We start from the raw sequence: 57671 nt of genomic DNA on the forward strand, positions 1-57671 counted from the left end.
ATTTAGGTGAGCTAATTTACGATTGTGTTGCTAAGTTTTGTTTAACAGCCGATCACAAAGAAATTAATTTAAGTGTTGAGCCCGCGATTTGCGATTTTACCGTCGTTGCCGACATCGCCAAATTGGAGCGGGTTTTAAGTAACTTAATTGATAATGCGATTCGCCATACCCCTAGGGGTGGAAAAATCATTGTACATGTGCAGGATGTAGGATCTGAGCAGCTTTATGTGGATGTTAGTGATACTGGCGTTGGAATTAATCAAGATGAATTAACGGCAATATTTGAACCTCATTATCAAGCCAGTAATTCAAATAAAGCGGGCCGTCAACAAGGTGGTTTAGGCTTAGCTATTTGCAAAGGCTTATTGCAACTAATGAACAGCGAGATTAACGTTCAAAGTGAGTTGGGCAAAGGTACTCAGTTTCGATTTAATCTACCGCAAAAAATTAAGGCGTAACCTCTGTCACGCCTTGATTAATCGTTACTTTTTAATACCTGCTAGATCTAACATAAAGGCATAATTAAGCGCCGTGTCTTCAAGGCTTTTAAAACGCCCTGATGCACCGCCATGACCTGCTTCCATATCGATTTTAAACAGGAGTTTGTTATCATCTGTCTTAAAGTCACGTAGTTTCGCGACCCACTTTGCAGGTTCAAAATACTGCACCTGCGAGTCATGTAAACCAGTAGTAACCAACATATTTGGATACGCTTGCTTACTTACTTGGTCATACGGAGAATACGACAGCATATAATCATAATATACTTTGTCGTTTGGATTGCCCCACTCGCCGTATTCATTGGTTGTTAATGGCAAGCTTGCATCAAGCATCGTCGTAACTACATCAACAAATGGTACAGCCGCTACCATCCCTTGATAAAGCTCTGGCGCTTGATTTGCCACAGCGCCCATTAATAACCCACCCGCACTGCCGCCCATAGCAAAAATTTGCTCTTCATTGCCATACTGCTGAGTAACTAAGCCTTTGGTAACATCAACAAAGTCATTAAAGGTATTCTTTTTATTTAGTAGCTTGCCGTCTTCATACCAAGGGCGACCAAGCATTTGAGAACCACGAATATGCGCAATCGCAAATACAAAACCACGATCAAGCAAGCTCAAGCGACCACTTGAAAAACTTGGGTCCATTGTTGCGCCATATGATCCATAAGCATATTGCAATAATGGGTTAGTACCGTCTTTTTTGAATTTATCTTTACGATAAACCAAACTTACGGGTACTTTTACGCCATCACGTGCGGTAATAAATAGTCGCTCTGATGCGTAGTTATCTGCGTCAAAATCCCCCATAACTTGTTGTTGTTTTAACAGTGTTTTAGCGGTGCTATTTAAGTCAATATCATACGTTGAACCAGGGGTTGTCATACTGGCGTAATATACACGCAAACTTTGGCTATCTAATTCATTATTGCCGTAAGCATGAATCATATAACTGCTATCGTTAAAGCTCAGTTGTTGCTCATCGCCAGATGTTAAATTACGTATCGTTAAACGAGACTGACCCATTTCACGCTCTTTATACACCAGGTGATCGGCAAACAAGTCGATACCTTCAAGTTTAATGTCATCACGTGCCGGGATCAGCGTTCGCCAATTCGCTTTATCATGTGCTTTGTCTTTGTGCACAGTCATAAGCTGAAAATTCACCGCGTTAAGATTAGTGACGATATAATAAGTATCGCCATGTTTGGCAATGTCATACTCAAGGTTTTCTTCGCGTTCGATTAAGCGTGTTGGTTTTGATTTGGCATCGTTAGCATCAATCACAGAGACGCCTGAGGCACTCGTACTGCCATGCCAAATATAAATTTCTTGCTTGTCTTTACTTTTACCAAGGCCAGTGTAATAGCTGGTATTTGTCTCTTCGTACACTAATTCATCTTGTGCTTGTGGCGTACCTAAGGTATGGCGGTAGACCTGATAGCCAAGCAACGTTTGTAAGTCTTTTTTAATGTAATAAAAGGTCTTATTGTCGTTAGCCCAGACAATATCGCCATCGGTCCCTTCGAGCTTATCTTCTAGTAATTTACCCGTGTTTAAATCTTTCACTAAAATAGTGTAAATACGACGACTTACCGTGTCCTCACCGTACGCTAACAAATTACCATTTGGGCTTACAGACAAACCTGTAGCCGAATAATAATCGTGATCTTTGGCAAGCTCATTTACATCTAATATAACTTTTTGATCAGTACCTTTAGCATCGCTACTGCGAACATAAGTTGGGTACTCGTTTTCACCACGCGTTTGCGATGAATAATAAAAGTCACCACTTTTAGTAGGCACTGAATCATCGTCTTTTTGAATACGCCCTTTTAACTCTTCAAACAGCGTAGCCTGCAACGTTTTAGTGTGTGCTAGCATTGCGTCTGTATATGTATTTTCAGCATTCAGATGTGCAATAACAGCCGGATCTTTTCGCTCATCATCACGCATCCAATAATAATTATCGGTACGAGTATCACCATGAATTTCCATTGCAAATGGTATTTTATTAGCCACTGGCGCCGTTACACCTGCCATATTAATTTCCTGAGATACGCTAGCTTCACTAGCATTTTTTTGCTCTGGTGCTTTATTGCACCCCGCTAGTACAGCCAAAGATAATGCTGCCAGCGCAAAAGATTGAACAACTTTCATGATAAATAAATTCCCTTAAGTTATATAAACCAATTAGGCAGGCTCTTTAAGCTTCACTGCTATTGAATTGGTCTTATTATTTTTATTCCTTAAGCAATATATCTGATTACAGAGAACTTATTATATTGCTTTGTAACAGAATGTAAAAAGGGAGCCTAAGCTCCCTTTTATTCGTTATTACTTGTTTACTTCGAGAACTGAAATTTAGGATATTTTATTAATCTAAATATCCACTTTAGACCAGATCGAATTACAAAAAAGCCTAAAGTTACCTTTAGGCTAAATGAGCTAAACCGTAAAATTATTGTGCGCTATAAATTGTTTCTTGCACTTCAATACGAGCTTCTTTTACTAAATCAGCACTTCTCAACTGCTCTGAAAGAGCAAGAATATCTTGGCCTTCACTGATTGCTAATACCGCAATCTGAGTACCAGCAAATACAGAGATAACTCTCATGCCTAATGTAGAAGCAACTGAATGTGCTGAAACATCATCTTTAAGTAAAACCTTGATATTACCCGATAACGTTGACAAATTATTTGTAAAAATGTTTCTTACAAGCGTTCCCTTTGTCACAACTTCAGATGAAATATCTGCTTTGATCACAGCCATGTCGCCAATTTGCGATACCACGTGCTCGCCTGAAACTATGCTTGAAGGCACCAAACGTAGCTGCTTCTCAACTTTATAAGTACCAAAATCTGGTTTATCGATTTTCAAACTAGCAACTTTTTTCTTAGGTAACTCTACTAATTCTTTATCAAAATTAGTATTAGCCTGCACTGATAAAGATAAACACAAAGCAGTACTTGCAACCAATATATTATTTAATTTCATTTTCATAAACCTTATTCTTGACCTGCGTGACCAAACACTCTTAATGAGACACCTTCCAACACACTTAATGCTGTATTATTACTAATACCAGTGGCTTCTACAAAATTCTTATCTCCACCAGAAAGTTCAAAGCTTTTATTGCTTGTGTCTAGTAAGCGTATTGTCCATGTTCCTTTCGTTGACTCACCATAGAATGCATTTGATAGCATTACAGCATCTTTAAGTATGTAACCATTTAAAAAACCACTGCTAAAGTTAAGTGCAGGTAAGAATAAAGCCTGCTTAGAAGAAAGTAATACACTACGAGTGCCTGAAGGTGATGTAACTTCAATTGCTAAATCGGTACCCGCTGACGTTTGAGTGCCATCACTAACCGCCATGAGCATCTCTGAGTTACTTACATCAAATTTAAATTGAATAGCTTCAATATTTAACTCTTCCGCTACTTCAATTGTATGGGTTAAACCTGTTGCACTATTGTCAGGAATTTCTAAAGCTAAAGCATCTTCGCCAACAGCAGACCCTGCACCTATCCATGAAGAAATAACTTCCTCGCCTAGCACTACATCATAGTTTTTCGCTTTTGCTACTGCAGCACCTGCATCTACACGGCCAAATCCATATAAGTTATTGAAATTATAACCTGCAGAGTTTTCAACCCAACCTTCATGAGCAACAAACTCTCCTTCGCCCACAGTAAGTTTTACTTCTGCATTATCAGCATCAATCAATGTACTCGTTGACGCCAAAATATGACGAACATCACGCCACGTCAAATCAGGGTTTGCAGATAAGATTAGTGATACAACACCTGACGCATTCGGCGCGGCAGACGAAGTTCCGTTAAATGATGAAGTATAATTACAGCTTTCATTATCAGCATGCCCTGGGTAATTAAACGGGTATTGCGTTGCAGCAAATTCTTCACCAAAAGCGGCGGCCCAAGATGCGATCCCGCGGCCATTAAAACCTGAATAACCATTAATACAGGTCATTTGATCTGTTGTCACCATCGCTGGAGAAAAACGCCCAAATTCACCTGCGGGTGCAGAAACCATAACATTTGCACCAGCGGTTGAATAACTAGTGTGCTTACCATTAGCATTAACAGCTGCTACGCTGAAATAATATGGGTGACTTTGGCTAGGCTCAAATGCACCATTATAACAAGTTAAACCAAGCTCATTTGCACCATTATCTTTACATAATGAACCTTCATTTTCATCGCTATCAAATGCATTACCACTTGATTTAATATTAAGCGCACCTTTACCATCACGTAAGTGAATATTAGGATAAGACTCAATAGCTTCATTTAATTCTGAATAACTTATAAATGTCGGGAATGTAATACCATAGCTACGGTTAAAAGCTGAGATATTCTCTGATTTGCTAATACCACTACCAGGAAAACCATGAACTAGTAAATCTGTTTGAGGAATTTTATCACCGCCTAACAAATTCATACCTATCAAACCGGTGTCAGGTGCAACACCGCGACCACCTAATCCATTCCAACCTTTTGCAGCAATTAAACCTGCAACACTTGTACCGTGATCACCACTATTTGCTGTACTTGTAGGATCAGTTCGATCTACTACTTCAACATTTAGATTTATCGAGCGGTTAGGTAAAACATTGTCAATAAGGTCTTCATGACGAATTTCCATGCCTGAGTCAACAACAACTGCAGTAACCCCCTGACCAGTAACACCCATGGCGTATGCAACAGATACATTCATATCTTCACCGGCAACAAGTTCTTCTTCACTTTTAGCAAAGTCTTCATTAATTCTGGTTGTTGCGGCTTCTTCAGTAAAACCAAACCTAGTCACATATAGGTTAATCATACCTTTTTTCATTTCGTCGCTTAGTGCATACGCTTTTTGTCCAGTGTTTCTTAAATGCCACTGTTGTATAGCAAGTGGATCATTCGCTACACCTACAATGTTTATTTTTGCACTTGCAGATTTACTATTTGCAGATACAGTGTAATCAATTTCAGCGTCTTCACCGCTAGTTGATACGTACGTGTATGCCTTGCCATCTACAGTAAGTATACCGTGACTAAAAGTATAAACACCCTCAACGCCTTCGATTTCTTTATCATTTTCTGTAAAACTAAAACTTAATGCATCACCATCAGCATCTTTGGCTGTAATTTCACCTGTTACTGGAATCCATTGCTTAAGATCTGCAATAGCAAAATCACTAGCTGTAGGTGCTGAGTCTTGGACAACTGGTACTGTTTTAGCTTTATTATTATCACTTCCACAGCCAGCAAGTGAAACAACTACCGCCGCAGACAAGGCTGATATTTTAAAAATATTATTTTTCATGGACTCTCTTATCCGTTGTTTTTATTACGTAATAAGATACATAAAACAGGAACGCTTAACAACAAGTCGTTTACAGTTATTAACAAGTAATTGAAGCTGTGCTTTCTTAACCGTTTATTTTTCATGCAAAAAAAACATCTCGTGTCATAAATACAAAAAAAATCTTACTTTAAAAGCTTGAAATTAAAGTACTTAAATTAAAACACCGCCAATTGGCGGTGTTTTAATTTAATATAAAAAAAATTAATAAAAACGAGATTATTTTTGCTTACGACGACGCATAAATGCAAATGGCGCAGCAAATAACGTCAACCAAGCAAGTGAACCACCTGAACTTTTCTTCTCTGGTGTTGGTACAACAACATCTTCGGCTGGGTCTTGTGTCACTGCAATCATGACCTCCACAGCTTCAGATGTATGGCCCATAGAGTCGACCGCAGCTACCATTACTTTAATCTCAGTTATTGCTTCATAGTCAATACTGCCTGCGACTTTCAGTTCACCTGTAGCTGAAATACTTACAAGCTCACTACCCGTCACAGTATAACTAGCAATTGGTGTCGCATCCGCATCAGGGTCTGTTGCTGTTACTGAACCAATTACAGTATCCACTGCTGCATTTTCCTGCACAGAGAAACTTTGTTCTACATCAACAACAGGTGTTACCTCAGCGCCTTCATCTGCAATATTATTTATAGTGATAGTAACCATCGCCGACTCAGAAATATTTCCAGCGGTATCAGTCGCAACGACTTCCAATTCAACCATCATCAGACCTGCTTCGTAGTTAAGCATATCTTGATTCATCACAGTAACTTCACCCATTTTAGAAACAGATATAGCCGTAGAAGTAGAGCTTAAAACAATGAACTCCGACACTGGATTAGCTAAGTCGGCGCCATATGTTACTTCAAGCATACCGATAACAGTGCCATTTACCGTATTTTCATCAACCGAGAACGCTGCATCAGTAACCATTGGTGCTGTACCACTGTCTGCGCGAGGTGTCGCAACTAAAGGTGCTGAACCTGAACTAGACAGAACCATAAAGTCTTGTCCTGCATTCATCAATGTTCCTGACTCGCCGGGTTGCAACTCAGTGATTTGATTTTCATTACTATCAACCACAGCTGCTAACACGTCGTTAGATGCGTCTCTAAAGGTATAAGTACCCATTACGGTATCACCAGAACCCGTCGCGATAGGTGTCCATGTCTCTTCTTCTGTTCTAAAGCGAACATTGGCTGTTACTGTATCGATACTTTCAGCAGTTAAACCAAATGCACCTAAACAACTTTGCATTGTGAAATGGTTATTACCGATAACTTGATAAATATTGTTTAGGTTACCACGGCCTGAACCATAACCATGTGTAAAGGTAAGTGCGCTTCCTGGTTCTACATCGTCAGAAAACCATTCGTTTTTACCATTTTGAACCGTGATGTCATAAGTGCCATCTTGATCTAAGTCAAAATCAGCCATGAACCCACCCACGTATGTGTGAGTAATACCTTCATTGAAGATCATTGTTGTTAGTGTTACAAAACCGTCTGCACATATATCAGTAGAAACTGCGAATGTTTCAATTGATCCACCGATAATATCAAAGCGCTGATCTTCATCAACCTCACCAGTTGCTACAACTGGCGCAAATACGGGTTTAAGCACTGTCGCACCGGTATTTGTCAATTTATGCATTGGACCTTTCTCAGTCATTTCAGGTGTTACCGTTACCTGTGCATTTGCTTTTGGTAATACGTGATACACAAGATGGAACGCTTTCATATCCCCTTCAGAGAAAACAAGCGCACCGTCTAATTCAAGGTTCGTTAAATCAGCTGTGACAGCCTCAGAACCAACATTAGATGCATCCAATGTCCACTCTGGCAAGGTTGAAGGATCAATTTTTGCTATTACGTCAAATGACATTGTTTGACCTGCAGGAACAGTGATTGTTGCAGGGTATTGCATTGTTAACGAGTTACGATCTACATCATTTGCATAACGCTGTTCTAATGAAAGTGTATAAACTTTATCAACGTTTGAGAAGTTCTTCACTTGAACCGTTTTAGTCAGCTCTACCATTTCAGCGGCATTAACTAAACCAAACGAAAGCGCCGCTTGTTTAGTGTCTTTAGCCCAGGCTGCAACTGGTAATTCAGCTGCTTTTTTAACATCAACCAAGCCAGCACCGATATAACTAATTGGCGCAAGTTCGGCATCTGGATTAATTGCGCGAGGCTCCATTGTTACATCAAGATTAGCAGCATTCATTAATGTCGCTTTAAGCTCAAATGCATTGCGTTCTGGGTGTGCTTCTTTAAGAAGGCTCATCGCACCAGCGGTTATAGGGCCAGAAAACGAAGTACCAGTAGCACCTGTCAAGCCATCACCTAAACCTGGGTGAGCAGTCATGATATTTACACCTGGAGCGGTAATTTCAGGTTTTAGTAATCCACCCATTGAAGGACCACGTGATGTAAAGTCAGCAATTGCCCCAGCTAGCACAAGGCGCTCTACAGCAAGGGTAAATTCTTTCCCTTCTTTAAGTGCCATACCTGTTTCTAAGTTAACACCAACTGATGGAATCGTTACGGCAGCATCAGAGCCCCCCATAGGTGCCGGTGTACCATCATCTGAATTATTGGCGATAATCACAAATGCAGCGCCTTTAGCTTGTGCTGCCAATACTTTTGTTGTAAATGCACAGCCACCGCGGTCAATAATCACGCCTTTACCTGTAAAATCAATACCCTCAGCAAAGTCGACACACGCAGTTTGATTTTCAGCTGGGTAAACCAGCTCAATATCACCCGTGGCAAAACTAAATGCTGTTTGAGGACCGAAACTAGCTGGTTGCACGGTGACATCTTTACCATCAACCATACCATTACCGATACCTTGGTCGCCCGTTGGGTGAGTCATTGCACCTACAGACAGTGCATTTTCAGATGTACTAGGTCCGCCAACAATAAATGGATATGCGCCGTCATTACCCGCTGAAATAACAACGTTAGTACCTAGTTTAACCGCTTTATTAATAAATAGACCTACCGCGTCATTTGCAAAGTCACCATAATCACCACCCAGTGACATGTTAATAACATCAACACGGTCGGAAATGTCACCATCTTTATTCGGATCCATTGCATTTTCAAGAGCAAGTAACTGGGCTAAACCAGGACAACCACTGTTACATACTGAATATACGTAAAGATCAACATTTGGGGCAATACCATTTACTGAATTAGAAACGTGTGTACCGTGGTTAGTGTTAACATCGATTGGATCGGCATCATCATTTATATAGTCATAGCCGCCTTTGATTTGCGCTTGCGGCCAATCAACACTTGCTGGATCTGCCACTGCAGCATCATATGCCTCTTTAGTGCCTGCCCCACCAAATGCTGCGTGGGTATAATCAACACCAGTATCAAGCACAGCAACTTTAATGCCTTGACCTGATGCAACACCACTTTCAACTAATGGTGTCGCCATTATGTAATCAGCGCTATCTGCAACACTCAGTTCGTAATCATATACTGGGTAAATCGCCTCTACTTGTTGATTATTCAATAAACGTGCTACGTCTTCTTGATTACCGTTAACGACGATTGAACTCACTAGAGTAGACGTTTTTGCAATGACTTGTAGCTGCAAATCCATAGAAGAAATAGCTTGCTCAACACTTGTTTGCGCTACTAAAGCTTGCGTACGAACAGCTGAAACGTCAGTACTTACTACTTGAGCTGTTGCAGGGGCATGCAGTTTAATCAACCAGCTAGATGCTTCGCCGCGAACCTGTTCTTTTTTTACGCCAGCTGTAGATTGGACATTTTTTTGAGACGTCAGATTATATTTTTCAAAATTATTAGCATGAGCTGATGCACAAAAAGCACTTGCGACAGCAAGAGCAACCGCCGTTCGCTTAATTGAATTAGAATTCATAGTATTCCCCTGGATATATAATGGTTATGATTGTTTTTATTCGAGACTTTAAGTCATGTACAATATAAAACCATAATGTCGCAAATGACAACTATTTTATTACCTGCCATTTACATTTTGTTTCTATAAACAAAACAATGAATTTCAAAACACTGATTACAATGAAATTTTAAATTCTCGACCTTGTAAATGAATGTAAACATAAACGCAACAATACCTAAAAGAGAAACTGATGAACAATGAAGTTATCAATATATTAACAATGGCTAAGGTAATACAGACAGCTGTAGCGCCGGTATTTTTGATCACAGGTATTGCCGCAACGTTGGGCGTATTATCAAATCGTTTAGCACGAATAACTGACAGAGCCCGCCAACTTGAACGTAAATTGAAGGTCAGTACCGATGAGGAATTTAATACCTCGCTAACCACAGAGCTCAGAGCACTACTAAAACGATCTCGCTTTATCCATATCGCATTTAGTTTAAGTGTATTAAGTGCTGTACTTGTGTGTGCCGTGGTTATGCTGCTGTTTTTATCGCATATTCAGGCAGTTAATTTAGGAGTCACTATCGGTAGTTGTTTTGTCGGTGCCATGGCGTTACTGATTTGTGCGTTTATGTCACTCCTTGGTGAAGTATTCTTAGCCACGCGCAGTATGCGCAGAGGAATGATATTTGCCGACATAGATATCAATGACTAAAAATATGAATCAAAAACGATAACTTAAGTTTAATGGTTAAAGCTAAGTTAAGTTTAACCGCAATAAACTTGAATAATATGACCTACTGATATACAACAACGGTTGTTAACGCTATGAATACAATTAAGGGGCGAAAGGAATGAAATTAAAACAGCTATTTTTAGGCACAGTATTATCAACATTAGCGCTGGGCGCATCAGCTGAATCTGTATTTGAAGAGCCAAGTGATGCGATTGAATATCGCCAAGCTGCATTTTCAATGATCCGTGTACAAATTGGTGATATGGGCGACATGCTAAAAGGCAAAGTAGAGTTTGATGCACAACGCTTTCAAAAGCGTGCAAATAATGCAGCAGCATTGTCTAAAATGCCATGGGAAGCATTTGGCGCTGGCACTGATAAAGGCGATACATCTGCCCTTCCAGCAATTTGGAGTGATAACGAAACCTTTATGAAAAAAGCAACTGCATTTCAGCAATATGCTGATGAGCTAGCCGTTGCTGCGCAATCTGGTGATAAAAAGCTAATTGCCAAAGCTTTTGGTCCTTGGGCTAAAGGCTGTAAAGATTGCCACACATCATTTAAAGATTAATCTTTGAACCGATAAGCTTTAAATAAAATGGCGCTCAATCAGCGCCATTTTTTAAAATTGCTAACTAACTAAATAACTTAGCGGCTCTGCGCCCCATGTCATCAATAGCCCACTTAGTAATACAACAAAAATAACAATTGCTAACCAAGGCGATTTGGTTACTTTAACCTCTGTATTACCTGCTTCTTTGTCCGTATACCCGGTGACCATCGCTTTAACTAACTTTTTGCCTTTAATACGGTAAATAACAATTGCCACAACGTGTAAAATAATCGCATAAAATAATAAGTCGAAATTTTTGTGGTGCAACCAGCCCGCCCACTCAACCACATTATTAGAGGCATATTGCACCAATGGTCCGTCGGTTAAAATATCGTCCGTGGTCATTAAGCCACTCACTAACTGCACCAATAACAATGCAAAAAAAGCGAGCACCATATAACTGCCCGCAGCACCATGACCCACTGGCTCATTAGTTTGTTTAAACGATTTGATTGCCGTAATAGGAGAATGTAGTAATGCACTTAACTTCGCCGTTTTACTACCAATTAAACCCCATATAAGACGCGTTAACAGCAGCGCTAATGTAAAAAAACCTGCGATAAAATGCAGTTCCATCATGCCTTCTTCAGCACTAAAATACAGTGTGGCAATTGCTATTACGAGTAGCCAGTGAAAGCTACGAATAAACCCATCCCATACTTTAATACGTTTAACCACTTGATCATCCATCGTAATAACTACCTCTTAAATATATACTCTATAATAATGCCACAGACTGCTTTACACGACTATTTCAACGCGGCGAATAACCGCAGGTATAACGCGCAATTTTTTACAAGCTTTGTATATTGGTTTAGATATACTCAAAGCTATAAGAGCTAAAATAACAAAAGCGGCGCCAATGAAAGATGAACAATCAACTTTTTATCACCATGAGAAATTAGGCGGGTTAGAGGCTTTACAAGCACGCTTTACTCATCAGAATTTTTCACGCCATAGCCATGAAGGCTACACCATTGGTTTAATTGATTGCGGCGCGCAAAAGTTTTATCGCAGTGGCAGTGACCATATCGCACCAAAAAATAGTATTATTTTAGTCAATGCCGACCAAATTCATAATGGCCAAACAGCAACCGAAGCAGGCTGGTCATACAGAGCAATGTATCCGCGTCCAGAGCAATTTGACGCACTTTCTCAAGAGTTAATAGGTATTCGCTGTGGCGCACCTTATTTTGATTTTGCTGTTTACAACAATCGCTCACTTACCCACGAATTAAATCAACTACTTAATTGCTTAACAACTACAGTGAAAAATAATAACCAACTGCATACTGAAAGCTTATTTTACAGTGTGATGACTCAGTTAATGCTGTCATTTAAACAAGATTGCCGACAATTAAAACAACTAAAACCCAAAGCAAACCTTACACATGCACAGCAATACCTTGATGAATATTGCTGTGAAGAGATAAGCCTTGAGCGAATAGCCGCCCTGAGTCACATGAGTCCATTTCATTTTATTCGCCAATATAAAAAACAATATGGTTTAACTCCTCATGCATACCAAATACAGCGCCGTATTCGCCATGCAAAGACATTGTTAAAACATGGTTTAAATGTCAGCCAAACAGCAAACGAATGTGGCTTTCATGATCAAAGTCACTTACATCATCACTTTAAATCTCGCATTGGCATTACGCCTGGCCAATATAGAAATCTATTTAGCAGTTCATTAACGAAGGATACACAGTGAAAAAGGCATTACTTAAAGGTTTTTTAGATATGCTACCGCTGTGTTTAGCGGTGATCCCATGGGGTATTTTATGTGGATCGTTAGCGGTACAGAATGGTTTTACAGCTCTCGAAACACAAGCTATGTCACTATTGGTTTTTGCAGGCTCAGCGCAACTGGTTGCCATTGAACTAATGGCTGGTAATACGCCGTTATTAACTATTTTATTTACTACTTTTATTATTAGTTCACGGCATTTTTTATATGGGTTAGCGGTACGCCACAAAGTAATAGATCAACCTTTGCGTTGGCGCCTACCTGTAAGCTTTGTACTCACTGATGAATTATTTGCATTTTCTCACCACCGCAAAGCCTACCGTACAAAAACGCGTTTAACCTATGCGCTAAGTGCCGGATTTAGTTTTTATATAGCGTGGAATTTATGGACTTTTATTGGCATTGTAGCAGGGAGTTTATTGCCCGATTTAACCACCCTCGGTTTAGATTTTGCCATTGCCGCAACATTTATAGCGCTGGTTATTCCTGGCATAAAAAACCTTGCAACCTTAGCAACGGTTGTAACCGCAGGCATAGTTGCTAGCGTTTTAAAAAGCCAAGGGTTTGAGTTGTGGTTGGTTGTTGCTGCACTGAGTGCTATGACCGTGGGGTATATTATTAGCCGTGTTATTAGTCACACAAATAGCCAAATACATATAAAACAGGCGCCTAAATCATGATGACAACTATTTTATTAATGGCCTGTATTACTTTTTTTACCCGTTACTTATTTTTACATCGCGCTTTGCCCTTTAAAGTCGGACCAAAAATGCAGCAATTTTTAAGCTTTAGCGCCCCTGCAGTGCTCACTGCTATTTGGGTGCCTATCGTATTTGTAACAGATAATGGTATTAACCTAAACTGGCAAAACCCATACCTCAGCGCTGCAGTTGTCGCAATTATTGTCGCGTATAAAACGCATAACATTTACTACACAACGCTGGCTGGTATGGGCCTGTTTTTAATTTTGAATTAGCGCCAAATCAATGCGCCAATTCAATTGCCGATACTGGCGCTAAACACTGGCAAGTAAAACAGCACGGCTCTTTTCAAGAGTAACTTGCTCTCGCTCACCGAGCGCTGTCATGCCGTGGCGCTCAAGCTGCTTAACAATTTTATCTGCCACTTCTTCACCTAAGTTGTAATCACTTAGACGAGTTGGCATGTTTACACTATGGAAAAACGCCTCTGTTGCAGCAATTGCTTGCTCAATAGCGGCATCTTCATCGCTAATATCAAGGCCTAAAACACGTTGTGCATATTGTAAAATTTTACCGCGTTTCGTTTCTTTTTGCTCAGCCATCATACGTGGCAATACAATCGCTAACGTTTGTGCATGATCAAGGCCATACACTGCCGTCATTTCGTGCCCTAGCATATGCGTTGACCAATCTTGCGGCACACCAGCACCAATTAATCCATTTAAGGCCATCGTTGCCGACCACATAATATTAGCGCGCACTTTGTAGTTGTCTGGCTCACTGAATGCTTTTGGGCCTTCTTCAAGTAAGGTCATTAAAATACCTTCAGCAAAACGATCTTGTAACTTAGCGTCTACATCGTACGTTAAGTATTGTTCCATAGTATGAACAAACGCATCAACAATACCGTTAGCTACTTGGCGTTTAGGCAATGAGTAAGTCACTGCAGGGTCAAGCACAGCAAATTGCGGTTGTACAAATGGGCTAGCAAATGGCAATTTGTCATGACTATCAAGGTTAGATACAACACTAAAGGTATTTGACTCAGACCCCGTTGCTGGCAAAGTTAGCACTACACCTAACGAAATCGCTGACTTAATTTCACCACCTTTAGCTAAAATATCCCACGGTTCACCTTCATAATTTGCCGCTGCAGCAATAAATTTACTGCCGTCAATAACAGAACCGCCACCAACAGCTAAAATATAGTCAATCTGTTTCTCTTTAACTAAAGTAACCGCTTTCATACACGTTTGATAACTTGGGTTTGGCTCGATACCTGCAAATTCAAACCAAGTATGCTCACTTAACGCATTACTTACTTGTTCATAAATACCATTTTTTTTGATGCTGCCGCCGCCATACGTAACCAGTACTTTTGCGTCAGTTGGGATCTCACTTTTAATTAATGCGATTTGTTGTTCGCCAAAATGAATTTTTGTTGGGTTTGCAAAACTAAAATTTAACATGCTTGCTCCATTAATTGATTATGCATAATGCGTGGTGACCAAATGATTGTAGACTTTTAACGTTTAAATTAAAGATTAAGATCAGGCAATCACTTTTGCACAGCTGCAACAATGAATGATATAAACTATAATTACTTAATATTTTGAGAACATAATATATGTGGCAAGGCCTTGATGAATTTTTACATGTCGTTGAACATGGCAGCTTTACCCATGCAGCAAAAGCTATGGAAGTGTCAACATCTCATATTAGTCGCCAAGTACAACAATTAGAAAACCGCTTAGGCTCAGTGCTGTTTCAACGTACCACCCGTAAAATAAGCTTAACTGACGCAGGGCGTGAATACGCAGTTAAACTCAAAGCCATAAAACAAGAACTTATAGACGCTAATAATCAATTACAAGGCGAACAACGCAGACCCAAAGGCCTTATTCGCATTACCGGCGCGGGGGAATTTGTCGCAACTAATGTAGCACCCAAAATTGTTGAATTCGTAAAACGCTACCCTGACGTGGAAGTCGATATGGACTTTAATAATCGCAACGTTGACCTCGTAGAAGAAGGTTTTGATTTAGCCATTCGTTTTGGGCGTATGCAAGACTCGAATTTAATCGCGAGACCACTATGCCCTCGCATCATGACGCTCGTTGCAAGCCCTGACTATTTACAACAAAACCCCGCTCCTACAACACCTCACCAGCTCACTAAACATAATTGCTTAGTGGCAATGGGTAAACGCTGGCGATTTAATTTTAATGGCGAAATCAAAGAAGTAAAAATTACTGGAAACTGGCGCAGTAATCATCCACGCGCATTACTCAGTGCAACATTGGGTGGATTAGGGATTGCCCACTTAGCTTGCGATATTGTTGAGCAATACGTGCAACAAGGCCAATTAGTAACGCTGCTTGATGAATTTCAAGTCACTGATAATGCATCTTGGTTAGTATACCCACGCAAAGATTTAATGCCGTATAGAGTACGTTTATTGATTGAATATTTACTCACAAGTTTTAGGGCGTGTTGACCTTTTCAGATTAAAATTCGTTCAATCCAAAGGCGATTTAATCGCGGCGCGAGGTTTGTAACTGAGTGGGCTAAGTAAAAAATCGAGCAAAGCTAGATTTAAGCTGTATGTCTGCCACAACTCAGGATAGAATTTACCAAACAACAATAATAAAGTGAGTATTATGAACGACTTTCACCAACTTTCAGCCACAAACTTACAGGGCCAAACATTTGATTTTAGCAGCCTTGAAGGCAAAGTAGTTTTAATTATTAATACCGCCAGCAAATGTGGCTTTACACCGCAATACGAAGGCCTGCAACAATTGCATGCAAAATACGCCGAGCAAGGATTGGTGATTATTGGTTTTCCATGTAATCAATTTGGTCAACAAGAACCTGGAAATGCTAAGGATATCGAGCAAGGCTGTTTAATTAATTATGGCGTTGATTTTGTGATGATGGGCAAAGTGGATGTAAACGGCGAACATGCACACCCCGTGTTTAGACACTTAAAATCAGCCTTACCAGGGTTTTTGAGCCGTAAAATAAAATGGAATTTCACAAAATTTTTAATCGGCCGCAATGGCGAACCTATTAAACGTTTCGCTCCTTTTACCAAGCCGCAACAAATCGAAAGCACGATCATTAAAGCACTTAAAAACTAAAAGCAATAAAGAGGCATACGCCTCTTTATTTTAAACTGTTGCTTAGTGATTCATGTACTCATCAAAGTCATCATCACCTAAGTTTTTACGCAAGCGTTTTTGCTCCAGGTAGTCTTCCAACTTTTTCTTCACCTTTTGCTTATTCTTGTCGTGTTGATTACGCCCAACCATTTCGTACTCGTCTTCAACAAAAGCGTCATCTAGCGCATCGTAACTAAATGTCTTACCCACAACCCACTCCATAAAGTGTTTGAGACCAATGTAGGATTTTTATCACTGCCATTGGTAAAATTAAAATGTTTAGTGCGCTTATTCAACATAGTGAAGCGCACCAAAGTAAAGCCACAACCCATTCTAAAATGATGTTATGTCAGTAATGTGAATAAATAGCGTTAAATTTGAATTCTGGAAAGTGAGACTTTTTTATCGAAACGATAAACATTATTTATGCTTATAAATTTTTTAGTGATTTTGACTAAAAATTAGTGTTTTTATCATTTAATAGACCAATCAAAAAACAAAGAAAACACCCTAACAACATGATTATTAATATTAATTTTTTTTGGCATCAAACTTGATAACAACTAAGTAAGCATTCGTTATAATCAACACATTAGCAGGATATAAAAATGAAAAAATTACTTTTAGTAGGTTCTTTATTTATTGCCACAGGGGCAATGGCGCACAATGATAACGACTCGCATATTTCATTTAGCGGCGATTCGTGCAAAGTAGAGTTTCAAAATGATGTTCGCATTAAACCAAACGAACTCGAAATTTTTACCGCTAACGATCACACCATGACTTTCACTAACAATGGCGAGCTCATTGTTGATGGCCAAACATTGGCATTAGATGACCAGCAGCGTCAAGCAATCAGCGACTACTCAGACAGCCTACGAGGCCAGCTACCTGAAGTTGCTAACATTGCACTTGAAGGTGTAAAAATTGCCGGCGTTGCAATTGAAGAAGTCGCCAATGCATTTAACATCCAAGGTCTAGACAGTATTAATGACCTAATGGCAGAGATTCAGGTTGAGGTAGAAAATACCTTTTATCAACAAGGTGCCTTTGTAATGGGCCAGCAAAGTTTCAATGACTTTGGCGAAAATTTTGAAAGCCATTTTGATGAACAAATTGAAAGTGCCGTTGAATCAGCAATGATGCAATCAATGGGCAGTATTTTGATGGCATTAGGGTCTGAGTTAATGGGTGCCGGCGGCGATATGCAAGCCTTTGAACAGCGTATGGAAAATATGGGTGCACAAATAGAAGAAAAGGTAGAACTGCAAGCAAACGCACTAGAAAAACGTGCTGATGCATTATGTGATAATTTTTCAACGATTGCAGCGCAAGAGCAGCAACTTGTTAAATTAGTACCAGAGCTAAAAAATTATCAATTATTTAGCTACAAACAAAACAACTAAACTCATATAACAATTTGATATCCCTTTAGCAGCACTCTTTTAAACGTGCTGCTTTTTTACTTTTTAGCTAAATGTATTAACTCACCAAGTTTAATAATTGCTTGCTCGACTCGTTCATTCCAAGGCAAGCCATAACTTAACCGTATACAGCTGCGATACTTATTCGTTGCCGAAAATATATAACCCGGTGTAATACTAATACCATTCTCTAGCGCAAGTTGAAATAGCTTAATACTGTCAAAGCTTGGCCCTAAATCAACCCAGACCACGCAGCCACCTTGCGGATCACTAATACGTGCCGTGGCAGGAAAAGCTTGCTGCAAACACCAAATCATCCGCTCTTTATTGGTACGCAGACGCTGCCTAAGTAATTTTAAGTTACGCTCATAATCACCACTGGCCACAAACTCATATAACGTCCATTGATTAATTAAAGATGTTGAGCAGCTTAGTGCTCGTTTATAACGCCTTGCGCGCGCTGCAAACTTTCCCGCAATTAACCAACCAACCCGATAACTCGGAGCCGCTGTTTTTGAAAACGAAGAACACGTTAACACGAGCCCCTTTTTTGAATACGCTTGTGCAGGTATGCCTCGCTCGGGAGTAAAATGCAAATCGCCGTACACATCATCTTCAATAAGCACTACATCTTGTGATTCTAATAGCTCAACTAATTGTTTACGCTTATGATCCGGCATAAAGCTGCCAACCGGATTGTTGATCGAAGTTGAAAACACACAGGCTTTAATATCGTGATCTTGCAAAGCTTGGTTCAGATCATCAAGCCAGATCCCATCATCAGGACATAGCGGGATCTCCAGCGCTTTAAGGCCTAAACTCTCGATCAATTCAATGATCCCAAAATAACAAGGTGACTCGATCGCAATCACATCTCCCGGCATTGTCGCACATTTTAACGCGATCGCTAGAGCCTCTTGTGCGCCATTGGTGATCACTAATTCATGGCTATCAACCCCAATACCAAAATCTAAATAACGATGGATCAACTGCTTTTTAAGCGGCGCAAAACCATCCATCGCCCCATAGTTTATTGCACGACTCCCTGCAATCGACATTACCCGACGCATGGTCCGGCTAAGCATTTTATCGGTTGGGGCTGCCGCAACAGGGTTTGCAATACCAAAAGGCACCACATTCGCTTGATGGATTGCATCGTATACTTGCTCAATTAACACCTGCATATTAACTGATACAGGCGCGCGACTCAGCTTTACCCGTTTAGGCCGAGCAAGTTGTGTATTAACTGTTTTTAAAAAGTAACCAGACTTTTCCCGCGCTTCAACAAGACCTTGTGCCTCAAGAGACTGATAAGCCAATTTTACAGTCGGGATGCTCACATTGAGTTTTTCGGCCATTTTGCGTAATGAAGGAAGTTTCTCACCAGGGAGCAGTGTGCCCTGTTCACTTAAATCGCGAACAAGTTGCATGACTTGCTGGTATAAAAAATCATGATTAGTTTTACTGATCACTAACGACATTGCATTTACCTTTCACTCAAAGCACCCCAAATCTGTATAGGTTGCATTTATAGTTTTCTGTATATGTTAAGTATACAGAAGCGAACTAAAATGAACACTTCATCTTCACACTTGGACCAAGGCCATGAAAAGTATCGCGCTGTACACTCTCACCGTTTTGATTTGGGGCTCTACGTGGCTCGCTATTGAATTTCAATTAGGTGACATCGCCGTTGAAGTTTCGCTATTCTATCGCTTTAGCCTTGCAGCTATTTTGATGTGGATGTGGGTGGGCGTAAAAAAACTCCCTATGAATTACACCCGCCGAGACCATGGTTTTTTTGTTTTATTAGCGCTGTGTAATTTTGGACTTAATTATTTGGTTCTTTACTGGGCACAAAATTACTTAACGTCAGCCATGACATCCATTGCTTTTTCAATGCTGCTCATAATGAATATTGTTAATACCCGCTTATTCTTTGGTAAACCTATCGCCAAACGTATTTACAGCGGCGCTATTTTAGGTGTTTTAGGTATCATTTGCTTGTTTTGGCCACAGTTACAGCAGTTCGACTTGAGTAACGGGGTGTTGGTCGGGTTACTACTTGCTCTAAGTGGTACCTTTGTGGCTTCATTAGGGAATATGGTCAGTGTTCGCAATTCTCACCAGCAAATAGGTGTTATGCAAGGTAATGCGTGGGGCATGCTATATAGCGCGATTGGGCTATTATTTTACGTCATTATTAGCGATGCTCAGTTTAGCTTGTCGGCACCTGCAAGCTATTGGTATTCATTAGTTTATTTATCTGTATTTGGCACTGTTATCGCATTTGCTTGTTACTTTGCATTACTAAGAAACATAGGCCCAGAACGCGCCAGTTATGTGATTGTATTATTTCCTTTAGTTGCCGTTGCACTGAGCACATTATTTGAAGGGTTTATCTGGCAAACGAATACGTTTATAGGCTTTAGTTTAGTGCTGGTAGGTAACGCCATTGTACTAACCCCAACAAAACGAATTAAAGCATTTTTTGCAGCGCGGTCATTGCAGCAAAAAAGCTCCATCCCCGGTTAGAATACGTTTTAAACGTAACTAACCCCAAAGCGCCTACTTGTTAGGCGCTTTTTTTATTTTTAACTGCATACTTTTTTTATCTCTAACTGTATAGAGGTACACGTTGGCACACAAAAACGTAGGGCTCGTGGGTGCACTTGAATAGAAGCAGGTGTTACACCAATCAACTCGCCATCGGCTTCAATAGGTAAATTAGGTGTATTAATGGTTGCAACCGTCACGCGTTGATACTCAAGTCCTGTCATTGTATGGTGATTGCGTAGTAATAAACGCATAAAACTATATAGGTTGCCCAACAACCCACGCGCAGGCATGGCATAGCATTCCAAGTAACCACTGTTCAATCGTGCCTTAGGTGCAATAGCCAAGCCACCACCAAAATAACGATGGTTCGCAAATACAGTGATTAGATTTTTATACGCATACTCACGCCCTGAAAAATCACTGGTGATATGCGTACCTTTATAACCTAATAGATATTTAAATCCTGCCAAGCTATAACCAAGCGAGGACCAAGCAGGTTTTGTCTGCAATGCTTTGACAACATGAGCGTCAAAACCAACCCCTGCAATATTGACAAAATAACGGTCATTTATTTGCCCAACATCTATTTTGACATCACCTTGACTAAAAACCGCCGTGCGCCACTCTTTATCAGAGCAGCCAAAGCCTCGTGAAAAATCATTCCCTGTACCTAATGGTAATAACGCCAACGAACACGAAAGTCCCATAAGTGCATTAACAGCTAAATTGAGTGTACCATCCCCTCCAACCACCACTGCACGTTGATAATATTCCGCGCGTTCAGTTATTTTTTTGCAATCTGGATGAAAATTTCCCGTGGTATATATTATTTCAGTACTTATTTGTCGTTGATTGCACTCATGGAGTAACCAATCACATACTTTTTTATGATTTTTATTTGTACTTGGTTTAATAATTATCAACATCGTAATACCAATCTACCCACCTATTTAAAAAAACACATTAACAAAAGATAAATTAATCTGAATAATTAGTCACTTTTTCTATTTCACAATGCATAAAAAATAAAAAATAAAATTAAAACCCTTTAAATACAGACCAAAAATACCACCCAACCTTCATAACCATGCAGTTATCACAGATCATAAAATCTGAACTGCACGTTAAAAAAATATATTCAGATTAGTTATTTCTATCCGACCACCCCAATTTTTATCGTTTTATTTTTGTGCAATTAAGCGTCAGAATAGCCCTGTTGTCAAAACAGACATAACCCGGAGCAAAGTAATGAACCCAGTAAATACATTAAATGAAAATGCAGCAACGCATGTTGCCGTAAAACCAACCAATCGCAAAGCAAAAATGCTCGCTAAACTTAACCGTTATGGTAAAAAGCTAGCACTTGGCGGCGCAGTTCAATATAAGTAACCACCCAACCATGGTTACTTTAGCGGTGCAGCAAACACCCAACCACTAAATGAAAACACTTATTTAGCTCCCTCGTTTGCTGCAACCCCTTCTTAAAACACCTAAAAAACACTTAATTTCAAAAAAAAACCACTTTTTAGAACAAAAAACCAGCAAACGATCTTTTTCCTATTTACACAGCCCACACACCTAAGTATTATCTTGCGTCAACGGAGAGATGGCAGAGTGGTCGAATGCACCGGTCTTGAAAACCGGCAGGGGTTTATAGCCCCTCTAGGGTTCAAATCCCTATCTCTCCACCATTATTACTTTTTGGTGGTTCACTCGACTATCAAAATGAAAAGTTTATGCGCTGGAGAGGTGGCCGAGTGGCCGAAGGCGCTCCCCTGCTAAGGGAGTATAGGGTTTGTAGCTCTATCGAGGGTTCGAATCCCTCCTTCTCCGCCATTTATTAAATTAAACCGCTTAATTGCGGTTTTTTTATGCCCGCAACCTTTACACCTGTGAAGGAGGGTGAGAATCCTCGACTAGGGTTCGATAAAATGTCAGGAACATTTTAGGCCGCTGCAAGCGTCGCGAAGCGATTGATTACATGGATGTAAGCAAGCCCATCCCTCCTTCTCCGCCATTTAATAACGAAAAAAGCCCCGCAATTTATTGTGGGGCTTTTTTTGTTATTAAATGGCTGAAGGAAGCTGAAAACTCTCGACACGGATGCTATGGATAACACAAAATATGATTAAACCTTTCATTCCTAACACTTTCATACCACCTACAACTTTTCAAACCGATCATTTTTATTTTAAGGTGCTCGATGATGATATAGCCGAATTAGATTATGCCGCGGTCATGTCTAGCCAAAAAAGGTTACAGGGTATTTTTGGCCCTGCATCTAACTGGCCAGATCCAAAAATGACTCTCGCTGATAATATCGCCAGCTTAAAGATTCATAAACATGAATTTAATACTCGTAAAGCGTTTGCATTTTCAGTATTAGATAAATCCCAGAACATATATCTTGGCTCAATATATATCGACCCAAGTCCATCTGTAGATTATGACTGTTGCGTGTACCTATGGATCAAAGATGAATATATTTGTTTAGATAAAACACTTCATCAAGTTGTCAGTACATGGCTTTGCACACATTGGCCTTTTGAAAACGTTTTATATCCTGATCGGGATTGTTAGCGCGTGTTGACCTTTTTGGATTGAAATTTGTTCAATCTAGGGGCGATTTAATCGCGGCGCGAGGTTTGTAACCTAGCGGGCTAAGTAAAAACCGAGCAAAGCTTGTGCGTCCTGCTCACGCCCCTTACCTACATCCGTGTAGGTAACAAAGAGTCAATCGCCCCTAGGAAGAACCCTTTGGGCAGCGCATGTTTGGCATTTATCAATCACGAAAAGTCAATACGCTCTAGAGCGTATAGCAAACTTGTCTGCACGATATAAAAAGAGTAACTTGCTTGTATACATAATAATCAGAGCCTCTAAAGCAAGTCTATTATATTGTTCAAAGTCATTGAATAAAGGGTAACTATGTTTCCGTTGGATGTTTTTATTGCTTATACACTAGCGTGCCTATTATTAGTCATTTCGCCAGGGCCTGACAATTTACTGGCAATTAGTCGAGGCTTAAGCCAAGGTAAATCGGCCGCAATAATTTCAGGACTGTCATCTGGCCTAGGGATATTATTTCATGTGCTAGCAGCAACTTTTGGTTTAACTCTGCTAATCCAAACCTCTGAATTTGCTTTTTATATGATTAAAGCAATCGGTGCGGCCTACCTTATTTATTTAGGCATTAAAGTTTTACGTTCAAAAAATTTGATTTCTTTAGAACCAAGTAATAAAGAATCATTTAAACGTATATTTTCAACCGGCTTTCTCTCTGCTGCACTCAACCCAAAACCTGGCATATTTGTACTCGCTTTTTTACCACAATTTATAAATCCAGCTTTAGGGTCTATCACGGCTCAAATGATTGGCTATGGCCTGTGGTTTGCCATTTTAACCACAATTGGCTTTAGTTTAATGGGAGTGTTTTCATCTCAGCTTGCCAGTTGGCTAAAAAACAAACCTAAACTAATAAACAACTTGAATATTGGTGCTGGAATAACGTTTATTTTTTCCGGGCTCACTGTCGCATTTATGAAGCAAAGATAACTAAAAAATCAATAATTTTATTACTGATTTTCAATTAGAGTATCACGATGAATGAACTTGAAAAAATGCAGGTAGGTTTATACCCTATATTGCCTCAGATCCAGAACTAGCAAACACGCGAACTCACGCCAAACTGGTATGCCATCAGTTTAATTTGGCCGATCCAACAACACCGTATGAACGAGTTAAAATTCTTGGTGCCTTATTAAAGTTTAAAGGTAAAGCCTACCTTGAACCGATGTTTTATTGCGGTTTTGGTTTTAATATAGAGCTTGGCGATAATTGTGTAATTGGCGCAGGCAGTGTAGTGACAAAAGATATTCCGGCCAATTCGGTGGCCGTTGTAATCCCTGCAAAGTGATTAGGGCGATAAAAACTAAATAGTCGCCCTGGTTGTTAACGCAGCTTAATCTTGCAAACTAAACCCATCTGCATCTAAATGCGCGGGGAAACTTTGCTTAAATAGTTCAAGCGGCTCTTTCTTTAAAGTGGTAATTACAATGTCTGATTCATTGTCTATTGCAGCGACTAGCACATCACCTTTGAAATCATACACTGCAGTGCCGCCATTATGCGCAACGCCATTGCCATCTTCCCCCACACGGTTCACACCAACCACATAGCACTGGTTTTCCATCGCACGCGCCATTAATAGGGTATCCCATACATTACGCCTTGCTGCGGGCCAATTGGCGACATTTATCATCACATCGTAATCGTTACGATTACGTTGAAAAACCGGGAAGCGTAGGTCATAACACACTTGCGGTAAAACCCTAAAACCATTAATGGTGAATATTTGGCGCTGCTGCCCAGCTTTTACAAAATCACCTTCTTTACCCAAACAAAATAGGTGGCGTTTGTCGTAAAACTTAACCTCACCACTGGGCCACACCCAGTAAAAACGATTGGCTTTTTTGTCACCTTGCTCTACTAATACGGAGCCTGCAACCACTGCATTGGCCGATTTAGCTGTCGCGATTAACCAAGCAAGTACTTGACCGTTTTCCGGTTCAGCACAATCGAGGCTTATCGCAAAGCCGGTGGCGAACGTTTCGGGTAATAAAATAAGATCAACCGCTTTATCTATATTAGCTATTTTATTACCAAAATTTTCCAAGTTAGCAGCTTTATCTAACCAGTTAAGCGAGGTTTGCACCAAAGCGAGCGTTAAAGTTGACATAAAATCTCCGCAGCTTGCAGCAAAGTTTCATCGCTTTTAGCAAAGCACAAACGAATTACTTTATCGTAACTTGGTTGTTGATAAAACACACTCAATGGGATAGCAGCAACGCTCGCCTGTTCAACTAGCCATTGGCAAAACTCAACATCATTTAACTCAGACACATCACTGTAATCGAGTAGCAAAAAGTAAGTGCCTTCGCTGGGCAAAATAGTAAAGCGGCTACCTTTAAGAGCATTACTGAGCACATCGCGTTTTTGTTGATAAAACTCACTAAGCTCATCCACATGCTCTCCTTGTTGCTCTAACATATCGGCTAATGCATGTTGTGCAGGCGTAAAACTTGAAAAGGTCACATATTGATGGATTTTACGAAACTCCACAGCCAAGCTTGTTGGTGCGATGCAATATCCCATTTTCCAACCCGTACTGTGAAATGTTTTACCGAAACTTGAAATAACAAAGCTTTTTGCAAATAGCGCATCATCACGCAGTACACTTAAGTGAGGCTGCCCATCAAAGGTAATGTGCTCGTATACTTCATCGCTGATGACATATAAATCATGCGCTGAAACTATCGCTTTAAGGGCATTTATATCTTGCTGCTTTAATGTTTTGCCACTGGGATTATGTGGGGTATTTATAATTATTGCGCGGGTGTTTTTATTTACGGCACTGGCAACAGCTTGCCAATCAATCACATAATCTGGCGCATGTAGCGCAATATTAACCGACTTACCGCCTGCCAGCTCTATTGCCGGTTGATAAGAGTCATAAGCGGGGTCAAATATAATGACCTCATCGCCGCGACGTACAATAGCTTGAATTGCAACAAATAATGCCTCTGTAGCGCCTGATGTAACGGTTACCTGCTGATCGGCATTAATTTCTGCACCGTATTTTCGCTGTGCTAATTCAGCTATTTGTTGCTGTAGTCGCGGCACGCCACTTGAAGGCGAATATTGATTCATTCCTTCTAATACATAATGGTTCAGCTGTTTTTTTAGCAGCTCTGGCGCGTCAAATTCAGGGAAACCCTGCGATAAATTAATTGCTTCATATTGATTTGCTAAAGTGGTCATTTGACTAAAAATACTGGTGCCTAAATTTGGCAATTTACTTTCAAACACTGGTTACCCTTAATGATGGTTTTGCGCCCAAAGCGATGCTATCATTGCTTATAAAAGAAGTATAGCCGTCTAAATCGTTTTAGTAGCTCGAGGATTATATGCATAACAATACCGCTATTTCAGAACTTATAGAAGCAGGAAAATGGATCAGTCAACGTGGTTGGGTTCCTGCAACAGGTGGCAACTTTTCGGCTCGTACAACCACCGGATTTGTTGTAACTGCCAGCGGCTTTGATAAAGGTCAGCTCGGTACTCATACCTTTATTCAGTTAGACCATAATGGTGATCGCAGCGCAGGTTCAGCCAAACCTTCTGCCGAAACAGAGCTGCATTTATGCATGTACAAACTCATTCCTTCAGCTAACTTTGTATTGCATACCCACTCTGTTGCGGCCACGGTACTATCGCGGGTAGTTAAAGGCCACAGCCTTGATTTACAAGGCTACGAAATGCAAAAGTCAATTGCAGGCAATACGTCACATTTAGACACACTTAGTATTCCTATTTTTGATAACGACCAAGATATTGATCGCCTAAGCTTATTAGTAAGTGACCATCACTTACACACGCCAATTGAGTATGCAGTGCTTATTCGCGGCCATGGTCTATATGTTGTAGGGCGTGATATTCGTGAAGTACGTCGCCACTTAGAAGGCTTAGAGTTTTTATTTAGTTGTGAGCTTGAGCGTTTAAAATTAGAAGGTATTCCAGCAGAGGCAAAAGTATGATCAAGGCATTATTAACTGATATTGAAGGCACAATTACCCGAATTTCATTTGTTAAAGAAGTGCTGTTTCCTTATGCCGCTGCGCGGTTACCCGAATTTGTAAAAGCAAACCAGCAACAAGACGCCGTAGCTGAACAATTAAATGCCGTAAAAGAATTTATCGAGCAGCCAGATGCCTCTATAGATACGGTTATTAACACCTTGCTCAAATGGATTGCCGACGATAAAAAAATTACCCCACTTAAGCAACTACAAGGTTTGATTTGGCAGGCGGGTTACGAAAATGGTGATTTTACTGGTCACTTATATCCTGATGCCTACCAGTTTTTACAACAGCAAAAACTCGCAGGTCAGCAGCTTTATGTGTATTCGTCAGGTTCAGTAAAAGCACAACATTTGATTTTTCAATACTCCGATTTTGGTGATATCCGCCCACTATTTACTGATTACTTTGATACCAAGGTTGGTGCAAAACAAGAGCAATCATCGTATGAAAACATTATTACGCAACTGCCATTTGACGCAAATGAAGTGTTATTTTTGAGCGATGTGGTTAGCGAGCTTGATGCAGCTAAAGCCGCAGGCCTAAATACGTTGCACTTAATCCGTGATGATCAAGCCTGCTCGGTTGAACATAATTACATTAACGATTTTAGCCAGTTTACAGCGGAGTATTTAGCATGAGCCAATTAACTATTTTTGCTGACTGTAATGGCGAAAATGCGCTTTTTACAAGTCATGACAACAACGAGATAGCCGCAGAGTTAAATAAGGTCGGTGTACGTTTTGAGCAGTGGCAAGCAAGTGCAGTGATCACCGCCACTACTAATAATGAGGAGATCATTGCATCTTATAACGCCGATATCGAGCGCCTAAAGCAACAAGGGGGCTATCAAACTGTTGATGTAATTTCATTGGCTAAAGGTAACCCTTCAGCGGCGGATTTACGCGCTAAGTTTTTATTTGAGCACACCCATAGTGAAGATGAAGTACGCTTTTTTGTGAAAGGCCAAGGGTTGTTTTGCCTACACATTAACGACAAAGTTTACCAAGTGTTGTGCCAACAGGGTGACTTGATTTCAGTCCCTGAACTCACGCCGCATTGGTTTGATATGGGCAGCGATCCTGAGTTTACCGCGATTCGTTTGTTCAATAACACTGAGGGCTGGGTTGCACAAAGCACAGAATCAGAGATTGCCAAGCAATTTCCGTTATTAGATTAACGACCTGTTATTTAAAACCAAAAGGCTAAAAATGGAAAAGCTATTCTCGTACGGTACGCTGCAATTAGAGCAAGTACAGCTTGATACCTTTGGCCGTTTGCTTGAAGGCCAAGCCGATACACTACAAGGTTACGTAATAGGTGAAGTTGAGATCTCCGATGCCGCCGTGCTGAAAAGCAGCGGCCAACGGTTTCATCCTGCATTAATTAAAACAGGACTGGCGACAGATACAGTAACCGGCACCATTTTTACTATCACCGCAGAAGAACTCGCCAACGCAGACAACTACGAAGTTGATGATTACGTACGAGTTGAAGAGATATTTAGCTGCGGTATTAATGCGTGGGTGTATGTAGCTAAAAGCCTAATATAGCTTACATTAGTTTACAAACACCCAACAAAAATACCCTAAAGACAAACAACTTCTGTTATTATTCTTTGTGATAAAAGCAATAAATAATTAAAGGATTAGATATGGGGCTGGCGCGTTTTCTCACTCAAGGAAACTTAATATTAGTTGGCGAGTGGCAACTAAATGTTGATCAGCAAAGTATTAGTGACGGTGATAACGTTAGGGAATTAGAACCTCTGCTGTTCAAACTATTATGCTATTTTATTGAACATAATGATCGAATAATTCCTCGCCAAGAACTTGCTGAGAATATTTGGCAACAAAGTCATGTAGATGATAATGCTATTAACCGCGCCATCTCTGAGTTAAGAAAAGCCCTCAAGTCAGCAAAACAGCCCGGCCAGAGTATCAAAACTCATTACCGAGCTGGCTACAGTTTATTTATTCCAGTGAACTCAAGCGCAATTAGCGCTGAAGCAGAGCTTGCGGTAACCAAACCTATTATAACCCCTTTAGTTCCGCCAACACTGCAACCGACGAGAACACCGATAAAAGTATATTGGCCTTGGACTATGGTCTTGCTGCTCTTAGTGATTTGCTTTTCTTGGTTTTATCAAGAGCAGCCATCTGCCAGCAATGAAACACAAAATTCTATGCCTTTTCTTACTTTAGAAGCAGAAACTATTTCTTGGCATAAGGGAAGTTACTATAACTTATTGCTTCCCCCTGATAAAAGTAAGCTGGCTTACACGGTTACCGCTACAAAACCAAGCGAAACAAATAATATATATGTGATGGACTTGGGCAGTAAAAAAGAATATTTGATTGATGCTGGCAAAGTTTATATGCAAGGTTGGTCAAGTGATGGTGAACGATTATTTTACATCAAGTGTAAGAAAAATAATAAATACCAGTGCCAGCAATGGCAAGCCAGTAATTTTATTTCTAAAGAGATAAAAAAGATGCCCCTACCGTATAGCATTACAGGGGGTGAAGAACTAACTCAGTACACGGAAATTGGCGATACAGCAATATTTCGTAGAAATAACTATCGTGGACTTACCCACCTCAATGCGCTCTATGCCTATGATAAAAAAACAGGTGAGGAGCTGCGTATTACTACACCCAATATAACAGGTACTGGTGACTACTTATTAACATCGCTCTCAAATCCCGATAGAATTATCTTTGAGCGCCATAACGTTAGCCAATCTGAGATTTACATGGCTAACCTTGATGGGAGTTCGTTGAAGTTATTAACGACCAACACCCACAGAGCATGGGCGGCTACTTATGACAAAGATGACAACACACTAATTTGGTACAGCCGCTTTAATTCGACAATTGAGTCATTTTCACTTGATACTATGCAGCTGGAGCAGGTGATTGAAGCTCCTGTAAATGCAGCAAATTACGCATACCCACTTGATAAGAAAACCATATTAATCAGTACTGACTTACACGATTTAGATGTCAATATCTTTGATTTTAAAACGGCAACCATGGAACATATTGCCACAGCAAATAAACATGAGCGCGATGGCGTAGCACTGAAAAATGGTGATATTTACTTTGCCGATGCTTATCACTACGATAAACGCGAACATTGGTTAAAAACTAACAACCAATTTATCAACATTACTGATCAGTTAGGCACTGATAATATAATTATAGCTGCTGATGCTAATAGCTCGCATTTATTGAGCTACAACAAAAGTAGTTATCAACTCTCCATTTTGAATGCCACTGATTACCATGTGATAAAACAGTGGTCGGTGCCTGGCCATATTCAAAGTGCTGTAATGCGTAACAATAAAGTGGCTATAATCTATACGGATGCCACTAATCAAAACAACCAAATAATACTGTTAAATACTGATAATGAAAACACTGTAATGAGTGACATCGACACTCCACTTGCGCTTGCTTGGATTGATGACGATCAGTTAATTGTGCATACAAAAAACACGCAATTTTTAATACTTGATAGCCAAACCAATACTTATAAAGAATTTGCAACACCAGATAAACTAACGACAATCAAACCCTCTATAGTGGCTATAGCAAGCAATGATAAAACATTATTTGTGGCAACCGATTTAGAAATATACAGTACGACTTTAGATACAATGCAAGATATTAAAAGTTTAGTGAAAATGAAGCCAACAAACTATATAACAAAGCTAAATGCCCAGAATGATAAGTTAGCTATTTCATTTTTATCTACCAACAACCCAAATAGTATTGAGCTTTACACAGAGCATAAACCAAATGACTAAAAGCCCCTCAAAGCGCCTCGCTTAATATCGGCTTGGCTATATACTCCAGTATCCAGTACCCAGCCCGTGATAAGCTTTGCGGGCGTTACGTCAAATGCTGGATTGTAAACTTTTGCGTTAGTCGGTGCCCAAAGCGCCTCGCCAAAACTGCCGCTGACACCGCGTACCTCTGCTCCATTACGCTGCTCTATTTCTATATCTTTGCCGCACGCCGTGTTTATATCTAATGTGGTTAGCGGCGCAACAACATAAAATTCAATATCATGAAAGTGCGCAAGCACAGCTAAATTGTAAGTACCTACTTTATTTGCAAAATCGCCATTGGCGGCGATACGGTCTGCACCCACAAAAATTTTATCCACTTTGCCCGCGGCCATTAAACTTGCAGCCATGTTGTCGCAAATTAAAGTATAAGGGATTTGCCAGCGCTCTAATTCAAATGCAGTCAACCGCCCACCTTGTAACAATGGCCTAGTTTCGTCTACCCACACATGAATGTCACCATGGCGCTGCTGCGCTTTATAAATCACCCCAAGCGCAGTGCCTATGCCTGCAGTAGCTAACGCTCCCGTATTACAATGAGTCAGAATATTATCGCCACTATTAACGAGTTTTGCTCCGTGAGTTGCCATTTTCTCGCACAGAGCAATGTCTTCGTTGAACAGCTTTACTGCTGTGTTTATAACTTCAGCTACATAATCTTGCTGCTGTAATGCCACCCTTAGTTTCGCCATGCAATGCATTAAATTAACAGCGGTGGGACGCGTAGCTTCAAGGTCATCAATGGCTTGCGCTAAAACAGCTTTGGTTGTGTCTTGTTCAGCCAAATAAGCAATTAATAAACTAGCACCTAAACCAATCAATGGAGCACCACGAATTTTTAAACTCAAAATTAGCTCTCTCATGGTTTTTACATCACGGCATTCATGCCACACCTGTTGATGGGGCAATAAATACTGATCCAATACCATTAAGGTATTATTTTGGAATTTTAAGCTGCTAGCGATTAAATCTTGCATATGAGTTGGACCTACCAATATAAAATCTGCTGCTATTTTACATCAGTTTTAAAAACCCACAAGGCGGAAGTGTAGACTTCCAAACGGTTAAAGGTATAGAATGCTATTGTTCCTGAATTAATAAGAGAAGCCCGATGGCCAAATACTTTGCGTTTAATGCCCAGCATGCGATTGATTATATTAAAAATCTTGTAAAAGAAGAGAGATATGATTTTTTTCAGCCAGATCAAACTTTAACTGCGTATGAGTTTGGTGATGGTAATTTAAACTTAGTATTTAGAATCAGTGATGAGCAAAATAACAGCGTTATATTAAAACAAGCACTGCCTTATGCTCGCTGCGTAGGAGAATCATGGCCATTAACACTTGATAGAGCACGAATTGAAGCTGAAGTGTTAGTTAATCATAGCGCTATTTGCCCTGAACACACAGCCAATGTACTGCATTATAACCCCGCATCAGCGTTAACTATTTTAGAAGATCTGGGTCATTTACAAATTTTACGCACCGCACAAATTAACGCAGAACACTTTCCATTGCTTGGCCAGCATGTAGCCCGCTATTTAAGTTATACGGGATTTTATAATTCAGATTTTTACTTAACCGCTCAGGATAAAAAAGCGAAAGTCACTCAGTTTACCAACCCTGAACTTTGCCAAATTACTGAAGACTTATTTTTTAACGATATTCTGCGTGAGCATGAGCGAAATAACTACCCTGCACAATTACAAAGCACGGTGAGTAAATTACAAAGTAACGCTGCGCTACATTTAGCAATCGCAAAACTCAAAGCGCAATTTTTATCATGCCCGCAAACTCTGCTCCACGGTGATATGCATAGCGGCAGCATTTTTGCAGATCAAAGCACCACTAAGATAATCGATCCTGAGTTTGGTTTTTTTGGCCCTATAGGCTTTGATATCGGCTCATTTATCGGCAACTTATTATTAAATTACTGCGCTCAAAACGCCCGCATTAGTGAGTTTGTTATTCGCCGCAACTATCACAGCCACTTACTGACTTGCCTGCAAGAAAGCTATAGCTTATTTGAACAACAGTGGCTTGCACTAATTGTAAAGCAAAGTACTGATTTGAATTTGCAAGCAAATGGCTACGCTGAACACTTTATGCAACAAGTTTTGCAAGATGCTATTGGCTACTGTGGTGTTGAGCTTATTCGCCGTACGATTGGCTTGGCTCATGTTGCCGATATTGATGGTATTGAAGATGAGCAAGCCCGCTTAGATGTACAGCGTCACACCTTAGCGCTGGGCGAGCAGTTAGTACTCAACGCCCATACCTGCAATAACAAAGAGGAATTTTTCTCTTTATTAATAAGCCAACTAAATTAAGTGTATAAATATAGCAAAAGGCACTTTATTAAGTGCCTTTTTATCAACCTACTTTGGGCGGGCCCTATTACCTAGCCCCTTTAAATTACTGATAATTTTCATACATTTTATCTAGTGGTTCTGATAAGCCATTTTCCTGCACAACCCGAACATGTTCACGACTAAGTTCTCGAGCACTAAATACACCACATGAGTGCGCAATTAACCCCGCCCCATAATGAATATACTTGTTGTAATTAGCGACACGCTGCGCCTTGTCAGCTACATCAAGGCCGCGCTGCAAGCGTTCATCGTGTGTTGTTATACCTGTTGGGCAAGTGTCTTTATTGCACTGCAATGCTTGAATACAGCCCAGGGCAAACATATGACCACGTGCAGAAACAACAAAATCTGCGCCAAGCGCCAGTGCCCAAGCCACTTTTGACGGCACAATTAATTTACCCGATGCAATCACCTTAACCCGCTCTCGTAAGCCATGTTTTTCAAGCATGCTAACGACTAAAGGTAGACTCTCTTTTAAGGGTAATCCAACCGAGTCCATTAAAGGTTGAGGTGCCGCGCCGGTGCCACCATCAGCACTATCGATAGTAATAAAATCGGGCGCTGATTCGATACCGCGATGGTTTATTTCTGCAAACAAGGTTTCTAGCCATGCATAAGCGCCTATAACGGCTTTAAAACCGGTAGGCTTACCTGTTGTTTCACGGACTTTTGCAATCATATCAAGTAAGTCTGACGGATTTTTAACCTCTGGATGACCATTTGGGCTGATTGAATCTTGCCCCTGTGGAATGCCCCGAATAGCTGCAATTTCAGCATTAACTTTTTTACCGGGTAGCATACCTCCTTTGCCCGGTTTTGCTCCTTGGCTCATTTTTATTTCAAACATCTTAACTTGCTCATAAGCCGCAATCTCTTGAAGTTTTTTAATGCTCAAATTGCCTTGCCCATCACGCACACCATACTTAGCCGTGCCTATTTGGAAAACTATATCTGCGCCCCCCTCTAAATGATAAGGGCTTAAACCACCTTCGCCTGTATTCATCCAGCATCCTGCAAGCTTTGCACCTTTTGATAAAGCACGCACTGCAGGTTTAGATAAGGCACCAAAACTCATGCCTGAGATATTAAATAGGGAGTTTGTTGCATAAGGTACAGTACAATAAGGCCCAATTATTACAGCGCTTGGCTCGAGGGCTTCTTCGTCTAAGGTAGGAAACGCACAGTTCATAAACATAACTGTACCAGTGACTTCTAAACTCTGTGTTGAACCAAACGCTGATGTACGGTCAACATTCTTAGCCGCTTTGTACACCCAACTGCGATCAGCACGGTTGAAAGGCATTTCTTCACGATCCATGGCAAAGAAATACTGACGAAAAAACTCGCCTTGGCGCTCAAAAAAATACCGAAACCGGCCAATCACCGGGTAGTTACGCCTAATAGCTTGTTTTGATTGAGTTACATCTGCAATATAAAAATAAATAACCACTAATACAAACAAACCCAATGCCACAATAAATAAACTGGCAAACACATCTATACTAAAAATTATAAAATCACTCATCCAACGCCCCTTGCTGGTTATTTTATTCCAGCAAAGAGCATATAAGCAGATCAAATTTCAAGCAAAGAGTTTTAACGATAAAATAATCCAGAACTCCCCCAAACAATGTTTAGCTTGTCTGTTTAGCTAATTCAGCTTGAATATACAAACGAATTTGTTCCTCAAGAACTGACAGAGGGACTGAACCATGGCGAAGTATTTGATGATGGAATTCACGAATATCAAAGTTCTGCCCTAGTGCTTGCTCTGTTTCTTGGCGTAAACGCTTAATGGTTAACTCACCGATTTTGTAAGATAACGCTTGCGCCGGCCATGATATATAACGGTCAGTTTCTGTTTTAACGTTATGTAACGACAGGGCCGTATTTTCACTCATAAAGTTCATTGCACGCTCACGGCTCCAGCCATACATATGCATACCCGTATCAACAACTAAACGTGCAGCACGCCACATTTCATACGTTAAACGGCCAAAGTTACTATATGGGTCTTGATAAAAACCAGCCTCAAGTCCTAAATATTCAGAGTATAAACCCCAGCCTTCACCAAATGCTGATAAGTAAGCGTCGCGGCGATAACTTGGTAAATACTCTAACTCTGCATTGAGCGATATTTGTAAGTGATGGCCTGGCACTGCTTCGTGCAAAGTTAACGCCTCTAATACATACAAAGGACGTTTATCCAGCGCATAGGTGTTTACCCAATAAAAACCGGCTTGATCATCTCGACTTGAACCAGAATAACGTCCGGTTGTATATTTTGGCGCAATACTCGCAGGTACTGGGGCCACACCGTAAGGCATACGCGGTAAGGTATGAAATAGTTTAGGTAATTGTGCATCCATTTTTTTAGCGATAAACGATGCTTCTTTTAATAACTCTTCGGGAGTTGTTGCGTAAAATTGCGGATCCGTACGCAAAAAATGCACAAATTCGGCAAACGTGCCTTCAAAACCAACTTGTTTAATCACCTCATCCATTTCACCACGAATACGCGCAACCTCTTTTAAACCAAGCTCATGGATTTCTTTTGGCGTCATATCTGTAGTGGTGTAATACTTGGCGCGATTAGCATAAAACGCCTCACCATTTGGTGTAGTTGAAATGCCTATTTCGCTACGCGCACCCGGTTGATACTCTTCATTAAAAAACGTTAAATACCCTTTGTAAGCGACAATCACCTGATCTTTAATTATTTTTTGGGCTTGTCGTTGTAAAACTGAAAATTCATTATCACTTAACCCGGCAGTGTTAGTTAAAAATGGCTTATAAAATTCCGATTGCGTTACATCGTCAACAATGTAGGCGTTAATTGAGTCTTGATACCCGATTAAGACGGCTTTCGGTTGTGTTAAACCAGCTTGTAAGCCTTTACGCATCCAGCCAATATTTTGCTCAAAAAAGCGGGGAACTTGCTGCAAACGTTTAAGGTAAAGCTGGTAGTCAGCAGCTGTCTTATAATCTGAGCGCGATACCATAAACGACAAACTCGAATGAAAACCATATTCAGATGTCAGTGGCATGTAGTGTGCATTAAACACATATTCATCGACACTGTTTTGCACTTGAGCACGGATTATAGTGAGGTTTATTCGATTTTCTTCATTGAGTTTATCTTTATCTATCACGTCTAATTGCGCTAATAGCTGAATATTTTCTTGGTATTTTTTTTCAAGAAACTCAGCTGATAAATTACTCAATAAGTAGCCATCTACTCCTGCGGGGTTACTGTACGGGCTAATACTTTTACGATAGTCAACAATCGCTTCAGCGGCATCCGTAAATTGTTGGTCGCTGTTTATATCGGTCATTTGACACGCACTCAACGAACACACAAGAGCTAGGCTCAATAATGAGTGATGGAAAATATTTGAGCGTGGTTTTTTCATAGTTTTAGAGCTCTGTGGCGTTAATAGTAAGGCTAAGCTAACCCAGTAAGACTAAAACAATCAAAAAAATGCGACTAAGAGACTTTAAAATAAGGCTAAATTAACAGCAATTATTGCCTAGTACTTAATCAGTATTTTTTTACATTAGTGCTATTGTTGAGAAAATCAGCGATTGGAAAGCAAAAATGCAACTTTTGCTTCTAAATTGTGTTTTTTAGCTTTTAAATTCACTCGATACAGATTAATGTATTGAGGAAATAAATGCTAGGATGGCCCAGATGTCTCATGGATTGAGTTATTTAATTTAGCTGTTACGCGTATTTAGTTGGTATAAACAATGATGTTCCATGATTCCATGGCTATTGCTCAAGAAAAAATGACCAAGGTATGTATCTTTTTAGAACATCATAGTTTACCGCCGTCACCTCTAAATTATCAGGTAGTTTATACTTTCGTTAGCCAAGTCAATTCCGACCTAAGCACAACGATTGATCGCGCAATTGCCCAAGGGCAAATAATTGATTCTGTTTATATCGAACAACTTTATTTTGACTACATCGATCAGGCTCACAAAGCTGAAACCTCCATGGTTCGCAATGTCGATGGTGTTATTAATTCATTGTCGCGCTCAGCACACTCCACTGAAAAAGAAATAATTCGTTTTGCCAGCCAAGTGAGTGACTGCGTTCATTCACTTGATGAAAATAACGTTAAGCAAAGCCGCTTAGCATTAGAGACGCTAAGCAAACAGACTGCCCATTTACTCACACAGCATAAGCAATTTAAGCGAGAGCTTATCAAAGCTAAACGATTACAAGAAAGAACCCAGCAACAACTCCTACAATTACGTAAACAACACATCACTGATCACCAAACTGGTCTGTATAAGCGCCACTACTTAAACCAGCAAACACAATTATGGTTAGGTAAAAACAAATCAGTATGTGCAATCGCCATTCAAATTGATAATTTAGATCACTTTATTGATAACTACGGCGATATGATTGGTGAAGTTATTTTAAATAAAGTTGCTAAACAAATTCAAAAGTACGTATTTGAAAGCGGTTTACCCGGACGTACAGGTAAAGATGCATTTACCATTTTACTTGCTGATATTGACCCAGAAACAGCCAATGTTATAGCTGAAAAAGTCCGCAATGGAGTCGAGAAGTTACGCTTTGTAAGCTCAAAAAATGGTATTAAACTTCCACCAATTAGTTTATCCCTTGGTATTGCTAAGCATCACGACGAGAAAGATTTTAATAAATTAGCGCGCAAAGCATCGAATGCTGCATATAAAGCAAAATCTCTTGGTCAAAGCAGCTTTATCGCTGGTCAATAAACTATATAAAGTTGTTACCTGCGAACAATTTAACCATATTCAAATTGCACCTCACGGTCACAATCAAGTACACTAGTCTTTATTGCCACGATAGAGATTAATCATGAACGAGAATCCAGAAAAGACCGCGCATTTTGGCTATAAAACTGTTGCCGAAACCGAAAAAGCTTCCATGGTCGCCGATGTATTTCACTCCGTTGCGACTAAATATGACGTAATGAATGATCTTATGTCTTTTGGTATTCATCGTTTATGGAAACGCCAAACTATTGCCAGCTCTGGTGTACGTAAAGGTCATTATGTACTTGATTTAGCCGGCGGCACGGGTGATTTAACAGCTAAATTTAGCCAACTCGTTGGTGATACAGGCCAAGTGGTATTAGGTGACATTAACTCATCGATGCTCAAAGTAGGCCGTGAAAAACTGCACAACTTAGGTCTTGTAGGAAATATCGACTACGTGCAAATGAATGCCGAAGCACTGCCTTTCCCTGATAATAGCTTTGATTTAATTACTATCGCATTTGGTTTGCGTAATGTGACCGATCAAAATAAAGCGCTGCGCTCAATGTACCGCATTTTAAAGCCAGGTGGTCGGTTGTTGGTATTAGAGTTTTCTAAACCAGAACATGAGTTGCTCAATAAAGCCTATGATTTTTACTCATTCAACCTGCTACCAAAAATGGGGGAATTGGTTGCTAACGACGGCGAATCATACAAATATTTGGCTGAATCAATTCGCATGCATCCAGATCAAGAAACACTCAAAACCATGATGAATGATGCCGGCTTTGAACAAACAACGTATCAAAATCTAACTGGTGGCATTGTCGCGTTACATCGTGGTTTTAAATATTAAGCGCTAGCTTGGACACTGAAAAAGGTAAAGGTGCTGTTATGTTAACGAATTTTCTAGTCGCTGTAGTTGAGCGTATTTTAAATACAGCGCTAGTGCTTGATAGTACTTTAATAGCCAAGCTAAAACCTGTCACTCAACAGCGTTTATTAATTGATATACGTGACTGGCAACAACAATTTGTAGTGGTGTTCACCGGCCAAAATTTACATTTATACAATACCAAAGAAACACTGTATGACTGCATGATCAGCGCTAATATCGATACCTTAATGGCATTACAAAATCCAGCGATGTTGACGCAGCTGATCCGCCAGGACAAACTCGATCTCCAAGGTGATTTAAATATTGCCCAAGGCTACAGTAATGCTTTTGCTGCAATGGATATTGACTGGCCAGAACACCTTTCTCGTTATATTGGTGATGCCCCTGCACAACAAGTTTGGCAGCTTATTACGCAATTGAAAAGCCAAGGCGATAAAACACAGCTTAAGCTTAACAATACGATTACTCATTTATGCCAAGATGAGTTAGCGGTCACCATTCACCCGATAGAGCTTGAACAATTTAAACAACACACCCGCCAATTAAAAGGCCAAGTTGCTCAGCTTGAAATGCGTATAAACCAATTACTTCAATCTAACTAAATCTGTAAGGATTATTTGTGTCAGCTGCTCGGTTATATTACATCACCCAAACCCTACTCAACTATGGTTTAGATGAACTGATCCCTGCCAATAAAATACCTTGGTATGCTAAAGCTGGCCGCTCATGCTTGTTCTGGCTTAAAAACAAACACACAGATAAACCAGCTGGATTACGACTGCGCTTGGCGCTGCAACAGTTAGGCCCTGTATGGATTAAGTTTGGCCAAATGCTCTCTACGCGTCGCGATTTATTACCGCTCGATATAGCAATAGAGCTTGCGCACCTACAAGATCAAGTACTCCCTTTTGAAGGTGCATTAGCACAAAAGCTCATTGAAGAAGCATTAGAGATCAATGACATTAGTGAATGCTTTAGTGACTTTGAACAAACTCCTTTAGCCTCTGCATCTATTGCACAAGTTCACACAGCGACCTTAATCGATGAACATCAACAACCACAAGATGTGGTGATAAAAGTAATTCGCCCAGATATAAAAGGCCAAATTGATGCCGACCTAGCCTTGATGGAGCAATTTGCTAAAGTCGTGGCTAAATTAGTCAATGAAGCAAAAAGATTACGCCCTGTAGAAGTGGTTAAAGAGTATAAAAAAACCTTACTCGATGAACTAGATTTAATGCGTGAAGGCGCTAATGCTATTCAATTAAAGCGTAACTTTGAAGGTTCAGATTCGCTTTATATCCCTTATGTTTACAGTGACTACAGTCGTGTTAATGTACTCGTAATGGAGCGTATTTACGGTATTCCAGTTTCGGATACTGACGCATTAGTTGCGCAAAACACCAATATGAAATTGCTAGCTGAACGAGGCGTGGAAGTGTTTTTCACCCAAGTATTCCGTGATAGCTTTTTTCATGCTGACATGCATCCAGGGAACGTGTTTGTATCATACGACACGCCTGAAAACCCCAAATTTATTGGGATCGACTGCGGGATTGTTGGCACCTTAAACAAAGAAGATAAACGTTACCTTGCAGAGAACTTTATTGCCTTTTTTAATCGTGACTACCGTCAAGTCGCCCAGCTGCATGTTGACTCAGGGTGGGTTCCAAAGGATACCAGCGTTGAAGAGTTTGAGTTTGCGATTCGTACAGTGTGCGAGCCGATTTTTAATAAGCCATTAGCTGAAATTTCATTTGGTCACGTTTTAGTCAACCTGTTTAATACAGCTCGTCGCTTTAATATGCAAGTTCAACCCCAATTAGTTCTACTGCAAAAAACCTTACTGTATGTTGAAGGATTAGGGCGTCAGTTATATCCACAATTAGATTTATGGAAAACAGCAAAACCCTTCTTAGAAGACTGGGTAAAGCAACAAGTCGGCCCTTGGTCGGTACTTAAGCAGGTATATGCAAATTTACCTTTTTGGGCAGAAAAAATGCCCGAATTGCCTGATTTAATTTACCATAATTTAAAGCAGCAACAGCAGTATCAAGTACAGACTCCAATCACTCAGCCGTCGCACAAGCCATTATTACTTGGTGTATTTGCGGGAGCTGCAATGATAGTGTCGGGACTATGCTATTTACAGCACGATATGATAGCAGCAAGTATTGCAGCAGTTTGCTCGCTAAGTGGCTTTATCCTCGCTTGGCGCAATGCGTCATAAACTAAGTGCTATTTAGTGCTCGGTGAGTATAATCAATACAATAACTTTAATTCACAGTATTTAATTAAGTGGAGAACATCATGGGTTTTGGCGGTATTAGTATTTGGCAATTACTGATTGTTTTGGCAATCATTGTGTTACTTTTTGGTACAAAAAAATTACGCGGAATTGGTGGTGATTTAGGGAATGCTGTAAAAGGGTTTAAAAAAGCAGTATCTGAAGAAGAACAACCTAAACCTACTGATAACATAGAACAAAGTAATGGTCCCATTCAAAATAAAGAGTCTATTGATAAAAGTAAAGAAGACCATAAGGCTTAATTAAAATGGGCATGTGGGAACTTGTTGTTGTTTTAATCGTTGGGCTCGTTGTACTGGGGCCTGAACGCTTGCCCGTTGCTATTCGCACAGTAAGTCGCTGGATAAAAACTATAAAATCATTAGCTAACTCAGTCAAAGCTGAAGTTAACGAAGAGCTTCGCGTACACGAACTGCATCAAAATTTAAAAAAAGCAGAGCAACAAAGTATGCAAGATTTAAGTCCTGCGCTCAAAAGTTCTGTTGATGAACTGCAAAAAGCGGCCGATTCTGTCACTCATAGTTATAAAAAAGAATCTTCAGATCAAAACAATAAAGTGAGTAACGATGAACAAAAGTGAATTATTTTTGTTGTCTTTGGTCTACTCATTGGTAGCGAGTTAAGTTATGGCTGAACAAACACAATCTGGCTTCGTGAGTCATTTAATTGAGTTACGAAATCGTCTAATGAAAGCTTTATTAACTATTTTATTATTTTTTATTGCTCTCGTTTACTTTGCCAATGATATTTATAGCTTTGTTGCTGCACCATTAGTTGCTCACTTACCAAGTACAGCAACAATGATCGCAACAGATGTAACGGCACCATTTTTTGCACCATTTAAATTAACTTTATTTGTTGCTTTATTTGCTTCTATACCACTGATATTACATCAAATCTGGGGGTTCATTGCACCAGGTTTGTATCAACATGAAAAACGCATGCTGATGCCTATTTTAGCATCAAGCATTATACTTTTTTATGGTGGTATCGCATTTTGTTATTTTATCGTATTGCCGATTATTCTTGGTTTTTTTACCAGTGCCGGTCCCGAAATGATGACACTTGCACCCGATATCAGCAGTTACTTGAGCTTTGCATTAAAGTTATTCTTTGCTTTTGGCGTCGCCTTTGAAATCCCAGTAGCTATTATGCTGTTATGCTGGAGTGGTGCGACAACCACGCAAAGTTTAAAAGAAAAACGACCGTATATTGTCGTTGGTGTATTTGTCGTTGCTATGTTTTTAACGCCACCCGACGTACTTTCGCAATCATTATTAGCGCTTCCGATGCTAGTATTATTTGAAATTGGTTTAATTTTAGCGACTTTTTACACCGCTAAACCTGAACAACATGAGTCTAAGGAATAAAATGAAAAAACAACTACTACCATTATTAGCTCTGTTAAGTGTCCCTATCGCTAATGCTAATGAAGTTAACCTACAAGCATTGCAAGCGTGTACTTTTGTTGAAAATGACTTTAATCGTTTACTTTGCTACGACAATATCATGGCTGGTAAACCATTGAGTAAACCAGTAACAACGTCACAATCGTTAAAAAGCGCAGCACCCGCCTCAATAGTTGAGTCTAAAAATACGGCAAAAGCAAAAAATGAAGATTTTGGCTTAGAGCACAAAGAAGCGGCTAAAGACAATGATGATGAAATTACCGCAGTGATTAGCAGCATAGAAGAAGCGCCGTATGGTGAATTAATCATTAACTTGGAAAATGGCCAGCAATGGCGTCAAGTGGGCTCTGATAGCATACGCCTGAGGGCTAACGATACAGTCGAAATCACACGCGGTATGTTCAATTCATTCCTATTGAAAAAAGCAGGTTATAATCGTTCAATTCGCGTTAAACGAACAAATTAATGTCAACAATGCTTATTGATGCGGGTGTAAACCTCACAAATCACCAATTTGATGCTCAGCATGAAGCTATCATCACACGCGCGAAAGCGCATGATGTTGGCCAAATGCTGTTAATTGGATGCGATGTTAGCACCAGCCAACAAGCACTTACGTTAGCTCAAGATTATGATCTGCTTGCTACCGCGGGCGTTCACCCGCATGATGCTAAATCTGTCGATGAGCAGCTAGAGACTCAACTTCGTCATTTAGCAGCAAACTCGAAAGTCGTTGCTATTGGCGAGTGTGGTTTAGATTATAATCGTGATTTTTCACCTCGGGATGTTCAGCGTTCAGTTTTACATCGTCAATTAACGCTAGCAGAACAACTTGATTTACCTGTTTACCTACATGAACGTGATGCTAGCGAGGATATGCTCGCTATTTTAAAAATGTATTCTGTTCGAGGTGTACTCCATTGCTTTACCGGTGATCAGCAGGCATTAGAGCAATACTTAGCACTAGGCTTACACATAGGGATCACTGGTTGGGTATGTGATGAAAGAAGAGGCAAAGAGTTACAGCAGCTAGTGCCATTAATACCACTTGATAAATTATTAATTGAAACAGATGCACCTTTTCTTATACCGCGCACTATAACACCTAAGCCCAAATCTCGACGTAATGAGCCCTGTTTTTTACCTTATATTTGCCAAACTATTGCGTCACTGAAAAACATTGAATTTACAGCCGTTGCAGAGCAAACTACACTTAATTTTCAACAATTGTTCAACCGCAAGGGCTAGCAATGAAGTGTGCTTGGTTGTTTTTTGGTGGTTTGACGCTGCTGTTAATATCAGTTGCTTCTCACGCTACAGGCATCACTTTAGATAAACACTTTAAACACCTTCAAGACATTTCTTTTGCTTACACACAGCAGCCTCTCACGCCTGAGCAAGCTAAACTATTACCCGCTAAATCATGGCAACAACTTAATCAACAGAGCCTAAACCTTGGCATTGCTAATCACGCTGTTTGGATTAAGTTTATAATGACTAACGCTGAGAGTTATGAATTACCAGCTTTGCTCTCTATTGATAACCCATTACTTGATAAAGTAACTGTGTTTCATTATCACAAAGGTAGCACTCTATTATTTAAAGAAATTGGTGATGCACTGCCGCTGGATAATCGCCAAATTAAGAACGAATCTTTACTGGTTAAATTAAGCTTGCCACCATTAAGCAGCAGTGAAGTATTTCTTCGGGTTGAAACTAAAGGCGGTGTTCGCGTTCCAATTAGCGTATGGCAGCACGATGAATATCTAAAATATAAAAGTAAATTTAACCTGTTGTATGGGTTGTTAATTGGTTTTGTTCTATCTCTGGCTATTACATGTTTTGTATTATTTGGTTTTTCTCGAAAAAGCTATTTTGCCTTGAGTGGCTGTATATTAATTACTTTATGGTTGCAACTCGTTTACTTGTATGGCTTTGGTTATCGCTATTTTCACCCATCAATACCGAGCTTACAACAACTTGCTATTCCTTGCATGCTCATAATTACAACAGGTTTGTTCCAACCTTTATTTAATCGCATGCGCCAATCTAACAAGTCTCCTATACAGTCTCTGCAACGATGGAGCAATCACTTATTATTAAGCAGCCTACTGGTTATCTGGCTACTACCAACAAGTTTATTAGTAAGTTACACCCTAATAGCTAGCTCTTTAATCATGTTAATCCATTGCACCGCAATCGTATATGACGTAAAGCAAAGCCGCAGCCATCCTACTAGTGCCCTATTATGTGGTGCCATCTCATTTTTTGCCGCACTGGTTTATCTCAATATTGTGGTTTTTGGTTTGTTTGATTTTAATACCCGCGGCCTGCCCTTCATGTTTATCAGCTTTTTAGTGTGCGCTTTGAGTTTAAGCTTTGCGACCATTAAATACTTTTTAATTGAACGTGATGCACAAATTGCTTCTCAGCAAGCACGTATTGCCCAAAGCGAGGCGCAAGACGCCTTATTACAAGAGCGTATTGAGCTGCAAGAACAGGCTCATTTAGATCTTGAAGCAAACATAGAAGAACGTACTTTTGAATTACAAGTTACCTTGCGAGAGCTAGAAGAAAAAAACCGCGCATTAGAACAGATGAATATGGAAGATGCACTCACGCAAGTAAAAAACCGCCGCTACTTCGATAAAAAACTGGTCATGGATTTACGCCGCTCACGCAGAGAACAAACCCCACTGAGCGTGATAATGTTCGATATAGACCACTTTAAAAAAATCAATGACACATACGGACATTTAACCGGCGATCAGGCCATACAAGCCGTTGCACAAATAATCAAAAGCCATTTAAAGCGTCCGCTTGATGAAGTCGCCCGCTATGGTGGTGAAGAATTTGTTGTATTACTGCCAAACACACCTCTCGATGGTGCCCTTGAGATAGCGCAGAATGTACGCCAAGCAATCATGGATGCTGCGATAAAAGTGGCAAGCACAGAGATAAAATTTACCATTAGTGCGGGGGTATACTGTGCCGTCGCTGAAGATATAAATAACCCGGGATTATTCACTGATTGTGCAGATAAAGCGCTTTATCACGCAAAACAAAGTGGCAGAAATCGCGTGGTTAGCTTTCCAATTTTAGACTAGGAGCAAACAATGGCCCAATCAGGTCTCGACCTTTTCCCTTATACACGCATGCGTAGAATGCGCCGTAGTGATTTTTCTCGTCGTCTTATGGCTGAAAATCAACTCAGCGTCAATGATTTAATTTACCCTGTCTTTGTGCTTGAGGGTGAGAACCGCCGCGAAGCAATTGAGTCAATGCCAGGCATTGAACGCCTATCTATCGATTTACTTCTAGACGAAGCAAAAGAGTTGGTTGAATTAGGCATTCCTGCTGTCGCCATTTTTCCCGTTACACCTGCAGACAAAAAATCATTGCTCGCAGAAGAAGCCTACAGCGATGATGGCCTTGCACAACGCACTGTACGCGCACTTAAAGCTGCGTTCCCTGAGCTTGGTGTGATCACCGATGTAGCGCTTGACCCATTCACTGTGCATGGCCAAGACGGCATCATTGATGATGAAGGCTATGTCATTAACGATGTCACAACTGAAATACTTGTTAAGCAAGCACTTTCACATGCAGAAGCTGGCGCCGATGTAGTTGCACCTTCAGATATGATGGATGGCCGTATTGCCGCTATTCGTGAAGCACTCGAAGCGGATGGCTTTATTCATACCCGTATTATGGCTTACTCTGCAAAATATGCGTCTAGCTACTACGGCCCATTTCGTGATGCAGTTGGCTCAGCAGGGAATTTAAAAGGAGCGGATAAAAAAACCTATCAAATGGACCCTGCAAATTCAGATGAAGCTATCCGTGAAGTTGCCCTTGATCTGCAAGAAGGCGCTGATATGGTCATGGTAAAACCTGGTATGCCGTATTTAGACATTGTGCGCCGCGTAAAAGATGAGTTTGGCGTGCCAACTTTTGCTTATCAAGTAAGTGGTGAGTACGCGATGCACAAAGCAGCGATTGATAACGGCTGGCTCGCTGAAGAGGCAACCATAATGGAATCATTACTGGCATTTAAACGTGCTGGTGCTGATGGTATTTTGACCTACTTCGCAAAACAAGCAGCCCAGTGGCTTAAAAAATAACACACAAAAATAAGCTTTCCCTTTGAAAAGAGTGAGCCCTCGCTCTTTTCACTTTCATTTTATTAGGGCGTGTTGACCTTTGTGGATTGAAATTTGTTCAATCTAGGGGCGATTTAATCGCGGCGCGAGGTTTGTAACCTAGCGGGCTACGTAAAAACCGAGCAACAAAGAGTTAATCGCCCCTAGGAAGAACCCTTTGGGCAGCGCATGTTTGGTATTTATACTGCGTTATCGCCTATTTATGGGGAACAACCACACTATATAGGCTCTGCCTTGCCTAAATACCAAACATACCGCTGCAAAATTAATCATGAAAGATCAACACGCCCTAACATTTTGTATTTTATTTGTCATAAAAAATCCCTAAACTAGTTCCCCCAATTGGGATCCACACACACGGGAATAAAATGATAAATACAAAAATAACACCTCTGGCACTTGTTATTGCAAGTCTCAGTGCACCAGCATCCGCTAATCTAATCATTTCAGAATATGTTGAAGGTGGCTCTAACAATAAAGCTATTGAGCTTTATAACAACTCAGGCGCTGAATTATCTCTTAACGGCTATAACATCTCTCTTTATTCAAATGGGAACGGCGATCTAACCAGTCCAAATAATACACTTGACCTATCTGGTAGTTTAGCTGCAAATAGCACCTATGTAATTGTTAACGCAGGCTCTGTAGACGAACTTAAAGCGAAAGCTGATATTGAAGCAACTGTTACCTATTTTAATGGTGATGATGCTTTAATACTTACTAAAGATGGCACTATCGTTGATAGTTTTGGTCAACTAGGCGTTGATCCTGGCCAAGAGTGGTCTGCCGGCGGTGTTGCCACTAAAGATAAATCACTGCGTCGCAATCTCAGTATTACAATAGGCCGTACAGATGCCACGGCAGAATTTGATCCAAGTGCACAATGGGTGCAGTTTGATAAAGATGACTTTTCAGGCATTGGTTTTCATGGCGAAAGCACAGAACCAACACCAGACCCTGATCCAGAACCGGTTACTCCATTAGAGTGCGGCGCTGCTAAAACTACGATTAACGCCATTCAAGGTGCCAGTGATGAAAGCCCATTGATCAATACCATCGTTGAGCTTGAAGGTATTGTAACGGCGGATCTACAGGCCGACGATCAACTCAATGGCTTTTTTATCACCTCGCTTGATGCTGATATTGACAACAACCCACTGACCTCTGAAGGTGTATTTATTTACGCTAATACTACTGACGTTAATGTGGGTGATCACGTTCGTGTTAAGGGCAGTGTCGCTGAATACTTCAACGCAACACAAATTGGCGACGTTAGCCAAATTAAAGTCTGTGCAGCAGACTTAACATCTACAGCAACAAAAATATCTTTACCTGTTGCTGATACGAATGATTTTGAAGCCTTTGAAGGTATGTTGGTCACATTAGAGCAACCTTTAGTGGTCACCAATAACTATGCGCTAGGTCGTTTCGGTGAAGTTGAACTCGCCACGGAACGTCTATATCAGGGTACGCAAGTTGCCTTACCTGGTGATGCAGCCAATGCCCACGAAGCTGAGAACCTTAAAAAACAAATTTTAGTCGATGACGGCTCAACGAAGCAAAACCGCGATCCAATCGCTTACCCGGGTGTTGGGCTTGATGCTTATAATACGTTACGTTTAGGTGACTCTGTTAATACGATTACCGGAGTATTGGGCTACAGCTTTAATCGCTACCGTCTTCACCCAACGATTGCACCAACATTTATTGCTACCAACCCTCGCCCAGATGCACCTGCATTAAACGAGCAAGCCGACTTACGTATTGCCAGCTTCAACGTACTTAATTACTTTAATGGTGATGGTCAAGGCGGTGGTTTTCCAACAAGTCGCGGTGCAGATAACGAAGCAGAATTTGTTCGCCAACAAGCAAAATTAGTCAGTGCAATTACAGCGCTTAAAGCCGATGTTATTGGTTTAATGGAAATTGAAAACGATGGTTTTGGTGAATTTAGCGCCATTGCCAGCCTAGTTAAAGCACTCAATGATGAAGATGCTGAAAACCAATACGCTTTTGTTGATTTTGCTGTAAATCAAATTGGTACAGATCAAATCACTACCGCATTAATTTACCGCGCTAATAAAGTAGAAGAAGTAGGCACTGCGGCCATAACAACGCAAACACCATTTGATTACAGTAACCGTGCGCCTATTGCGCAAAGCTTTAAATCACTTAGTACCGAAGAAGTATTTACAGTTGCTGTCGCCCATTTAAAATCAAAAGGCGGCTGTCGTAGCGCAGAAGGTAACAACGCTGATTTAGGTGATGGTCAAGCTTGCTGGAATGAAATTCGCGTTGCGGGTGCAAATGCTTATGCTGACTGGTTAAACAGTAAACCTACCGGTATCGATGATGAAGATATTATCCTTGTCGGTGATATGAACGCATATGCAATGGAAGATCCAATTCGCGCATTTGCTGATAAAGGGTATAAGAATGTTGTCGCCGAACTTAATGGCAACACTTTTAGTTACTCTTATAGCTTCTCAGGACGATTAGGTAGCTTAGATCACGCTGTAGCAAGCCCAACCCTGCTTGCAAAAGTAGTCGCTGCGACAGATTGGCATATCAATGCTGATGAGCCTATTAGCTTAGATTACAACCTCGAATCAAAATCAGACACACAGCAAGCAAGCTTATACGCAGACAACGCATACCGTGCATCAGATCATGATCCTGTCATTATCGATATAAAATCTGAGCCACCAGTTGAGCCAATCCCAGAACCACAAGCGCCTGTTTTAGCGCCTGAACAAACCTTTAGCATTGCAGAGAATAGTGCGGTAGGTGCCGTAATAGGCACGCTTAATTTTAGTGATGCAGATGAAGCATACACACCTGTAGTTAGCTTTGTTGTATCAGGTAATGATGCCGTTACAATTGATGCACAAGGTCAGCTTATTCTCGCTACAGAACTGGATTACGACCTTGAACGTAAAATTACCTTAATGGTACAAGCTCAAGATAGTGCCGGGAATTTATCAGCAGCACAGTTGGTATTTATTAATATAGATAAAGTGGATGAAAAGAAGAGTAACTCTGGCTCATTAGGTTGGTTAAGTTTGCTCGCTTTACCATTATTAGCAAGAAGGCGTATTAAAAAGTAACTTACTAAATCTACATAACGAAATAGACCGCTAAAAAGCGGTCTATTTAATCTCAAGAATCATCATCTTTACTTAAGCATTACAGCGTTGATTGCTTTCTTTTTTACTGCAAGCCAAACTACGCGCATACAAATCCAGAATGCCCTTCATTTGCTCTTCATTAAATTGCCAATTGTAGAAAGACTCAACCTTTCCAGATGCCAACTGAACTTTAAACTCAGTAATAATGCTATGTCGCTTAAAAGTAATGGCTGTTATTTCATCCGCATTAATATATTGCCGACCTAAAATACCAGAATAATAAATACCCGCTTTGTAGCAATGCAAAAATCGTAATTTCATTACATTAAACAAAGTAAGCACAAGAAAAGTGGGAATAATTACCATAGTAACTATTTTCAAATCCATTACAGCTACAACACTGTATGTTGTAACGAGGGCAAAAATAATTTTAATTGCTTGCAACATCCAGTTCGGACTTAATTTTACTATATTCATATTAAGGCTCTTTTGTTTGCACCCTCTTCTGAGGAAGGTTTCCTTTTTTATTAATAGTTAAAAACTATAAATCAGAAGAGAATTTTACCCTTATAGAAACAGGTACACAAGAGCATTTACACTACCTTTTACCTAGACCTAAAGTATTTATTCTAAGCCGTTAATAAGCCACAAGTTAATTAATTATCTTTTTTAAAAGCGAATCTCTAAAAATGAACTAGCTCAATCCTTTTAGTTGAACATATTAAAAACTATTAGGGCGTGTTGACCTTTCGTGATTGATTTTGCAGCTGTATGTTTGGTTTTTAGGCAAGGCAGAGCCTATGTAGTGTGGTTATTCCCCATTAATAGGCGATAACGCAGCATAAATGCCAAACATGCGCTGCCCTCCGGGTTCTTTCTAGGGACAATTAACTCTTTGTTGCTCGGTTTTTACTTAGCCCACTAGGTTACAAACCTCGCGCCGCGATTAAATTCCCCCTAGATTGAACAAATTTCAATCCACAAAGGTCAACACGCCCTAAACTAAAGTTCCAATAATCAACAAGTGAAGAAAAAAAATCAAGAAAAAGAGTTTCTCAAAAAAAAGTTGTACCAATCGTGTTAAGTTAATGACCATTTATAGCGAAAGATAAATACAGTGATAACAAGGCAGAAATTTTGACATGGTGTTGTTCTCGGCCATTGCTCCTGCATTGCTGTACCTCCTGCATCCATGCAGTCGTACATGAAAAACTTATAACGCTGTTAGCGCTTTATTTAGCCCGCTAGAATGGTTAAATATTTTTAGTGTTAGGCAATAAAAAACCCGCAACAAGTGCGGGTTTTTTCAAAGATTTAAAAGGCTAATTACTTAGCAGCTTTTTTCTCTTTTTCTGCAGCGATTACTGTATCAGCTACGCTTTGTGGACACGGTGCATAGTGTGAGAACTCCATAGAGAACTGACCACGACCTGATGTCATTGTACGTAGTGTGCCGATGTAACCGAACATTTCTGATAACGGAACATCAGCTTTAATACGGATACCAGTTAAACCAGCTTCTTGGTCTTTCATCATACCACGACGACGGTTAAGGTCACCGATTACGTCACCAACGTGATCTTCTGGTGTGAACACGTCAACTTTCATGATTGGCTCAAGAAGTTGTGCGCCCGCTTTAGGGATCGATTGACGGAAAGCGCCTTTAGCAGCGATTTCGAACGCGATTGCAGATGAATCCACGGCATGGAAACCACCGTCGAAAAGTTCAACTTCAACGTCAAGTACTGGGAAGCCAGCTAGAACACCTTCGTTCATCATTGACTTAAAGCCTTTCTCAACTGCAGGCCAGAATTCTTTAGGTACGTTACCACCAACAACTGATGATTTAAACGTGAAGCCTGAAGCAATTTCACCTGGCTTGATGCGGTAGTCGATTTTACCGAACTGACCAGAACCACCAGATTGTTTCTTATGCGTGTAGCTATCTTCGATTTCACGAGTGATAGTTTCACGGTAAGCAACCTGTGGTTGACCAACGATAAGGTCTACGCCGTAAGTACGCTTAAGGATATCAACTTTGATATCTAAGTGAAGCTCACCCATACCTTTAAGGATAGTTTCGCCTGAATCTTCATCAGTCTCAACTTGGAAAGATGGATCTTCTGCAACCATTTTACCGATAGCAACACCCATTTTCTCATTACCGCCTTTATCTTTAGGCTGTACAGCAATCGAGATTACTGGAGTTGGGAATACCATTGGCTCAAGTGTTACTGGGTGCTTAGGATCACATAAAGTGTGACCAGTTTGCACGTTTTTCATGCCTACGATAGCAATGATGTCACCAGCTTGTGCGCTAGTTAATTCGTTACGGTCATCTGCTTGCATCTCAACCATACGGCCAACACGCTCAGTTTTACCAGTAAACGCGTTAAGGATAGTGTCACCCTTATTTAGTTTACCAGAGTAGATACGTACGAATGTTAATGCACCAAAACGGTCATCCATGATTTTGAATGCTAACGCTTTGAATGGTTCATCAGTAGATACTACTGCGAACTCGCCATTTTCATTACCTTCTTCATCCATAAGAGGTTGAGGATCAACTTCTGTAGGACACGGTAAGTAATCAACAACAGCGTCAAGAATTAGTTGCATACCTTTGTTCTTGAAAGCAGAACCACAGTATGTAGGGAAGAAAGCAAGGTCACGAGTACCTTTACGGATACAACGCTTGATATCTTCAAGAGAAGGCGCTTCACCTTCCATGTATGCTTCAAGAAGTTCGTCGTCTTGCTCTAAAGCAGTTTCAACAAGCATTTCATAGTATTCGTCAGTTTTCTCTACCATGTCTGCTGGAACGTCTGTGATCTCGTAGTTCTCTGGAAGACCAGTGTCATCCCAAACGTATGCTTTTTTAGTTAGAACATCTACAACACCAACAAACTCATCTTCGATACCGATTGGTAACGTCATGATTAGTGGGTTTGCACCAAGTACTTTACGTACTTGCTCAGTTACACGGTAAAAATCAGCACCCATACGGTCTAATTTATTTACGAAAATAACACGTGCAACTTCTGATTCGTTAGCATAACGCCAGTTAGTTTCTGATTGTGGCTCAACACCACCAGAACCACAGAATACACCGATGCCGCCATCAAGTACTTTTAGTGAACGGTATACTTCAACTGTGAAGTCAACGTGTCCAGGAGTATCGATAACGTTAAAACGGTGATCTTTCCAGAAACAGCTTACAGCCGCAGACTGGATAGTAATACCGCGCTCAGCTTCTTGTTCCATGAAGTCAGTTGTTGATTCACCATCATGAACCTCACCAGTTTTATGGATTTGACCAGTAAGCTTTAGGATACGCTCAGTAGTCGTGGTCTTACCCGCATCAACGTGCGCGAAAATACCAATGTTTCTGTACTTCGATAAATCTGCCATTATTTTACTCTTAATAAAGTCGAAAAATTATTCGGCGGGAGTATAGCATTACTTATAGCGAACATCACCATACATGTCGCTTAAAATGCAATCAATTTTATAATATTTCACTTTCTATGGGTTTTGAAGCCAATAGCTACACTAAAGCCGTGCTTTTTAGCCGTTTTGAGCATCCCTAAAAAAGCATTGGCGACCCTTCACATAGGTAGCTTGAATACTGAAATCATTTTTTAAAACAGCAAAGTCAGCCTGTTTACCACTCGCTAAAGAACCAACTTGGCTTTCAATATTAAGAAATTGTGCAGGGACAATACTGGCCATATTTATCGCTTCACGTAGTTCAACGCTGCCTAATAGGTGCATATTTTTAACAGCGCGTTCCAGCGTTAGCGTACTACCAGCCAAAGAGCCCGATGCCGTTCTCGCCACGCCATCGTGAACAAAAACATCCATTTTACCTAATTTATATTGTCCATCAATTAACCCACCTGCATTAATACAATCACTGATCAACGCGATTTTTTGCGGGCCTTTGAGTCTATAAATTAACTTTAAAATAGTAGGATGAAGATGCACACCATCAGCAATAACCTCCACCAGCGCATTGTCATCCATTAATACCGCCCCCGCGCAACCTGGATCGCGATGGTGAATGCCGCGCATGCCGTTAAATACATGCACACCACCACATGCACCATGCCCAAGCGCCTGCTGCGTTTGTTCATAAGTGGCATCACAATGACCTAACATCACTCTAACACCTTGTGCTGTAAGGTATTGGATCAGCGTATTGGCACCGGGTTTTTCAGGTGCTAATGCCACCACCTTTAAGCTACCGTTGGCCGCCTTAATCATCGCTTCTAAATGCGGCTGCGATAATTCTAAAAAATAATCTTGGTTATGCGCACCTTTATGTATTTCACTAAAAAACAAGCCTTCGCTATACCCCCCCAAAACCTGTGCACCACTAGGTTGCTGCGTATATGCTTGGCCAATTATAGCCATCGCATTAAGGGTTTGTTGCCAGTCAGTCGTTACCGTTGTCGCTAAAAACCCCGTCACTCCATGCTCTGCAAGTGAGCATGAAATTGTTTCAATGCTACTCATTTTACAATCAATGACATCGCAGCCCTCGCGACCATGAATGTGTAAATCAATTAAACCGGGAATAATCGCAGCATCACCGTAATCATGAATTGGCACATCCGCTTTGGGGCTTTCTGTAAAGTCACTAATACGACCATTATCAATTAACATTAGGTGGTCTTTCAGTACGGTCTCTTGGCAATATATAGTCTCTGCCTTAACGTAAAAGACTGGCTCAGTCATGATAATACTCCAACTTGCGCTTTAGCTAAAATTGCAGCGCCACGGGCACCGCTAGCATCACCAAACTCAGCTAACACAATTTTTGGCACGCGAATATCAGCAAAAACATACGGTACTATTGCCTCTTCTAAGTTACTTACTAGCTCGTTAACTAATGACATACCACCACCGATCACAATTACCTCAGGGTCATACGCCATAATGATTGCCGCAAAGGTACTCCCCATTAAATCCAAGTAACATGCAAAGCTCTGCTGACAAAATACATCGCCTTTTCGTAAGCCTTCCACAATTTCAAAGGTGGTGAGTTCTTTTCCTGAAAAGTGCCAATGGATTCGCGCTAACCCGGGGCCAGCGATATAACTTTCAACACATCCTGTTAAACCACAGCCACATTTTAAAATAGGCAACTGGTATTTTTGTTGTAGCACTGCTGAAAGTGAATAATGCCCATATTCGCCAGCAATACCTTGCGCACTTTTGTACAGCTCACCATCAATGCATAACCCGCCACCGGCCCCAGTACCAATAATTGCACCAAACACACGAGTATGTTGTAAACCAATCGTGCTTTTTGCTTCAGAAAGTGCAAAACAGCGGCAATCATTTTCAATGGCGACAGGCCGGTTTATTAATTTTGCTAAATCTTGCGCTGCATTTTGACCTGTTGCATGAGGAACATTTGCGGATAAAACCTCTTGGTTCGCATTAATAATACCTGGCATGCCAATACCTACTGCACCACAGCACTGATATTTATGATCTGCACTTGAAATCATTTCCACTAACGCAGTTAAAAAATCTTGGTAACTCGTTTGCGGTGTTGCAATACGCCATGACTCTAGTTGTTTTAATGAAGCGTCAAATACCGCAAGTTCAATTTTACTGCCGCCAATATCAATGCCATAAATATACTGCTTAGTCATTAATATCACCTTGTGAGAATGGATAAATAGTCACCCCTTGCACCACTCGGTTTACCTCACCGGTTGGACATGGGTTATCTACCGTAATACCTAGTTGCCACGCTTTATAGAAGGATATTATTTGTGCGCACACCATATAATACAGGCCATTAAAGACATCATCTAACTGCTCAGCAGAGGCCTCACTTGGCAAGGTTAATGTATGCACTGCAATCGCTTTATTATCGCTTTGCAGCTCATTAAGTAGGTCAATATCATATTGTTTTGTATAGTTATTATTTGAACCAAATAAGACGATTAACGTTTTATCATCAACTAATGATTTTGGCCCATGGCGAAAACCAAGCGGGGATTCAAAATACCCCATTACTTGGCCTGCACTTAACTCCAATAGCTTTAACGCCGACTCTTGCGCATACCCTTTTAATGACCCAGCCCCTAAATACACCAGCCGATGCATTGGCAACTCAGCCAACTCTTTTAATTGAGTTAACTTGCTCGGAATATTTTTATCAATACTGTCAGCCATCGTTAAAACGGCATTATCCACATCGCTAAATACCGCTAAGCCTGCCACCAGCATCGACGTAAAACTACTGGTCATTGCAAAGCTTTGGTCAAGTGTTTGTGTTGGCATCAATAACGAGAAATAGTGCTCATCCTGCGCCGCTTGCTTATTCAGTGCGCCATCAGGGTTACAGGTAATAAATAAATGAGCACAGTGTTTTACATAGTTATTCACTACATCAACAGCAGCAACACTTTCAGGGCTATTACCTGAGCGCGCAAAAGAGACCAATAACGTTGGCCTATTTTTTTGTAAATACTGCTGCGGGCAAGCCACTAGCTCGGTGCTACTAATACTGAGACATGGAATATCTAACTGTTGGTTTAAGTAACCAACAACCGCCTCGCCAACATACGCAGAGGTACCGGCCCCAGTAAAAACTATTTGCGCATTAGGCTTATCCAACACATTTGCAAGCCAAGCATCTAATTGCTTGCGTACAACACTTACCAAGCTGAGTGTTTCTCGCCAGCAGCCACTTTGCTGCATAATTTCTTTTGCTGTCCATGCACTATTTCTAGCTTCTAAAAGCGTTTCATCAATTGCTAAATAACTCGACATTGCTACCTCACTTACGTCTATTATTGTTTAAAGCACGCATCTGCGTAGCGACTGGTTACTTGCATTATGTGATGAAGTACCAAAGATTTAGGGTTGTTCTGAAGTGTTTTATTACGTACAGCTAGATACTGTAACGGCATATACTGGCTTAGTAGTGGCAAGGGGATCGACTGTTTTTGTAAGTTACTAAATAGCGTTTCAACCGCATTTTGATTGCCTTGCTGGCCCCAATAATAACGAATACGATCACTAAAGCTAAAGCGGCGATATAGCTGCTGCAGTGATTGTTCGACTTGATAAAAACGCTGCCAGTTTTTTGGAAACTGCTGCATATCGGCATCAACTACAGTGCGTAAATGCGAGCACTGTTCAGTACCTATGAGCGCATCTTCAATATGGCTTAATGCAAATAAAGCTTCACGTAGCGCAAATGTAAGCTCAGGGCCTACTTTTAAAATCGCGAAATGGTCATTCACTAGCTGCTGATATGCCACCGACGTTTGGTAATCCGTTGAATGCGCCTCAAAGGCAATACCTTCAACGGTTGTTATGTACTGCTTTAGTTGCTGTGCTTTACTGCTGTCGTAATCAAATACTTGGGTATTATCAAATTCAACCCCCGGCTGT

52 protein-coding genes and 2 tRNA genes (2 of these 54 cut by a window edge) are annotated in these 57671 nt (G+C 40.5%); 34 read left to right on the forward strand and 20 right to left on the reverse strand.

Annotated features, from left to right (window positions below):
* Positions 1–458, forward strand: partial view of a HAMP domain-containing sensor histidine kinase gene (locus HH219_RS03240; RefSeq protein ID WP_169326612.1) — the end only. The gene continues 1024 nt to the left of window position 1, outside the view; the window shows 458 of its 1482 coding nt (coding positions 1025–1482); its start codon lies beyond the left edge, outside the window; the stop codon is at positions 456–458.
* Positions 459–482: 24 nt separating this feature from the next.
* Here the strand turns inward: HH219_RS03240 and HH219_RS03245 are convergent, their stop codons facing one another.
* The 4 genes from HH219_RS03245 to HH219_RS03260 all read right to left on the reverse strand — a co-directional run bounded on the left by HH219_RS03245 (position 483) and on the right by HH219_RS03260 (position 9788).
* Positions 483–2663, reverse strand: a complete 2181-nt coding sequence (locus HH219_RS03245; protein ID WP_169326613.1) for a S9 family peptidase — start codon at positions 2661–2663, stop codon at positions 483–485.
* A gap of 301 nt (positions 2664–2964) precedes the next feature.
* Positions 2965–3501: a hypothetical protein gene (locus HH219_RS03250; RefSeq protein WP_169326614.1), complete on the reverse strand. Its 537-nt coding sequence runs from the start codon at positions 3499–3501 to the stop codon at positions 2965–2967.
* 11 nt (positions 3502–3512) lie between these two features.
* The gene (locus HH219_RS03255; protein ID WP_169326615.1) at positions 3513–5840 is read right to left on the reverse strand and encodes a S8 family serine peptidase; all 2328 of its coding nucleotides are present in this window, start codon (positions 5838–5840) and stop codon (positions 3513–3515) included.
* A gap of 258 nt (positions 5841–6098) precedes the next feature.
* The gene (locus HH219_RS03260; RefSeq protein WP_169326616.1) at positions 6099–9788 is read right to left on the reverse strand and encodes a S8 family serine peptidase; all 3690 of its coding nucleotides are present in this window, start codon (positions 9786–9788) and stop codon (positions 6099–6101) included.
* Between the two features lie 232 nt (positions 9789–10020).
* Here HH219_RS03260 and HH219_RS03265 point away from each other — a divergent pair, with 232 nt between their 5' ends.
* Together HH219_RS03265 and HH219_RS03270 are read left to right on the forward strand one after the other, a co-directional pair.
* A complete protein-coding gene (locus HH219_RS03265; RefSeq protein WP_054205272.1) occupies positions 10021–10491 on the forward strand; it encodes a DUF2721 domain-containing protein in 471 nt (156 codons plus the stop codon).
* Between the two features lie 139 nt (positions 10492–10630).
* Positions 10631–11083, forward strand: a complete 453-nt coding sequence (locus HH219_RS03270) for a cytochrome c (RefSeq protein ID WP_054205273.1) — start codon at positions 10631–10633, stop codon at positions 11081–11083.
* 60 nt (positions 11084–11143) lie between these two features.
* Here the strand turns inward: HH219_RS03270 and HH219_RS03275 are convergent, their stop codons facing one another.
* Positions 11144–11815, reverse strand: a complete 672-nt coding sequence (locus tag HH219_RS03275) for a cytochrome b/b6 domain-containing protein (RefSeq protein ID WP_169326617.1) — start codon at positions 11813–11815, stop codon at positions 11144–11146.
* A 172-nt stretch (positions 11816–11987) separates the two neighbouring features.
* Between HH219_RS03275 and HH219_RS03280 the strand changes: the two genes are divergently transcribed.
* Genes HH219_RS03280 through HH219_RS03290 form a run of 3 tightly spaced genes read left to right on the forward strand, consistent with a single transcriptional unit; the run spans position 11988 to position 13851 of the window.
* On the forward strand, positions 11988–12839 hold the full coding sequence (locus HH219_RS03280) for an AraC family transcriptional regulator (protein WP_169326618.1): 852 nt from the start codon (positions 11988–11990) through the stop codon (positions 12837–12839).
* A gap of 29 nt (positions 12840–12868) precedes the next feature.
* A complete protein-coding gene (locus tag HH219_RS03285) occupies positions 12869–13555 on the forward strand; it encodes an AzlC family ABC transporter permease (RefSeq protein ID WP_169326709.1) in 687 nt (228 codons plus the stop codon).
* The gene (locus HH219_RS03290; protein ID WP_054205275.1) at positions 13552–13851 is read left to right on the forward strand and encodes an AzlD domain-containing protein; all 300 of its coding nucleotides are present in this window, start codon (positions 13552–13554) and stop codon (positions 13849–13851) included. Before HH219_RS03285 ends, HH219_RS03290 begins: the two co-directional genes overlap by 4 nt.
* A gap of 39 nt (positions 13852–13890) precedes the next feature.
* Here the strand turns inward: HH219_RS03290 and HH219_RS03295 are convergent, their stop codons facing one another.
* The gene (locus tag HH219_RS03295; protein WP_169326619.1) at positions 13891–15045 is read right to left on the reverse strand and encodes an iron-containing alcohol dehydrogenase; all 1155 of its coding nucleotides are present in this window, start codon (positions 15043–15045) and stop codon (positions 13891–13893) included.
* A gap of 158 nt (positions 15046–15203) precedes the next feature.
* On the opposite strand from HH219_RS03295, the gene HH219_RS03300 reads away from it, so the two are divergent.
* Positions 15204–16073, forward strand: a complete 870-nt coding sequence (locus HH219_RS03300; protein ID WP_054205277.1) for a LysR family transcriptional regulator — start codon at positions 15204–15206, stop codon at positions 16071–16073.
* Positions 16074–16236: 163 nt separating this feature from the next.
* The gene (locus HH219_RS03305; RefSeq protein ID WP_169326620.1) at positions 16237–16719 is read left to right on the forward strand and encodes a glutathione peroxidase; all 483 of its coding nucleotides are present in this window, start codon (positions 16237–16239) and stop codon (positions 16717–16719) included.
* Between the two features lie 42 nt (positions 16720–16761).
* Here the strand turns inward: HH219_RS03305 and HH219_RS03310 are convergent, their stop codons facing one another.
* The gene (locus tag HH219_RS03310) at positions 16762–16950 is read right to left on the reverse strand and encodes a hypothetical protein (protein WP_082355672.1); all 189 of its coding nucleotides are present in this window, start codon (positions 16948–16950) and stop codon (positions 16762–16764) included.
* Between the two features lie 398 nt (positions 16951–17348).
* Between HH219_RS03310 and HH219_RS03315 the strand changes: the two genes are divergently transcribed.
* Positions 17349–18146, forward strand: a complete 798-nt coding sequence (locus tag HH219_RS03315) for a YggN family protein (RefSeq protein WP_169326621.1) — start codon at positions 17349–17351, stop codon at positions 18144–18146.
* A 56-nt stretch (positions 18147–18202) separates the two neighbouring features.
* Here the strand turns inward: HH219_RS03315 and HH219_RS03320 are convergent, their stop codons facing one another.
* Positions 18203–19645, reverse strand: a complete 1443-nt coding sequence (locus tag HH219_RS03320) for a PLP-dependent aminotransferase family protein (RefSeq protein ID WP_099458982.1) — start codon at positions 19643–19645, stop codon at positions 18203–18205.
* A gap of 124 nt (positions 19646–19769) precedes the next feature.
* Between HH219_RS03320 and HH219_RS03325 the strand changes: the two genes are divergently transcribed.
* Entirely contained in the window at positions 19770–20699 is a 930-nt protein-coding gene (locus tag HH219_RS03325; protein WP_054205281.1) for a DMT family transporter, read from the forward strand.
* 59 nt (positions 20700–20758) lie between these two features.
* Here the strand turns inward: HH219_RS03325 and HH219_RS03330 are convergent, their stop codons facing one another.
* Positions 20759–21649 carry a YegS/Rv2252/BmrU family lipid kinase gene (locus HH219_RS03330; RefSeq protein ID WP_169326622.1) on the reverse strand — a complete coding sequence of 297 codons (891 nt, stop codon included), beginning with the start codon at positions 21647–21649 and terminating at the stop codon, positions 20759–20761.
* Positions 21650–21971: 322 nt separating this feature from the next.
* Between HH219_RS03330 and HH219_RS03335 the strand changes: the two genes are divergently transcribed.
* The 6 genes from HH219_RS03335 to HH219_RS22270 all read left to right on the forward strand — a co-directional run bounded on the left by HH219_RS03335 (position 21972) and on the right by HH219_RS22270 (position 24639).
* Positions 21972–22112 carry a hypothetical protein gene (locus HH219_RS03335; RefSeq protein ID WP_167349695.1) on the forward strand — a complete coding sequence of 47 codons (141 nt, stop codon included), beginning with the start codon at positions 21972–21974 and terminating at the stop codon, positions 22110–22112.
* 211 nt (positions 22113–22323) lie between these two features.
* Positions 22324–22414: transfer RNA gene (locus HH219_RS03340), tRNA-Ser, on the forward strand.
* Between the two features lie 52 nt (positions 22415–22466).
* Positions 22467–22559, forward strand: a tRNA-Ser gene (locus HH219_RS03345).
* 288 nt (positions 22560–22847) lie between these two features.
* Positions 22848–23303, forward strand: coding sequence for a hypothetical protein (locus HH219_RS03350; protein WP_169326623.1), 456 nt, complete (start codon positions 22848–22850; stop codon positions 23301–23303).
* Between the two features lie 348 nt (positions 23304–23651).
* The gene (locus HH219_RS03355; RefSeq protein WP_169326624.1) at positions 23652–24278 is read left to right on the forward strand and encodes a LysE family translocator; all 627 of its coding nucleotides are present in this window, start codon (positions 23652–23654) and stop codon (positions 24276–24278) included.
* Positions 24279–24432: 154 nt separating this feature from the next.
* Positions 24433–24639, forward strand: a complete 207-nt coding sequence (locus tag HH219_RS22270) for a hypothetical protein (RefSeq protein WP_282960284.1) — start codon at positions 24433–24435, stop codon at positions 24637–24639.
* Positions 24640–24684: 45 nt separating this feature from the next.
* Here the strand turns inward: HH219_RS22270 and HH219_RS03370 are convergent, their stop codons facing one another.
* Positions 24685–25461 (reverse strand): amidohydrolase, encoded by a 777-nt coding sequence (locus HH219_RS03370; protein ID WP_169326625.1) that lies wholly within the window; start codon positions 25459–25461, stop codon positions 24685–24687.
* On the reverse strand, positions 25449–26591 hold the full coding sequence (locus HH219_RS03375) for a methionine aminotransferase (RefSeq protein ID WP_169326626.1): 1143 nt from the start codon (positions 26589–26591) through the stop codon (positions 25449–25451). The genes HH219_RS03370 and HH219_RS03375 overlap by 13 nt, the downstream gene beginning before the upstream one ends.
* Positions 26592–26689: 98 nt before the next feature.
* Here HH219_RS03375 and HH219_RS03380 point away from each other — a divergent pair, with 98 nt between their 5' ends.
* The 5 genes from HH219_RS03380 to HH219_RS03400 all read left to right on the forward strand — a co-directional run bounded on the left by HH219_RS03380 (position 26690) and on the right by HH219_RS03400 (position 31172).
* Positions 26690–27319 carry a methylthioribulose 1-phosphate dehydratase gene (locus tag HH219_RS03380; RefSeq protein WP_169326627.1) on the forward strand — a complete coding sequence of 210 codons (630 nt, stop codon included), beginning with the start codon at positions 26690–26692 and terminating at the stop codon, positions 27317–27319.
* A complete protein-coding gene (gene mtnC, locus HH219_RS03385) occupies positions 27316–28002 on the forward strand; it encodes an acireductone synthase (protein WP_169326628.1) in 687 nt (228 codons plus the stop codon). The genes HH219_RS03380 and mtnC overlap by 4 nt, the downstream gene beginning before the upstream one ends.
* Entirely contained in the window at positions 27999–28541 is a 543-nt protein-coding gene (locus HH219_RS03390; RefSeq protein ID WP_169326629.1) for an acireductone dioxygenase, read from the forward strand. Before mtnC ends, HH219_RS03390 begins: the two co-directional genes overlap by 4 nt.
* A gap of 31 nt (positions 28542–28572) precedes the next feature.
* Positions 28573–28914: a gamma-glutamylcyclotransferase family protein gene (locus HH219_RS03395; protein ID WP_169326630.1), complete on the forward strand. Its 342-nt coding sequence runs from the start codon at positions 28573–28575 to the stop codon at positions 28912–28914.
* Positions 28915–29015: 101 nt separating this feature from the next.
* Positions 29016–31172 (forward strand): winged helix-turn-helix domain-containing protein, encoded by a 2157-nt coding sequence (locus HH219_RS03400; RefSeq protein WP_169326631.1) that lies wholly within the window; start codon positions 29016–29018, stop codon positions 31170–31172.
* Here HH219_RS03400 and mtnA read toward each other — a convergent pair.
* Positions 31169–32191 (reverse strand): S-methyl-5-thioribose-1-phosphate isomerase, encoded by a 1023-nt coding sequence (gene mtnA, locus HH219_RS03405; RefSeq protein WP_169326632.1) that lies wholly within the window; start codon positions 32189–32191, stop codon positions 31169–31171. The genes HH219_RS03400 and mtnA overlap by 4 nt on opposite strands.
* Positions 32192–32325: 134 nt before the next feature.
* Here mtnA and mtnK point away from each other — a divergent pair, with 134 nt between their 5' ends.
* The gene (gene mtnK / locus HH219_RS03410) at positions 32326–33543 is read left to right on the forward strand and encodes an S-methyl-5-thioribose kinase (RefSeq protein WP_169326633.1); all 1218 of its coding nucleotides are present in this window, start codon (positions 32326–32328) and stop codon (positions 33541–33543) included.
* Between the two features lie 85 nt (positions 33544–33628).
* On the opposite strand, the gene HH219_RS03415 is transcribed toward mtnK, so the two are convergent.
* Both HH219_RS03415 and HH219_RS03420 read right to left on the reverse strand, forming a co-directional pair.
* Complete coding sequence (locus HH219_RS03415) at positions 33629–35110, reverse strand: FMN-binding glutamate synthase family protein (RefSeq protein WP_054205293.1); 1482 nt, start codon at positions 35108–35110, stop codon at positions 33629–33631.
* 109 nt (positions 35111–35219) lie between these two features.
* Positions 35220–36998: a DUF885 domain-containing protein gene (locus HH219_RS03420; protein WP_169326634.1), complete on the reverse strand. Its 1779-nt coding sequence runs from the start codon at positions 36996–36998 to the stop codon at positions 35220–35222.
* A gap of 355 nt (positions 36999–37353) precedes the next feature.
* On the opposite strand from HH219_RS03420, the gene HH219_RS03425 reads away from it, so the two are divergent.
* The 12 genes from HH219_RS03425 to HH219_RS03480 all read left to right on the forward strand — a co-directional run bounded on the left by HH219_RS03425 (position 37354) and on the right by HH219_RS03480 (position 50228).
* Positions 37354–38340, forward strand: coding sequence for a GGDEF domain-containing protein (locus tag HH219_RS03425; protein ID WP_054205295.1), 987 nt, complete (start codon positions 37354–37356; stop codon positions 38338–38340).
* A gap of 103 nt (positions 38341–38443) precedes the next feature.
* Positions 38444–39199 carry a bifunctional demethylmenaquinone methyltransferase/2-methoxy-6-polyprenyl-1,4-benzoquinol methylase UbiE gene (gene ubiE, locus HH219_RS03430; RefSeq protein WP_054205296.1) on the forward strand — a complete coding sequence of 252 codons (756 nt, stop codon included), beginning with the start codon at positions 38444–38446 and terminating at the stop codon, positions 39197–39199.
* A gap of 38 nt (positions 39200–39237) precedes the next feature.
* The gene (locus tag HH219_RS03435) at positions 39238–39843 is read left to right on the forward strand and encodes an SCP2 sterol-binding domain-containing protein (protein WP_169326635.1); all 606 of its coding nucleotides are present in this window, start codon (positions 39238–39240) and stop codon (positions 39841–39843) included.
* Between the two features lie 17 nt (positions 39844–39860).
* On the forward strand, positions 39861–41471 hold the full coding sequence (gene ubiB, locus HH219_RS03440) for a ubiquinone biosynthesis regulatory protein kinase UbiB (protein WP_169326636.1): 1611 nt from the start codon (positions 39861–39863) through the stop codon (positions 41469–41471).
* 80 nt (positions 41472–41551) lie between these two features.
* The gene (tatA, locus tag HH219_RS03445; RefSeq protein ID WP_169326637.1) at positions 41552–41791 is read left to right on the forward strand and encodes a Sec-independent protein translocase subunit TatA; all 240 of its coding nucleotides are present in this window, start codon (positions 41552–41554) and stop codon (positions 41789–41791) included.
* Between the two features lie 5 nt (positions 41792–41796).
* A complete protein-coding gene (gene tatB, locus HH219_RS03450) occupies positions 41797–42129 on the forward strand; it encodes a Sec-independent protein translocase protein TatB (RefSeq protein WP_054205299.1) in 333 nt (110 codons plus the stop codon).
* A 46-nt stretch (positions 42130–42175) separates the two neighbouring features.
* Entirely contained in the window at positions 42176–42919 is a 744-nt protein-coding gene (tatC, locus tag HH219_RS03455; RefSeq protein ID WP_054205300.1) for a twin-arginine translocase subunit TatC, read from the forward strand.
* A 1-nt stretch (position 42920) separates the two neighbouring features.
* On the forward strand, positions 42921–43424 hold the full coding sequence (locus HH219_RS03460; protein WP_169326638.1) for a hypothetical protein: 504 nt from the start codon (positions 42921–42923) through the stop codon (positions 43422–43424).
* Positions 43424–44206 (forward strand): TatD family hydrolase, encoded by a 783-nt coding sequence (locus HH219_RS03465; RefSeq protein WP_054205302.1) that lies wholly within the window; start codon positions 43424–43426, stop codon positions 44204–44206. The genes HH219_RS03460 and HH219_RS03465 overlap by 1 nt, the downstream gene beginning before the upstream one ends.
* 2 nt (positions 44207–44208) lie before the next feature.
* Positions 44209–46065: a diguanylate cyclase gene (locus HH219_RS03470; RefSeq protein WP_169326639.1), complete on the forward strand. Its 1857-nt coding sequence runs from the start codon at positions 44209–44211 to the stop codon at positions 46063–46065.
* Positions 46066–46074: 9 nt separating this feature from the next.
* A complete protein-coding gene (hemB, locus tag HH219_RS03475) occupies positions 46075–47082 on the forward strand; it encodes a porphobilinogen synthase (RefSeq protein WP_169326640.1) in 1008 nt (335 codons plus the stop codon).
* 407 nt (positions 47083–47489) lie between these two features.
* Positions 47490–50228, forward strand: a complete 2739-nt coding sequence (locus HH219_RS03480) for an ExeM/NucH family extracellular endonuclease (protein ID WP_054205305.1) — start codon at positions 47490–47492, stop codon at positions 50226–50228.
* A gap of 72 nt (positions 50229–50300) precedes the next feature.
* Here HH219_RS03480 and HH219_RS03485 read toward each other — a convergent pair whose 3' ends face one another.
* The 6 genes from HH219_RS03485 to HH219_RS03510 form a co-directional block, all read right to left on the reverse strand.
* Positions 50301–50726 (reverse strand): hypothetical protein, encoded by a 426-nt coding sequence (locus HH219_RS03485; RefSeq protein WP_054205306.1) that lies wholly within the window; start codon positions 50724–50726, stop codon positions 50301–50303.
* An 849-nt stretch (positions 50727–51575) separates the two neighbouring features.
* Positions 51576–53660, reverse strand: coding sequence for an elongation factor G (gene fusA, locus HH219_RS03490; RefSeq protein WP_054205307.1), 2085 nt, complete (start codon positions 53658–53660; stop codon positions 51576–51578).
* A 156-nt stretch (positions 53661–53816) separates the two neighbouring features.
* On the reverse strand, positions 53817–54989 hold the full coding sequence (gene nagA / locus HH219_RS03495) for an N-acetylglucosamine-6-phosphate deacetylase (RefSeq protein WP_054205308.1): 1173 nt from the start codon (positions 54987–54989) through the stop codon (positions 53817–53819).
* On the reverse strand, positions 54986–55915 hold the full coding sequence (locus HH219_RS03500; protein WP_054205309.1) for an ROK family protein: 930 nt from the start codon (positions 55913–55915) through the stop codon (positions 54986–54988). The genes nagA and HH219_RS03500 overlap by 4 nt, the downstream gene beginning before the upstream one ends.
* Complete coding sequence (locus HH219_RS03505) at positions 55908–57044, reverse strand: SIS domain-containing protein (RefSeq protein WP_054205310.1); 1137 nt, start codon at positions 57042–57044, stop codon at positions 55908–55910. The genes HH219_RS03500 and HH219_RS03505 overlap by 8 nt, the downstream gene beginning before the upstream one ends.
* A 20-nt stretch (positions 57045–57064) precedes the next feature.
* Positions 57065–57671 carry the 3' end of a D-tagatose-bisphosphate aldolase, class II, non-catalytic subunit gene (locus HH219_RS03510; RefSeq protein WP_054205311.1) on the reverse strand. The gene runs 674 nt beyond the window's last position, so the window shows 607 of its 1281 coding nt (coding positions 675–1281); its start codon lies beyond the right edge, outside the window; the stop codon is at positions 57065–57067.

Origin of the sequence: Pseudoalteromonas sp. NEC-BIFX-2020_015, from assembly GCF_012952265.1 — a bacterium.
GTDB lineage: Bacteria > Pseudomonadota > Gammaproteobacteria > Enterobacterales > Alteromonadaceae > Pseudoalteromonas > Pseudoalteromonas neustonica.

Coding starts and splice junctions, on each gene's coding strand:
- HH219_RS03485 (WP_054205306.1), bottom strand. CDS start 50,726: ATGAATATAGTAAAATTAAGTCCGAACTGGATGTTGCAAGCAATTAAA.
- tatC (WP_054205300.1), top strand. CDS start 42,176: ATGGCTGAACAAACACAATCTGGCTTCGTGAGTCATTTAATTGAGTTA.
- HH219_RS03320 (WP_099458982.1), bottom strand. CDS start 19,645: ATGTCGTTAGTGATCAGTAAAACTAATCATGATTTTTTATACCAGCAA.
- HH219_RS03380 (WP_169326627.1), top strand. CDS start 26,690: ATGCATAACAATACCGCTATTTCAGAACTTATAGAAGCAGGAAAATGG.
- HH219_RS03245 (WP_169326613.1), bottom strand. CDS start 2,663: ATGAAAGTTGTTCAATCTTTTGCGCTGGCAGCATTATCTTTGGCTGTA.
- fusA (WP_054205307.1), bottom strand. CDS start 53,660: ATGGCAGATTTATCGAAGTACAGAAACATTGGTATTTTCGCGCACGTT.
- HH219_RS03435 (WP_169326635.1), top strand. CDS start 39,238: ATGTTAACGAATTTTCTAGTCGCTGTAGTTGAGCGTATTTTAAATACA.
- HH219_RS03295 (WP_169326619.1), bottom strand. CDS start 15,045: ATGTTAAATTTTAGTTTTGCAAACCCAACAAAAATTCATTTTGGCGAA.
- nagA (WP_054205308.1), bottom strand. CDS start 54,989: ATGACTGAGCCAGTCTTTTACGTTAAGGCAGAGACTATATATTGCCAA.
- HH219_RS03260 (WP_169326616.1), bottom strand. CDS start 9,788: ATGAATTCTAATTCAATTAAGCGAACGGCGGTTGCTCTTGCTGTCGCA.
- HH219_RS03250 (WP_169326614.1), bottom strand. CDS start 3,501: ATGAAATTAAATAATATATTGGTTGCAAGTACTGCTTTGTGTTTATCT.
- HH219_RS03415 (WP_054205293.1), bottom strand. CDS start 35,110: ATGAGTGATTTTATAATTTTTAGTATAGATGTGTTTGCCAGTTTATTT.
- tatA (WP_169326637.1), top strand. CDS start 41,552: ATGGGTTTTGGCGGTATTAGTATTTGGCAATTACTGATTGTTTTGGCA.
- mtnA (WP_169326632.1), bottom strand. CDS start 32,191: ATGCAAGATTTAATCGCTAGCAGCTTAAAATTCCAAAATAATACCTTA.
- HH219_RS03350 (WP_169326623.1), top strand. CDS start 22,848: ATGATTAAACCTTTCATTCCTAACACTTTCATACCACCTACAACTTTT.
- mtnK (WP_169326633.1), top strand. CDS start 32,326: ATGGCCAAATACTTTGCGTTTAATGCCCAGCATGCGATTGATTATATT.
- HH219_RS03280 (WP_169326618.1), top strand. CDS start 11,988: ATGAAAGATGAACAATCAACTTTTTATCACCATGAGAAATTAGGCGGG.
- HH219_RS03465 (WP_054205302.1), top strand. CDS start 43,424: ATGTCAACAATGCTTATTGATGCGGGTGTAAACCTCACAAATCACCAA.
- HH219_RS03290 (WP_054205275.1), top strand. CDS start 13,552: ATGATGACAACTATTTTATTAATGGCCTGTATTACTTTTTTTACCCGT.
- HH219_RS03285 (WP_169326709.1), top strand. CDS start 12,869: ATGCTACCGCTGTGTTTAGCGGTGATCCCATGGGGTATTTTATGTGGA.
- HH219_RS03335 (WP_167349695.1), top strand. CDS start 21,972: ATGAACCCAGTAAATACATTAAATGAAAATGCAGCAACGCATGTTGCC.
- HH219_RS03390 (WP_169326629.1), top strand. CDS start 27,999: ATGAGCCAATTAACTATTTTTGCTGACTGTAATGGCGAAAATGCGCTT.
- HH219_RS03500 (WP_054205309.1), bottom strand. CDS start 55,915: ATGACTAAGCAGTATATTTATGGCATTGATATTGGCGGCAGTAAAATT.
- HH219_RS03330 (WP_169326622.1), bottom strand. CDS start 21,649: ATGTTGATAATTATTAAACCAAGTACAAATAAAAATCATAAAAAAGTA.
- ubiE (WP_054205296.1), top strand. CDS start 38,444: ATGAACGAGAATCCAGAAAAGACCGCGCATTTTGGCTATAAAACTGTT.
- HH219_RS03255 (WP_169326615.1), bottom strand. CDS start 5,840: ATGAAAAATAATATTTTTAAAATATCAGCCTTGTCTGCGGCGGTAGTT.
- HH219_RS03425 (WP_054205295.1), top strand. CDS start 37,354: ATGGCTATTGCTCAAGAAAAAATGACCAAGGTATGTATCTTTTTAGAA.
- HH219_RS03325 (WP_054205281.1), top strand. CDS start 19,770: ATGAAAAGTATCGCGCTGTACACTCTCACCGTTTTGATTTGGGGCTCT.
- HH219_RS03265 (WP_054205272.1), top strand. CDS start 10,021: ATGAACAATGAAGTTATCAATATATTAACAATGGCTAAGGTAATACAG.
- HH219_RS03315 (WP_169326621.1), top strand. CDS start 17,349: ATGAAAAAATTACTTTTAGTAGGTTCTTTATTTATTGCCACAGGGGCA.
- HH219_RS03300 (WP_054205277.1), top strand. CDS start 15,204: ATGTGGCAAGGCCTTGATGAATTTTTACATGTCGTTGAACATGGCAGC.
- hemB (WP_169326640.1), top strand. CDS start 46,075: ATGGCCCAATCAGGTCTCGACCTTTTCCCTTATACACGCATGCGTAGA.
- HH219_RS03355 (WP_169326624.1), top strand. CDS start 23,652: ATGTTTCCGTTGGATGTTTTTATTGCTTATACACTAGCGTGCCTATTA.
- HH219_RS03505 (WP_054205310.1), bottom strand. CDS start 57,044: ATGTCGAGTTATTTAGCAATTGATGAAACGCTTTTAGAAGCTAGAAAT.
- tatB (WP_054205299.1), top strand. CDS start 41,797: ATGGGCATGTGGGAACTTGTTGTTGTTTTAATCGTTGGGCTCGTTGTA.
- HH219_RS03420 (WP_169326634.1), bottom strand. CDS start 36,998: ATGAAAAAACCACGCTCAAATATTTTCCATCACTCATTATTGAGCCTA.
- HH219_RS03270 (WP_054205273.1), top strand. CDS start 10,631: ATGAAATTAAAACAGCTATTTTTAGGCACAGTATTATCAACATTAGCG.
- HH219_RS03460 (WP_169326638.1), top strand. CDS start 42,921: ATGAAAAAACAACTACTACCATTATTAGCTCTGTTAAGTGTCCCTATC.
- HH219_RS03470 (WP_169326639.1), top strand. CDS start 44,209: ATGAAGTGTGCTTGGTTGTTTTTTGGTGGTTTGACGCTGCTGTTAATA.
- HH219_RS03395 (WP_169326630.1), top strand. CDS start 28,573: ATGGAAAAGCTATTCTCGTACGGTACGCTGCAATTAGAGCAAGTACAG.
- HH219_RS03275 (WP_169326617.1), bottom strand. CDS start 11,815: ATGGATGATCAAGTGGTTAAACGTATTAAAGTATGGGATGGGTTTATT.
- HH219_RS03370 (WP_169326625.1), bottom strand. CDS start 25,461: ATGTCAACTTTAACGCTCGCTTTGGTGCAAACCTCGCTTAACTGGTTA.
- HH219_RS03400 (WP_169326631.1), top strand. CDS start 29,016: ATGGGGCTGGCGCGTTTTCTCACTCAAGGAAACTTAATATTAGTTGGC.
- HH219_RS03305 (WP_169326620.1), top strand. CDS start 16,237: ATGAACGACTTTCACCAACTTTCAGCCACAAACTTACAGGGCCAAACA.
- HH219_RS03480 (WP_054205305.1), top strand. CDS start 47,490: ATGATAAATACAAAAATAACACCTCTGGCACTTGTTATTGCAAGTCTC.
- mtnC (WP_169326628.1), top strand. CDS start 27,316: ATGATCAAGGCATTATTAACTGATATTGAAGGCACAATTACCCGAATT.